The sequence below is a fragment of the Aliivibrio kagoshimensis genome, from assembly GCF_050337105.1.
Classification (GTDB): Bacteria; Pseudomonadota; Gammaproteobacteria; order Enterobacterales; family Vibrionaceae; genus Aliivibrio_A; species Aliivibrio_A kagoshimensis.
Map to the genome: position 1 here is coordinate 1 of NZ_JAKJSQ010000027.1, position 52,141 is coordinate 52,141.

At 42.5% G+C, this 52,141-nt stretch carries 43 protein-coding genes and 3 tRNA genes; 25 read left to right on the plus strand and 21 right to left on the minus strand.

Annotated features, from left to right (window positions below):
- Positions 1–112: 112 nt before the first annotated feature.
- Complete coding sequence (locus L4C32_RS10550) at positions 113–1,756, plus strand: methyl-accepting chemotaxis protein (protein ID WP_428196843.1); 1,644 nt, start codon at positions 113–115, stop codon at positions 1,754–1,756.
- Between the two features lie 56 nt (positions 1,757–1,812).
- On the opposite strand, the gene L4C32_RS10555 is transcribed toward L4C32_RS10550, so the two are convergent.
- The 6 genes from L4C32_RS10555 to L4C32_RS10580 form a co-directional block, all read right to left on the minus strand.
- Positions 1,813–2,373, minus strand: coding sequence for a prepilin-type N-terminal cleavage/methylation domain-containing protein (locus tag L4C32_RS10555; protein ID WP_428196844.1), 561 nt, complete (start codon positions 2,371–2,373; stop codon positions 1,813–1,815).
- An 84-nt stretch (positions 2,374–2,457) separates the two neighbouring features.
- Positions 2,458–3,087 carry a DUF2057 family protein gene (locus L4C32_RS10560; RefSeq protein ID WP_428196845.1) on the minus strand — a complete coding sequence of 210 codons (630 nt, stop codon included), beginning with the start codon at positions 3,085–3,087 and terminating at the stop codon, positions 2,458–2,460.
- Positions 3,088–3,211: 124 nt separating this feature from the next.
- Positions 3,212–3,961, minus strand: coding sequence for a phosphate ABC transporter ATP-binding protein PstB (gene pstB / locus L4C32_RS10565; protein WP_428196846.1), 750 nt, complete (start codon positions 3,959–3,961; stop codon positions 3,212–3,214).
- 57 nt (positions 3,962–4,018) lie between these two features.
- The gene (gene pstA, locus L4C32_RS10570) at positions 4,019–4,903 is read right to left on the minus strand and encodes a phosphate ABC transporter permease PstA (RefSeq protein WP_428196847.1); all 885 of its coding nucleotides are present in this window, start codon (positions 4,901–4,903) and stop codon (positions 4,019–4,021) included.
- A gap of 4 nt (positions 4,904–4,907) precedes the next feature.
- A complete protein-coding gene (gene pstC, locus L4C32_RS10575) occupies positions 4,908–5,795 on the minus strand; it encodes a phosphate ABC transporter permease subunit PstC (RefSeq protein ID WP_428196882.1) in 888 nt (295 codons plus the stop codon).
- Between the two features lie 147 nt (positions 5,796–5,942).
- The gene (locus L4C32_RS10580; RefSeq protein WP_428196848.1) at positions 5,943–6,764 is read right to left on the minus strand and encodes a phosphate ABC transporter substrate-binding protein; all 822 of its coding nucleotides are present in this window, start codon (positions 6,762–6,764) and stop codon (positions 5,943–5,945) included.
- A 243-nt stretch (positions 6,765–7,007) separates the two neighbouring features.
- On the opposite strand from L4C32_RS10580, the gene L4C32_RS10585 reads away from it, so the two are divergent.
- On the plus strand, positions 7,008–9,104 hold the full coding sequence (locus L4C32_RS10585) for a diguanylate cyclase (protein ID WP_428196849.1): 2,097 nt from the start codon (positions 7,008–7,010) through the stop codon (positions 9,102–9,104).
- A gap of 13 nt (positions 9,105–9,117) precedes the next feature.
- Here the strand turns inward: L4C32_RS10585 and moeB are convergent, their stop codons facing one another.
- Both moeB and moeA read right to left on the minus strand, forming a co-directional pair.
- Entirely contained in the window at positions 9,118–9,864 is a 747-nt protein-coding gene (gene moeB / locus L4C32_RS10590) for a molybdopterin-synthase adenylyltransferase MoeB (RefSeq protein ID WP_428196883.1), read from the minus strand.
- Between the two features lie 36 nt (positions 9,865–9,900).
- Positions 9,901–11,139, minus strand: a complete 1,239-nt coding sequence (moeA, locus tag L4C32_RS10595) for a molybdopterin molybdotransferase MoeA (protein ID WP_428196850.1) — start codon at positions 11,137–11,139, stop codon at positions 9,901–9,903.
- Between the two features lie 206 nt (positions 11,140–11,345).
- Here moeA and folE point away from each other — a divergent pair, with 206 nt between their 5' ends.
- The 4 genes from folE to L4C32_RS10615 all read left to right on the plus strand — a co-directional run bounded on the left by folE (position 11,346) and on the right by L4C32_RS10615 (position 13,382).
- On the plus strand, positions 11,346–11,999 hold the full coding sequence (gene folE / locus L4C32_RS10600; RefSeq protein ID WP_428196851.1) for a GTP cyclohydrolase I FolE: 654 nt from the start codon (positions 11,346–11,348) through the stop codon (positions 11,997–11,999).
- A 124-nt stretch (positions 12,000–12,123) separates the two neighbouring features.
- Positions 12,124–13,071, plus strand: a complete 948-nt coding sequence (gene rluF / locus L4C32_RS10605; RefSeq protein WP_428196852.1) for a 23S rRNA pseudouridine(2604) synthase RluF — start codon at positions 12,124–12,126, stop codon at positions 13,069–13,071.
- 120 nt (positions 13,072–13,191) lie between these two features.
- A tRNA-Cys gene (locus L4C32_RS10610) sits at positions 13,192–13,265 on the plus strand.
- A gap of 30 nt (positions 13,266–13,295) precedes the next feature.
- Positions 13,296–13,382 (plus strand) — tRNA-Leu (locus L4C32_RS10615).
- 157 nt (positions 13,383–13,539) lie between these two features.
- On the opposite strand, the gene L4C32_RS10620 is transcribed toward L4C32_RS10615, so the two are convergent.
- Positions 13,540–14,427 carry a helix-turn-helix domain-containing protein gene (locus L4C32_RS10620; RefSeq protein WP_428196853.1) on the minus strand — a complete coding sequence of 296 codons (888 nt, stop codon included), beginning with the start codon at positions 14,425–14,427 and terminating at the stop codon, positions 13,540–13,542.
- Between the two features lie 272 nt (positions 14,428–14,699).
- Between L4C32_RS10620 and L4C32_RS10625 the strand changes: the two genes are divergently transcribed.
- The 5 genes from L4C32_RS10625 to L4C32_RS10645 all read left to right on the plus strand — a co-directional run bounded on the left by L4C32_RS10625 (position 14,700) and on the right by L4C32_RS10645 (position 22,023).
- On the plus strand, positions 14,700–16,709 hold the full coding sequence (locus L4C32_RS10625) for an ABC transporter substrate-binding protein (RefSeq protein ID WP_428196854.1): 2,010 nt from the start codon (positions 14,700–14,702) through the stop codon (positions 16,707–16,709).
- 111 nt (positions 16,710–16,820) lie between these two features.
- A complete protein-coding gene (locus L4C32_RS10630; RefSeq protein WP_428196855.1) occupies positions 16,821–17,843 on the plus strand; it encodes an ABC transporter permease in 1,023 nt (340 codons plus the stop codon).
- Positions 17,844–18,977: an ABC transporter permease gene (locus L4C32_RS10635; RefSeq protein ID WP_428196856.1), complete on the plus strand. Its 1,134-nt coding sequence runs from the start codon at positions 17,844–17,846 to the stop codon at positions 18,975–18,977.
- Positions 18,970–20,580, plus strand: a complete 1,611-nt coding sequence (locus L4C32_RS10640) for an ABC transporter ATP-binding protein (protein WP_428196857.1) — start codon at positions 18,970–18,972, stop codon at positions 20,578–20,580. Before L4C32_RS10635 ends, L4C32_RS10640 begins: the two co-directional genes overlap by 8 nt.
- A gap of 75 nt (positions 20,581–20,655) precedes the next feature.
- Positions 20,656–22,023 carry an alpha-glucosidase/alpha-galactosidase gene (locus L4C32_RS10645; RefSeq protein WP_428196858.1) on the plus strand — a complete coding sequence of 456 codons (1,368 nt, stop codon included), beginning with the start codon at positions 20,656–20,658 and terminating at the stop codon, positions 22,021–22,023.
- Between the two features lie 153 nt (positions 22,024–22,176).
- On the opposite strand, the gene L4C32_RS10650 is transcribed toward L4C32_RS10645, so the two are convergent.
- Positions 22,177–22,644 (minus strand): EF-hand domain-containing protein, encoded by a 468-nt coding sequence (locus L4C32_RS10650; RefSeq protein ID WP_428196859.1) that lies wholly within the window; start codon positions 22,642–22,644, stop codon positions 22,177–22,179.
- Between the two features lie 166 nt (positions 22,645–22,810).
- Entirely contained in the window at positions 22,811–23,833 is a 1,023-nt protein-coding gene (locus L4C32_RS10655; protein WP_428196860.1) for a PTS sugar transporter subunit IIC, read from the minus strand.
- 516 nt (positions 23,834–24,349) lie between these two features.
- Here L4C32_RS10655 and L4C32_RS10660 point away from each other — a divergent pair.
- Together L4C32_RS10660 and L4C32_RS10665 are read left to right on the plus strand one after the other, a co-directional pair.
- Positions 24,350–24,436, plus strand: a tRNA-Leu gene (locus L4C32_RS10660).
- 171 nt (positions 24,437–24,607) lie between these two features.
- Entirely contained in the window at positions 24,608–26,449 is a 1,842-nt protein-coding gene (locus tag L4C32_RS10665; protein WP_428196861.1) for a putative bifunctional diguanylate cyclase/phosphodiesterase, read from the plus strand.
- Positions 26,450–26,477: 28 nt separating this feature from the next.
- Here the strand turns inward: L4C32_RS10665 and L4C32_RS10670 are convergent, their stop codons facing one another.
- Positions 26,478–29,255 (minus strand): FAD-binding and (Fe-S)-binding domain-containing protein, encoded by a 2,778-nt coding sequence (locus L4C32_RS10670; protein ID WP_428196862.1) that lies wholly within the window; start codon positions 29,253–29,255, stop codon positions 26,478–26,480.
- Positions 29,256–29,389: 134 nt separating this feature from the next.
- Here L4C32_RS10670 and L4C32_RS10675 point away from each other — a divergent pair, with 134 nt between their 5' ends.
- Complete coding sequence (locus L4C32_RS10675) at positions 29,390–30,550, plus strand: MFS transporter (protein WP_428196863.1); 1,161 nt, start codon at positions 29,390–29,392, stop codon at positions 30,548–30,550.
- A 22-nt stretch (positions 30,551–30,572) separates the two neighbouring features.
- On the opposite strand, the gene L4C32_RS10680 is transcribed toward L4C32_RS10675, so the two are convergent.
- The 3 genes from L4C32_RS10680 to L4C32_RS10690 all read right to left on the minus strand — a co-directional run bounded on the left by L4C32_RS10680 (position 30,573) and on the right by L4C32_RS10690 (position 33,707).
- Positions 30,573–31,382, minus strand: a complete 810-nt coding sequence (locus tag L4C32_RS10680) for an ABC transporter ATP-binding protein (protein ID WP_428196864.1) — start codon at positions 31,380–31,382, stop codon at positions 30,573–30,575.
- Positions 31,379–32,485 (minus strand): FecCD family ABC transporter permease, encoded by a 1,107-nt coding sequence (locus tag L4C32_RS10685; RefSeq protein ID WP_428196865.1) that lies wholly within the window; start codon positions 32,483–32,485, stop codon positions 31,379–31,381. Before L4C32_RS10685 ends, L4C32_RS10680 begins: the two co-directional genes overlap by 4 nt.
- An 82-nt stretch (positions 32,486–32,567) precedes the next feature.
- Positions 32,568–33,707: an ABC transporter substrate-binding protein gene (locus tag L4C32_RS10690; protein ID WP_428196866.1), complete on the minus strand. Its 1,140-nt coding sequence runs from the start codon at positions 33,705–33,707 to the stop codon at positions 32,568–32,570.
- A gap of 396 nt (positions 33,708–34,103) precedes the next feature.
- Between L4C32_RS10690 and L4C32_RS10695 the strand changes: the two genes are divergently transcribed.
- From L4C32_RS10695 to L4C32_RS10705, 3 genes are all read left to right on the plus strand, one after another.
- Positions 34,104–34,757, plus strand: coding sequence for a ParA family protein (locus L4C32_RS10695; protein WP_428196867.1), 654 nt, complete (start codon positions 34,104–34,106; stop codon positions 34,755–34,757).
- A 69-nt stretch (positions 34,758–34,826) separates the two neighbouring features.
- The gene (locus L4C32_RS10700; RefSeq protein WP_428196868.1) at positions 34,827–36,137 is read left to right on the plus strand and encodes a MipA/OmpV family protein; all 1,311 of its coding nucleotides are present in this window, start codon (positions 34,827–34,829) and stop codon (positions 36,135–36,137) included.
- A 129-nt stretch (positions 36,138–36,266) separates the two neighbouring features.
- Entirely contained in the window at positions 36,267–37,019 is a 753-nt protein-coding gene (locus L4C32_RS10705; RefSeq protein ID WP_428196869.1) for an ankyrin repeat domain-containing protein, read from the plus strand.
- A gap of 57 nt (positions 37,020–37,076) precedes the next feature.
- Here the strand turns inward: L4C32_RS10705 and L4C32_RS10710 are convergent, their stop codons facing one another.
- The 4 genes from L4C32_RS10710 to L4C32_RS10725 are packed head-to-tail and all read right to left on the minus strand — an operon-like array spanning position 37,077 to position 40,943.
- On the minus strand, positions 37,077–38,156 hold the full coding sequence (locus L4C32_RS10710) for a ketoacyl-ACP synthase III (RefSeq protein ID WP_428196884.1): 1,080 nt from the start codon (positions 38,154–38,156) through the stop codon (positions 37,077–37,079).
- 22 nt (positions 38,157–38,178) lie between these two features.
- Positions 38,179–38,847 carry a SanA/YdcF family protein gene (locus L4C32_RS10715; protein ID WP_428196870.1) on the minus strand — a complete coding sequence of 223 codons (669 nt, stop codon included), beginning with the start codon at positions 38,845–38,847 and terminating at the stop codon, positions 38,179–38,181.
- Positions 38,848–38,864: 17 nt separating this feature from the next.
- Complete coding sequence (locus L4C32_RS10720; RefSeq protein ID WP_428196885.1) at positions 38,865–39,200, minus strand: DUF3392 domain-containing protein; 336 nt, start codon at positions 39,198–39,200, stop codon at positions 38,865–38,867.
- Positions 39,201–39,254: 54 nt separating this feature from the next.
- Positions 39,255–40,943, minus strand: coding sequence for an NAD-dependent malic enzyme (locus tag L4C32_RS10725; RefSeq protein ID WP_428196871.1), 1,689 nt, complete (start codon positions 40,941–40,943; stop codon positions 39,255–39,257).
- A 273-nt stretch (positions 40,944–41,216) separates the two neighbouring features.
- Here L4C32_RS10725 and L4C32_RS10730 point away from each other — a divergent pair, with 273 nt between their 5' ends.
- Positions 41,217–42,203 (plus strand): lipid A deacylase LpxR family protein, encoded by a 987-nt coding sequence (locus tag L4C32_RS10730; RefSeq protein WP_428196872.1) that lies wholly within the window; start codon positions 41,217–41,219, stop codon positions 42,201–42,203.
- Positions 42,204–42,243: 40 nt separating this feature from the next.
- Positions 42,244–42,822: a TPR domain-containing protein gene (locus L4C32_RS10735; protein WP_428196873.1), complete on the plus strand. Its 579-nt coding sequence runs from the start codon at positions 42,244–42,246 to the stop codon at positions 42,820–42,822.
- A 79-nt stretch (positions 42,823–42,901) separates the two neighbouring features.
- Here the strand turns inward: L4C32_RS10735 and nrfA are convergent, their stop codons facing one another.
- Positions 42,902–44,317, minus strand: a complete 1,416-nt coding sequence (gene nrfA / locus L4C32_RS10740; protein ID WP_428196874.1) for an ammonia-forming nitrite reductase cytochrome c552 subunit — start codon at positions 44,315–44,317, stop codon at positions 42,902–42,904.
- Between the two features lie 540 nt (positions 44,318–44,857).
- Between nrfA and nrfB the strand changes: the two genes are divergently transcribed.
- From nrfB to L4C32_RS10770, 6 genes are all read left to right on the plus strand, one after another.
- Complete coding sequence (nrfB, locus tag L4C32_RS10745; protein WP_428196875.1) at positions 44,858–45,463, plus strand: cytochrome c nitrite reductase pentaheme subunit; 606 nt, start codon at positions 44,858–44,860, stop codon at positions 45,461–45,463.
- 9 nt (positions 45,464–45,472) lie between these two features.
- Positions 45,473–46,162: a cytochrome c nitrite reductase Fe-S protein gene (nrfC, locus tag L4C32_RS10750; protein WP_428196876.1), complete on the plus strand. Its 690-nt coding sequence runs from the start codon at positions 45,473–45,475 to the stop codon at positions 46,160–46,162.
- Complete coding sequence (gene nrfD / locus L4C32_RS10755; protein WP_428196877.1) at positions 46,159–47,127, plus strand: cytochrome c nitrite reductase subunit NrfD; 969 nt, start codon at positions 46,159–46,161, stop codon at positions 47,125–47,127. The genes nrfC and nrfD overlap by 4 nt, the downstream gene beginning before the upstream one ends.
- A gap of 67 nt (positions 47,128–47,194) precedes the next feature.
- On the plus strand, positions 47,195–49,102 hold the full coding sequence (locus L4C32_RS10760) for a heme lyase CcmF/NrfE family subunit (protein WP_428196878.1): 1,908 nt from the start codon (positions 47,195–47,197) through the stop codon (positions 49,100–49,102).
- Positions 49,103–49,104: 2 nt separating this feature from the next.
- Entirely contained in the window at positions 49,105–49,638 is a 534-nt protein-coding gene (locus L4C32_RS10765) for a DsbE family thiol:disulfide interchange protein (protein ID WP_428196879.1), read from the plus strand.
- 15 nt (positions 49,639–49,653) lie between these two features.
- Positions 49,654–50,094 (plus strand): cytochrome c-type biogenesis protein, encoded by a 441-nt coding sequence (locus L4C32_RS10770; RefSeq protein WP_428196880.1) that lies wholly within the window; start codon positions 49,654–49,656, stop codon positions 50,092–50,094.
- A 75-nt stretch (positions 50,095–50,169) separates the two neighbouring features.
- On the opposite strand, the gene L4C32_RS10775 is transcribed toward L4C32_RS10770, so the two are convergent.
- Positions 50,170–51,936 (minus strand): sodium:solute symporter family transporter, encoded by a 1,767-nt coding sequence (locus L4C32_RS10775; protein WP_428196881.1) that lies wholly within the window; start codon positions 51,934–51,936, stop codon positions 50,170–50,172.
- Between the last annotated feature and the right edge of the window lie 205 nt (positions 51,937–52,141).

The window sequence follows — 52,141 nt, forward strand, 5'->3', positions numbered from 1 at the left end:
TTAATATATATAATTAAAGAAATACTATCAGTCGTCGATACATATAGAGGCTGTTAGTTATACCGCTGTTATAGTTATAAAATTATTATGGATTGCATCAACGAGGTTGTTTATGAAACTGGTTACAGATATATCACTAAAGTATAAAATGGCGTTCCCTGTCATATTGGTTGTTACACTTTTTTCTGCATTGACGGTGTTCAATGTCATCATGTTTAATAAGCAATCAGCAATCGAACAGACGCTATCTAGTACTGTCCAACCGGTTATTGATAGTATGGAAGATGGCTACCGTGACCTCTACCAAGTAATTGCTGCCACCCAAGGTTTGATGCTAGCCGATGGTGATAAAAAACTCATTGAATACAACACTTTTGAGTTTAAAGATAACGCAGTAAAAGCGGGACCACGTATGGCAAAAGTACAAACTTTGTATGATGCCAATGTCATTCCTACTAGCAGTCAAGCAAACCTGAATAAGTTGGTATCATCTATCGGAGACTGGTTGAACCTATACCAGCCTATGATTAACTCACCAGCAACGGCCAATGAATATTACGCAAAAACCAAAGACCAGCTTGATGGCAAATTCCAAGACATTCGATCTGAGTATAAAAAAATTCGTACTATCGTTGAAGATAAACAAGCCGAGCTGAAAGTCATCAGTAATGAAACAGCGAGTACAGCCTCAACGGTACTTAAAACCGGTACAGCTGCTGCTATCCTGATTGCTATTGTTCTATCTTGGTTACTCTCTTCATGGATTGTAGGACCGATTAAACGCCTAGAAGAAGCGATGATCGAAATTGCCTCAGGTGAAGGTGACCTGTCTAAGCGAATTCATGCAGAATCTGGTGATGAAGTGGGCTCACTAGCAAATGCATTTAATAATTTTGTATCAAAAATTCACATGACAGTGAGTGAAGTTATTGATACCTCTGTTGCCGTTCGTGTTGAGATGGAGAGCATTAAACGTATTACAGAAACAACGCTTAATAGCGCTTCAGGTCAGCAACAAGAGAGTGAAGTGGTTGCAGCAGCAGTACATGAAATGCGTGTGACCAGTGAAACGGTAAGTGATAACGCCAATGAAGCCGCGTCTGCCAGTCATAATGCGTCGACAGAATCTGAAGCAACGCGCGAGATCTTATCTCAAACGGTCACTTCTATTGAAGGTCTAGCGAATGAGATCACTCATGCAAACCAAGTGATTCATACTTTGGATACCGACGTTGGTAATATCGCTTCTATTCTTGACGTTATCCGTGGGATTGCTGAACAGACAAACTTATTAGCATTAAACGCAGCGATTGAAGCGGCACGTGCTGGTGAGCAGGGTCGTGGTTTTGCAGTGGTTGCAGATGAAGTTCGTGCTCTAGCGAGTAAGACTCAAGAGAGTACGGGTGAAATTCAGAATATGATTGAGAAGCTTCAAGCGGGTGCGAAAGAAGCGGTATCAGCGATGGAGTCAAGTAAAGAGAGCGGTATTAGAACCATTGAAACGGCAGGTACAGCGTCAACGTCGATTGAAGAGATAAGCCGTTCAATCTCTATCATAAACGATATGAACACTCACATTGCAACGGCAGCCAATGAGCAGAGTCAAGTGAGTGGGGATGTTAACTCAAACGTACAACAGATTGCTGATAACAGTAGCCAGATTGTTGAGCAAGTCAGCAGCGCAGAAACAGCGTGTGGCGCACTTTCAGAGCAGTGTGAAAAACTAGATAGATTAGTTGGACAGTTTAAGGTGTAACTCGACACTGTAACCACAACATAGTTAGAAACAAAGCCCTCTTCATTGAGGGCTTTTTAGTTTTCAATGACCTCTACTGTCCCATCCTGCGACTCATAAACAATGACAATGGCTGAGGTTTCACGGTCATTGGTGCTACCGTAGGATTGGTTTATGTAACTACACGCACTTAATCGATGGTCATACTTATTATGTCTGAAAGAGAGGAAGTCAGGATTATCTTGGATCTTATCGCTTACAGTTGGTGGGTCCTGTAATAAAGCATTCCAAATATCATTACAACCGCGTTTATTGGGGCCGATATAATTAGGAATCGCGTTGATATTTGGTCTATTAGTCGCAGTAGGAAAGCCGATATCATTGGTATCAATCTCATTACCCGCATAATTTTCCAAATCAATCACCGCACTAGTATGGCCATTTATACGCCATTGTATTTGGGTGAAATAAACCGCTTGGGATAAACTACTTGCAAGAGCTTTAGATTGACTTAGAGTGGCCTCATAAGTAAAACTGAGGAACTTAGGTATGGCTGAAACGGCTAAGATCCCTAAGATAGTAATGGTAAGAACCAGTTCAAGTAATGTAAATCCCGCAGTCTTTTTTAGAGTAATCACAACAATCCCTTTACAGCACTACCCAACTTTGAAATTAGCAGGTATTTTTGCAATGGAAAGGGATTATCGACATTTAACTGTAATTTAGTTGTTGGTTATAGACTCTTTGAAGCGTATTTGAGTGGCTTTATCGGCTTTTTCGTACCAATAGTGGAGCATTTTTTCGGCGGTGTTATCGCCTGTCTGCTGCTGCATTTCACTGGTTGTTACGGTGACTGAGGCACTTTTTAAAGCAGCTGGATCATGGCTAGTATTAAACTGTGCGATTTCAAACTCATAGTTTCGTCCAATCTGAACCCCTTTATGCACTAGCTTGCTCTGCACTTTATTAATCTCGTTCCCTACACTATTGATAAGTTGCCAATCGACAGTGTCATTAAACGACTCGGCCGCTTTTGGGTCTCGATATTTTGGGAATTGAAAGGCGAGTGTATCGTCTTGAGCATTGAACTTAGCGACGATCACTTCACTGGTCACGATAATATTGTCCTTACCCTGTTTAAAAACAGGTAGATAACGGAAGGCTATCTGTTGCTCACCGTCGTTTAGTGCGAGTTTTGATTCACTGGAGAAGAGAGAGCTGTCCAGTTGAGGTTTTACTCCATTAACAATCAACAGATCAACATCTTGTGGCACAACGAGTGTTACTTTAGCAGCTACTGGAGAGGAGGCTAAAACACACAGCAGTGAAGCGGTGAAAATTTTTACGTTCATATACACTCTCAAACTATTCTTTTTAAAGGTTTAGCTTGAAGTGTAATAAAAAAAGCCCCTAACTAGTAGAGGCAAGCTGTTCCATCGCTATTATTATTATAAAGTTTTACAATATTTTATGAAATTAGCCAAAGTCACCATTGACATAACCGCGTGTACGGCTGTCTTGTGGGCTTGAGAAGATAGCATGAGTTTGATCATGCTCTACCAGTTCCCCCATTAGAAAGAAAGCCGTGCGGTCAGAGATCCGTCGTGCTTGTTGCATAGAGTGGGTCACAATCACAATGGTAAACTCTTTTTTTAGGCTCTCCATTAACTCTTCAATTTTATTGGTCGCGATAGGGTCAAGTGCAGAAGTCGGTTCATCCATTAAGATAACATCAGGTTGCATCGCAATGGTTCTGGCGATACAAAGGCGTTGCTGCTGACCGCCAGACAAGCCCATTGCTGGTGTTTTGAGGCGATCTTTTACCTCGTCCCACAGTGCGGCACCGCGTAGTGATTTCTCAACCACTCTATCCAGCTCTGCTTTGTCTTTTACCCCTTGGGCACGAAGTCCATAGGCAACATTTTCATAGATGCTCATTGGAAAAGGGTTGGCTTTTTGAAAGACCATTCCCACTTTTATACGCAGGTTAGCCACATCAATATTGCCATAGATATCTTCATCATCCATGGTTAGAGAACCATTAATTGTGACCCCTTCAATGAGATCATTCATGCGATTCAGGCAGCGTAACAGTGTGGATTTTCCGCAACCTGATGGACCGATTAACGCGGTAACTTGTCGAGCAGGGATAGGTAAGCAGATTGATTTCAGTGCTTGGTTTTCGCCGTAAAAAAGATCGAGATTTTCAATATTAAATTTGTTCATGTTGAATCCTAAATTTGGGTAATGAATACCGTTACTACAAGCGTGAGTCTTGGATGATTAGTAACTAGAGGTATTGAATTTCTTGGCAATCAGTTTGGTAAGCATGTTCATAACAAGCACCAACACAATTAACACGGTGGCGGTGGCATAGGCCTGGTTCCACTCATCTTGGGTATAGAGTTCAGTGGTTAATTTATAGAGGTGTACGGTAAGTGTTCTACCTGAATCAAGAAGAGACTCTGGAATTCTAGCCACCATACCTGCGGTTAAAAATACCGGAGCAGATTCACCAATTACGCGACCAGTACTCAAGATGATCGCAGTAATAATACCAGGCATTGCACTGGGTAAAATGAGCCGCCAAATCGTGTAAATTTTAGATGCACCTAGTCCATATGAACCTTCACGGAACGTTTGCGGCACGGCCATTAACGCTTCTTCGGTGGTCCTGATAATGACAGGTAAGATAAGAATACTCAGTGTTAGGGCACCAGAGAGAATGGAGAAACCTAACCCCATGACACCGACAAAGAACGTCATTCCAAACAGACCAAAAATGATCGATGGCACACCAGCTAATGATTCCGTACAAAAACGAATTATTTTGACCAACTTACTGCCAACCTTGGCGTATTCAGTCAGGTAGATTGCGGTCATAATACCAATAGGTGCGGCAATCGCAATGGAAGCGAGTACCATGTAGATAGTGGCAATGATCATCGGCAAAATGCCATGTTCGTCACCAGTACGAGTGTAGATGGTAGAGACAAATGTCCAATCAACAAATTTTAATCCGTTCGACAGGATGTACCAAACAATCCAGAAGAGAAAGCCGACGGTGAGACCTGCTGCAAGCCAGATAAACACATTAGCAATGGTGTCTTTGTACGCTCGGCTCAACAGTGATGGTGTTGGGGTGATCGGTGAATGAGATACAGTCATCTGTTTATCTCCCTTTCTGACGATTGAGTAGAAGAAGGGTGCCGTTTAATAACATGATAAACACCATTAAGATAACACCAGTGGCATAAAGTGCACTGGCGTGAACGCCGCTGGCATAAGACATCTCTAGTGCAATGTTGGCAGTTAAGGTTCGGGCTGAGTCTAAAATCCCTTCAGGCATGGCAGATGCGTTACCCATGACCATAATAATGGCCATTGTTTCACCAAGTGCCCTTGCAATACCTAAGATAACGCCGGTCATTATGCCCGAACGCGCAGCGGGAATTAACAGTTTGAAGATAGTGAAAATAGAAGAAGCGCCTAATGCGTATGAACCCTCTTTATAACTTCTTGGTACGGCGCGAAGTGAGGTCTCTGACACTGTGATAACCGTTGGAAGTATCATTATGGCTAACACAATCATACCTGCTAGCAGAGTGTTACCAGCGGGTACATTAAAGGTGGTTTGAATTAATGGAACAATGATGACAAGTCCAAAAAAACCGTATACGACCGATGGAATACCGGCAAGAAGCTCGACGGCAGGACGAATAATATTAGCCAGCCATTTGGGGGCGACTTCCGCAATAAATACTGCGGTTAATACACCCACCGGAACACCGATGATAACGGCACCTGCTGTAGAGACAATAGACGCGACAATCATGGTGTAGACACCGTAAAGGGCCGGTGGGAGCCAATCGATTCCTAACACGATGCCTTTTACGCCAGCTTCTTGGAACGCTGGAATACTTTCAATAATGATAAAGTAGGCGATGGTGGAGAGGGATAAAACACCAATTGTTGCACTGGTTAAGAAAAGAAAGTGGAAGAAACTTTCTCTCCAGTCGATACCTGATTTTCTTTTGAGTAGCCCGGTTCTATTTGGCATGACATACCTGCTAGTACTCGGTTGTTGGGATGCGATGGTCATTGTTTTCTCCAATATCCAGTAATACTGATTTGGATGGTTGTGTAAACACCAAAGGGTGCAAGAAGTAAAAAATCCCAGCACAATTACGTGCTGGGAAAAGGGGTATTAAAGTACTGAGATGTAGCCTTTTTTCGTGACAATATTTTGAGCTTCAGCAGACGTCATCCACTTAACAAACTCTGAAGTAGCCGCTGTTGGTTTACCTTCACGGTAAAGAATTAGGAATGGACGTGCCACTTCATATGTTCCTGCTTTAACGTTATCTACGCTTGCAGCGATACCGTTTACATCCACTGCTTTCAGTGAAGAATCTACGGTTCCTAGAGAGATGTAACCGATAGCAAATGGGTTGCTAGCAACGATGGTTTTTATTGCGCCGTTACCGTTAGCTACCTGAGCTTTTTGTGAAATAGCCGATACTTTTTTACCTGAAATTTTCTTTTTCAATTTCATGATGTCTTCAAAAGCGCCACGTGTGCCTGATGCTGTATCACGTGTAACCACAACGATAGGTTGGTCTTTACCACCCACATCTTTCCAGTTTGTGATGTCACCTTTATAGATTGAACTGATCTGCTCTTTGGTTAGATTGTTTACCGAGTTGTTCTTGTTAATAGCAACGGCAATACCGTCTCTTGCAATAGTTACTGCTTTTAACGTTGGCTCTTTCTCTTTAGATTTCAGGCCACGTGAAGCCATGCCCAAGTCCGCAGAACCGTTTTTAGCCGCTTTAATACCCGCTGATGAGCCAGGGCCTTGAACTTCAATAAATACATCCGGGTTTTTCTTGTTATACACTTCGGAATAGACTTCCATGAGTACAGTTACAGTATTTGAACCAACAACAGAGATGGTCTCTTTTGCTGCCGCAGGGTTAATGACCATTGCACTTAAAAGCGCTACTGCGCCAATCACTGACTTTTTCATTTATTTATCCTTAAAGTGGCATCATTGCCGTTTTGTTCATTAAATTGCTAAGACCGAGACACTTTAAAAAAGAGTTATGACACTTGTGTTGCAGTAAATTGAAGAGTATGTGACAGCCAGAATCTTTCCGTGACGAAGAAAAATGAAATCTACTGAGTGCCATACCACACTTTTCAAACCAACAACATACATTTAAATAACAGTGTATTAGCATAGAGATAGGAAGTGGAAGTGGTTGAATGTATGACTAGTAGTGAATGGAATTCTTATATTGTTAATCAAATGCGTGAGCTACCGATCGGTAAAACACCTCGACAAATAGAAGAGAGTTACCAGAAATTAAACGAGCTCGCAAAGCAACGTAAAGTAACGTTAGAGCCTGTGTACGGCCTCTATTTTCAAGCTTATCGCCTATACCGTTCAGGGCAACTGCTTGATGCTGTCGGCGCTTTTTTTGATACTATCTCCGCCTGTGATCACCATGATAAAGAGTACGTCCGCTGTCTCGCCTATCTAGGCCTTGGAAATAGCTATTTGCTTCTTTCGGACTACTTAAATGCCAGCGAATTCCTTTCAAAAGCGGAATCCTTTGAGAAATTTAATGATTACCGCCTCTTGGCGATGGTGAAAAATAACATTGGTGAACTGTTTGAGCGACAAGGAAAGTTTACTGAAGCGTTGGAGTATTATCAGCTGTCTGCCGACTTGATCAATAGAAGTGATGATATCGGATTAGCCTGCATGCCCATTTGTAATCAGGCGATGATGCATACCTACTTGAATAATATGGCTATGGCTAAGCAGTTATTTATCAAGGCTAAAGAGGGTTTCGATGCACTCGGCTGTTATCACAATCACTACTGGTTGATGTATTCAAAGTTCTTAGAAAAAAGTCAGCATATTGAACAAGCCTCTTCCACGTTTTTAAAAGCGATCGAAGAGGCAGAAAAGCTAGGTGATCAATTTCAGTTTGCAGAGAACATTTGTGAATACTGCGTTTTTATCCTTCGTCATAACCTTGATGTGGACATTTCAGGCTGGCTAAAACGTGGAGGTGCTATCGCCACTGAGGTTAAGTCAGATACACTGCTTTATCGTTATAATCAGTTGTTGCTTGCTATTAATAAATACGTGCCCGATATCGCTCAAAGAGAAGCCGTGTATCTCAATGTATTAGACAATTATGAACAAGCAAAAACCGTATCAGAAGCAAGGCAGTCAGACTATTTAATTCAACTGCATAAATTAAATGTCGACAGAGTAAAACTCGACTCGTTAAAAGAGATGAAGAAAAAATTAGAGCTGATCAGCAAAATAGGCGAATACATCAGTACATCGGGCAGTATCTCAGACAGTTTTCTTCAGTTGCATAAAGACATCTCCTCCATCTTAGCGGCAGACTGTTTTGCGATTGGTTTTTATGATGAAACAAAGCAATCAATTGATTATGAGTACTTCTTAGTTGATGGAGAACGCCAACCTTCCTTTATGGTAGATTGTCGCGATGCGAGTTTGTATTCGGCATATTGTGTTCTAAACAACAAACCGTTGATCTTCAATGATCGTAACTATCAAGATAAAGCTGACTTTTTTGAAGTAGAGTCATTGGACGAACTTGAAGCGCCTAATGAGTTCCATTCTGAGATGTTTGCGCCAATCACTTTTGGTAATAAAGTCATTGGAGTGTTAACGGTTCAAGCCAGAGAGAAGTATCAATACAATACCAATCAACAAGAACTTTTTTTGCAGTTAACGAAGTATTTAACAATCGCTATTGAGAATCAACGTCAAAAGAAATTGCTGCAAAAACTGTCCATTACCGACCACTTAACCTCTCTCTATAACCGACAGTACCTTGATGAAGTATTGCTGAAGCATATCCATTTAAGCCGTAAAGTGCAGGGGCAGCTAACAACAGCAATGATTGATATCGATTACTTTAAACAGTTTAATGATCGGTATGGTCATGTTGAAGGGGATAAGTTATTAATGAAAGTAGCGGAACTGCTTAAACGTTATTTTGACCCCGTTACGTCACCAGTTTTTCGTTATGGGGGAGATGAGTTTTTTGTTTCATCAACGAGGGGGATCACCGATATTTCTTGTAAAATGAAGGAGATCGTTGCTGAGTTATCTGATCTTCATATCATAAACTACGATTCGTTATGTGCGGAGATTGTCTCACTGTCAGTGGGTATTTCCAGCGTGAAAGTGGATAGTTTACGATCATTTTCATTGGAGGATATTTTGCGTTTTACCGATAAAGCACTGTATAAATCAAAACGCGGTGGTCGAAATAAGATCTCAGTACTGAGTGATAAGGAGTCAGTACAGTCCTGACTCCTACATTAGGTTAGCTGCAGATAGAGCAGTGGGGGTTTTGGGGTAATTTCATTTCGCGCCATGACATAGACATCGCATCTAGCATCAGTAGCTTACCAATGAGTGGTTGTCCAAAGTTAGCAATGACTTTAATGGTCTCCATCGCTTGAACCGCGCCAATAATACCCACCACAGGTGCCATAATGCCCGCTTCAACACACGTTAAGGCTTGCTGGCCAAATAGGGAACTTAAACATTGATAACAGGGTTCGTCATCTTGATAGGTATAAACAGATACCTGCCCCTCCATTCGGATGGCTGCTCCTGAAATGAGCGGTGTTTTCGTCTGGTGACAAAGTGTATTTAGCTGGTTACGAGTCTCTACATTATCACTACCATCCAGCACCACATTATGGCGCTGAATTAATGCCAACAGCTGTTCATCGTTGAGTCTCTCATCGACAGTACTGATTGAGGTAAAAGGGTTGATTTTGGCGAGTGCCTGTGAGGCAGACTCCACCTTTTTCATCCCAATGGTCTCATCACTGTGTAGCAATTGTCTTTGCAGGTTGGATAACTCCACCACATCATCATCGATAATGGTGAGTGAACCGATACCAGCAGCAACGAGGTATTGACTGGCAGCACATCCTAATCCACCTGCGCCGAGAATCAATACAGCGCTGTTTTTGAGTGCTTCTTGGCCGTCGAAATCAAACTGTCTTAGAATGATTTGACGATTGTAGCGAAGCATCTCCTCATCACTAAGTTCTTCGATGATATTCTGTGTCATGGTGAAAATACCTCAGTCTATTTAATACAGTGTTGAGTTAAATAGCTGTATATTAACGGTCTCACCAGCTTGAACACGACCTCTGTCTTGCTCTAAAACCACGAAACAGTTAGCGACACTCATTGAACGGAAAGCCCCAGAGCCTTGGTTTCCTGTTGTGGCCACTTCAAACTGACCCTGATCGTTGATCTGATAGATACCGCGTTGGTAGTCAGTACGTCCTGGCGCTTTTTTGAACATAGAGGTTGCCACTGCTGGAATTGACTCTGGCTGCTTCCATTGAGAGTGGCCTGAGAGTTTTGCAAGCATTGGCTGAACCAATACATACATGGTCAGCATAGCGGAAACTGGGTTTCCTGGAAGGCCGCAGAAAATAGCGTCATCAATGGTGCCATACGCAAAAGGTTTACCTGGTTTAATTGCTAGTTTCCAGAAACCTATTTGACCAATATCATCAAGAATATCTTTAATAAAATCGGCTTCGCCCACACTCACACCACCTGAAGTGATCACCACGTCTGCTTCATTTTTTGCTTTCATGAAGGTCTGCTTTAGGGTGTCATAATCATCAGGGATCACGCCAAGGTCTAAGGCTTCACAACCAAAGTTTTTCACTAACGCTTTTATACCATAACGGTTGCTGTCGTAAATCTGCCCCTCTTGTAGGGTACTGCCTAAAGGGCGCAGCTCATCACCGGTCGAGAAAAAGGCAACCTTAGGGCGTCTAAGAACCTTTACCGTTGCAACACCTAATGAGGCTAATAGTGGAATGTCTCTTGGGGTTAACCGTGCGCCTTGGGTCAGAACTACATCATTTTGAAAAACATCATCACCGATAGGCCTGATGTTATCTTGATCGGCTACCTCAGAAATGCTGAATGTGACCCCTTGTTCAGAGACTTCTGCTAGCTCTTGCATGATAACGGCATTACACCCTTGAGGGATCTTAGCTCCCGTCATAATACGAACACACTGTCCTGATGTACATTCGCCATCAAAGGGAACACCAGCAAAGGATTTTCCTGCTACTACAAGCGGTTGGCCAAGGGATAGATCTTCACAGCGTAACGCGTAACCATCCATTGCAGAGTTAGCAAAAGGGGGAACATTAATAGGTGAGCGAACATCTTCAGCAATGACATAACCAATAGCTTCATCAAGAGGCATATCAAATGCATCGATAACTGGGGATATCCCCGTTACAATTTTCGCTAAAGCCGCGTCGATTGGCATAAGGCCCGGAGTATCACAACAACCCATAAAGAATTCCTTTTAACATCTGATAGATATTTGAAAATGTTTAAAAATAGCCGTCGAGATTAACACATCTACCCACATTTCCACTAACATCCCGCTTAAATCCTTATTAAAATCGAGGTGTAATTTGCATAAAGAGGGAGTATCCTTGGCACGAACAACCATTATTGGTAATAGTAGTTGCCGTATGAGTTTACAGAGGGATGAGAATGTCAGGGTTAAGCGCAGCCGCCATACAAGTTAGAGATGCACTCGTGGCTCGTGGTTTAGAAACACCAATGAAACCAGATCGAGTGAGCAGGGAAGAGAAAAAAGAGAAGATCGAACACCATATGCGTGAGATCTTGCATTTACTCGCTTTAGATTTAAGTGATGACAGTTTAGAAGAGACCCCACATCGTGTGGCAAAAATGTATGTGGATGAGATTTTCTCTGGCTTAGATTATGCCAACTTTCCTAAGATCACGGTGATTGACAATAAAATGGGCTGTGACGAGATGGTTCGTGTGAAAGGCATCACTCTTACCAGTACCTGCGAGCATCATCTTGTGACCATTGATGGCAAAGCGACGGTCGCCTACCTGCCTCGTGGTAAGATCATCGGCTTGTCGAAAATTAATCGTATCGTGCGTTTCTTTGCACAACGTCCTCAGGTTCAAGAGCGAATGACACAGCAAATTTTGGTGGCACTTCAGACTCTGCTTGAAAGTGAAGATGTAGCCGTGACAATGGATGCGACTCACTACTGCGTGAAATCGCGTGGTGTTATGGACGCAACCAGCTCAACCACAACCACAGCATTGGGCGGTATATTCAAGCGTAACCAAGCAACCAGACATGAGTTTTTACACGGTATTCGTTAGGGGGCAATCACTCCTTAGTTGAGTAAATCAAACCTAAAACCTCGGCCATTATGCCGAGGTTTTTGTTTTATCAATGTTCTATTCTGATAAACTGCGCGTAATGATACGTTGAGAAATGAAAATAATGACTGAAGTAAAATTGATCCGCTTAAACAAATTTATCAGTGATACTGGTTTCTGTTCACGTCGCGAAGCTGACAAATTTATCGAACAAGGCCGAGTGACCATTAATGGCGTGGTGCCAGAAGTGGGAACCAAAGTGGCTGATGGCGACGAAGTGTTGATTAACGGTAAGCCTCTTAAAGCCAAAGAAGCACGTATCTACATGGCCTTTAACAAACCCGTTGGCATTACCTGTACCACTGAACGTCATGTTGAAGATAATATTGTCGATTACATCAGTCACGAAAAACGAATCTTTCCCATTGGTCGATTAGATAAGCCGTCTGATGGTCTGATCTTTATGACCAATGATGGTGATATCGTGAATAAAATCTTACGTGCTGGAAATGCTCATGAAAAAGAGTACGTGGTACGTGTTGATAAACCAATTACCGATGATTTTATTGAAAAGATGTCTGCAGGCGTACCTATTCTTGATACGGTGACACTACCATGTAAAGTGACGCGCGAAACCAGAAATGTCTTTAGAATTGTATTAACTCAAGGTCTTAACCGCCAGATTCGCCGTATGTGTGAATATTTAGGTTACGAGGTGTTCAAACTTAAGCGTGTCCGCATTATGAATATTGAACTGGGTAAGTTAGCCTCTGGTCAGTGGCGTTATCTGAATGAGAGTGAAATGGCGCAAATCAATGCCCTGATCGCAAGCTCAAGTAAGACCGAAGAAGCGTCACGCAGTGGTGTTAATGCGGCAGGCAACAAAGTATCTATCACTTCTGCGGGAAAACCAAAATCACGTAATGCTCGTCCAAACCAACGCCCAACTCGCTCAGAAAGAGCGGCACCAAAAAACAGAAAGGGCGGGGAGACGAACCGACGCAGCAAAGAGAGTGACAAAGAGAAATCAGACTCTTCATCAATTAAGGTATGGCGTCCAGGGCGTAAATAAGATTTCGTCGAACAAGATGTTTGAATAGTGAACGCCTTGTGCGTAATTCATTCAAGTAAATGAAAAATCGAAACTTTTGTTTGACTATACTCACTTAATCCGTAAAGTATGCATCCAGAAGGCGCCTTGGCAGAGTGGCTATGCAGCGGATTGCAAATCCGTGGACCTCGGTTCGACTCCGGGAGGCGCCTCCAGAATTTTGCAATAACAATCCAGAATTGCGTGCCCTGGTGGTGGAATTGGTAGACACAAGGGATTTAAAATCCCTCGGCGTTCGCGCTGTGCCGGTTCAAGTCCGGCCCGGGGCACCATCGATTTGAAACCTCGACATAAATGTCGAGGTTTTTTATTGCCTGCTATTTTAGTTATCAATAACTGTTTTTGTAAGGGAGTGTAATTGAGCGAGATTGCGCCAAGTCTTCTGGTTACTATTTGATAGTAAATGTGGTCTTGAAATGCAGATTTAATTCAGTCTTTAATTGTATTTTTTCTAAAACGTGCTGGTGAAATACCGTTACGCTTTTGAAAAGCTTCGTAAAAACTAGAAAGAGAGCCAAAACCACTGTCCATAGCAATAGTCAATATTTTATCATTTGTCTCTCCCAATCGCATTTTTGCATGTATTAAACGCATTTCAATCAAATGCTCTTTGATTGTTCGGCCTAAAATCTTCTTGAATAATGTAATCGCGTAATTTTGAGAAACGCCAGTTTGATCTGCTACATCCTGTACTGAAATATTAGATACAAAGTTTTCGCTGACAAATTTAAGCATTGTTTCGAAGTGAAAAATTGCCTTACCCCCTGTGATGTTTTCAGGAACCGAATTAGATTGTTGTAACAGTACATTCCAACCTTCCAGAGCAAGGCGTTTCAGTCTACTCTCCATTTCTAAGGCATGCACTTCATCCCACCGAGGAGAGTTATTCTGGATCTCTTTTGCCCATTTTTGTGTTAAAGATCTATCCATTTCAGAACCTTGAGTTGTCGTCAGTACTGCGCCGGATAGAATGGCATTGGTAAAGCTAGAAGGCAGTCGCCATTGTAGAAATTGAGAGAGAGAAACATAAGCGTTAGTGATAGTACCTGGTCCATCTACATGTATCACACGATGGGGTCGTGCAGCCCAAAAAACCGTGAAATGACCATCAGATAAAGTCACCTCTGAGCCTGAAAATGAATAAGTCATAGAGCAATTATGCAGATAATTCAGTTCGATAGAGGCGTGGTGGTGGTAAGGGTCTATAAATGCTTCAGGGTGATGGTGCTCTAAAACGATTTGATGGCTTTGTGGCATGCTGGTGAAATCAACGTACTCAGAAAAATCATGTTTCTTATTTTTTTCAGGATGTTGCATACCACACCTAGATCGTTGTTTGAACCGTTAACCTAAAGCTTAACCGTGTTTAGACATAATGAATTCTCTGTCAGCTTATGGACTTGTACTTACGATATCCATGTAATGTCGTAGGAAAAGCCATTATTGTTAAATAAATTAACAAATGCAATAAAATATTGATTTTCCGGAATATATTCCCTAATAACGCGAAGATTGTTGCTATGCAGAGTAGCATTCTTATAGCGAAGGTAATAACAAAAATGGAGAATACGATGCTCATGGAAAGAAAGATGAATATTGCAATTCGTTTTGCGATTTATGGTACTACCACATTACTGGCGACTTCCGTTATTGCAGACAGTATGCCAGAAGAGCGTAGTTTATCTCGCTTACAATACTCATTGATAAGCAGCACTGATATTTACAGTTATAAAGCCCTCCCACAATATTCTCAAGCGCCTTTTCTTGACATGCTAGTAGCCAGCGGAGAGCTGCCCGCATTGGAGCAACGCTTACCGAAAGAGCCGTTGGTTTTTAAAACGGGTGCAATGTCTGATGGTGTTGGTGAATACGGTGGTGTCTTTAGGCATGTAATAGGAGGTCGTCCACAAGGTTGGAACTGGTTAGCTGGTCAGCATCAGGGTTGGGGTGGTATTAACATGGCGATACAAGAGTGTTTAGTGCGTCAGGGGCCACGCTGGCAAGTGAAGGCGGAGGATCAAACTGGTCCATTACCTAATTTAGCGAAAAGCTGGCAGTGGAGTAAAGATCATAAAGAGCTCACCATGAACTTGGTTGAAGGCATTAAGTGGTCAGATGGTGATGCTTTTGATACTGAAGATGTGCGTTTTTGGTGGGAAGATAACGTTGAAGATCAAAAGGTCTCTTCACGACTTTCCGCTGGGGGATTAGCACCGGGAGTCACGATGGAGATCATTGACGATTACCGTTTCAAATTTGTTTTCTCTGAGCCTCAAAGTGAAACCATTGTAGAAAGCCTCTCGTATATTCAAGGCTGTCCAGGACCGAGTCATATTTTAAAAGATAAGCACCCAAAATATAATCCAGAGGCGACGTATTCGGGCTATACCAGTGCCTTGCCAACAGATTCATTAAATGTGCCTGTATTAGGTGCTTGGGTTCCTGTGTTGCATAAGCCTGATGAATTAGTGGTTATGCGTCGTAATCCTTTCTATTGGAAAGTGGATGAAAAAGGCCAGCAATTACCTTACATCAATGAAATGCATTTTAAGCTTTCAACGTGGGATGATAGAACTACCCAAGCGATAGCTGGTACTGGCGACTTTTCTAACATGGAAAACCCAGGAAATTTTGTTGAAGCGTTACGTCAATCAAAATCTCAAGAGAGTAAAGTAGCCGTTAACTTTGGTCCTCGCGTTCTCTCTTGGCGTGTCGATTTGAATTTCTCTGATAAGGGAGCGAAAGATGCCGCAGATAAAGAGCTACGTTCGCTGTTCCGTCAAACTGATTTTCGTCTTGCTATCAGTCACGCAATAGACCGAGACACTATCGGTCAGTCGATGGCTCGTGGTCCTTTTACCTATCCTTATACAGGCGGCTTCGCGACTGGTTCGCCTTACTATGATAAAGCAAGTACTTCATACCAGCCATTTGATCAGAAAAAAGCCATGGCTATGCTGGATAGCTTAGATCTACAGGATACTGACGGTGATAACATCCGTAATATGCCGAGTACTGGCGAAAACTTAACGATCGACGTTTCATTTGAAAGTGACCGTAACGATGTGCGTAAGCAATTAGATGCTATTACTTCACAGCTTGCTGAAGTGGGTGTACGAGTGTTACCACGCGGTGTCGATGGCTCTAGTTTTGATAAAGTGAAGACGGGTGGCGATTTCAATGCCATCATGCACAGAGTGAACTTCACCTTACCGACTCGCGAGAGTTGCACTAACTTACCTGTCAGTGATGGTTGCCCTTATTTCAATCAACAAAGTGAAGGCAGTGATACTAGACAACCATTTGAAAAGCGCATTAGTAAAGCATATAAGCTACTGACTTCTACTAATGACTCTGCTTTGAAAAATGCGGCGATCAAAGAAATCCAACGTGAGTTAACAGAGAATGCTTACAGTATAGGAACAGTACAAAGTCCTGCTGCATTACTTGTGAATAAGCGTGTCAAGAATGCACACCCAGGAACACCGGTATTCATGTTTGAATGGGCAGAAGATTCGGTGATTCGTGAGCGCTTGTGGATCCCTAAGAAAGATCAGATGAAGGAGCTATATCAGGGAACCGTCGCCGAGTATAAATAATTCACGGTATTGATTTTAGGATTTATCGTTCTATCAATGTGTTCACTGTAGCATCGTTGATCACCCTGTGATCAGCGATGTCGGTTAATCAAGAACTAAACAGGCAATTAAATGAATTTTCTACTTTTTATAGGTAAGAGAATCATCATCACGATTCCATTACTGATTGGTATTTCAATTGTATCATTTGCCATTATTACTGCGGTACCAGGAGATTACATCGATGCTTGGTTATCACAAACGATGGCGATGACTGGGCAATCTTTTGAAGAGCTAAGACCACAAGCCGACGCATTGCGAATTGAACTAGGGCTAGATCAATCGATAGCCGTGCAATACTTACGTTGGATACAAGGCATAGTATTGAGCGGTGATTTTGGTTATTCCTTTGTACAAAGTCGCCCCGTTTCAGAAATTATTGGTTTACGTCTGCCTCGCACATTAGGTTTGGCGTTAACCGCACTAGTAATTGGCCAATGTATAGGTGTCTTATTGGGTATATATGCTGCTGTTAATCAATATAAATTTGGAGACACACTCGCTACCATCATTGCTTTTTTAGGTATTGTTATTCCTAAGTTTGTCATGTCACTGGTGGTACTTTATTTCCTCGCTTTTGTGTGGCATTCACCTTATATAGGTTCACTTAATTCGCCAGAATATATATTACAAGAAGAGTTTTCGTTTGCGAAAATGTGGGATTTTTTCCTTCATGTTTGGCCAGTACTATTTATCTCAATTTGGGCGGGTCAGGCCTATACCACTCGGATGATGCGCGCTAATCTTTTAGATGTAATGAATACGCAGTATATCGAGACCGCCCGTGCAAAAGGACTTTCAAAAAGTAGAATCCTGTTTAAACATGCCGTCCCCAATGCCATGCCAGCGATAATTATGAATATGGGCTCACGTTTTGATTATATGATCAAGGGTGAGCTGGAAATAGCCATTGTGTTAGGTATACCGACATTAGGTCCACTCATTTTAAGTTCTGTCGCTGAGCGAGATATGTATGTTGTTGCCGCCATATTTTTGATGGTTGCTGCACTATTGGTTGTCGGTAATTTGGTTGCCGATATCATACTTGCTTTACTGGACCCTCGCGTTCGTCGTGCCACAATGGGGTCCAAATAAATGACTATTATCCTTAGCACCGAACAGTCAATGTCGATGGATTTACAGACTAAACAAGTTGAATCTCTTTCATATTGGCAATTAATTAGAGCACGTTTTAAACGCAATCGTTACGCAATGTTTGGCTTATTTAGCTGTGCTTTCATTGTAATAATGGCCGTTTTTTCAGGGTTTATATCCCCTTATTCAGCACAAACTAAAGATAGAATTGCGCTGTATTCTCCCCCGCAAATGGTGCGAATCTATGATGTGCAATCTGGGTTTAGCCGCCCCTTTGTCTATGCTTTTGTCGAAACATTTGATGAAGAGACATACGAAATAACGTTCACCCCTGCACAAGATAAAAAAGTGATTATAGAGCTTTTTAGTAAAGGGGATACTTGGACTTTTTTAGGCATGGAGTTTGAAACACACTTGTTTGGCGGCGCTCAAGGGGAGCCTGTCCATTTACTTGGTACTGATAATTTAGGCCGAGATCTGTTTTCACGAATGGTGCACGGTACACGAATCACCTTGCTGATGGCGATGTCTGTCATGCTCTGTGCTTGTGTGATAGGTACATTGGTAGGTGTTTCATCGGGGTATTTTGGCGGACGCTACGATCTTGTCGTACAGCGCGTCGTAGAATTTATTAAGTCTTTCCCCGATCTGCCTTTGTACTTAGCATTAGTGGCGATATTACCGAGGCGGGCAGAGCCAATGACAGTATTTGTTATGTTTGCGGCTATTTTAGTGTTACTTCGTTGGTCTGATTTAGCGCGTGAGTTACGCGGTAAAGTGATGGCGATACGGTCAGTAGAGTACGTACGTGCAGCGGTAGCAGTAGGCGCGAGTGATAACCGAATTATTGGGCGACACATTATTCCCAATATGTCCTCGCATATTATTGTTTGGGCCACTTACACGTTACCTGAAATCATCTTATTGGAAAGCTTTTTATCTTTTCTAGGCGTCGGTGTACAAGCACCAATGGTTTCGTGGGGAACGTTGTTAAACCAAATACGTGATTTCCAATCTTTTTCAGCAGCACCTTGGTTGCTTGCTCCTGTTGGTTTTATAGTCATCTCAGTATTAGCATTTAATGCATTTGGTGATGGTATGCGCGACGCAATGGATCCTTACTCAAATGACTAATAAATTACTTAAAATTGAAAATGTAGAAGTTGCATTTAGCACGGTGACAGGCATACGCCACGCGGTGAAAAATGTCAGTTACTCTCTGGAACGAGGGGAAACACTCGCCGTAGTCGGAGAGTCCGGTTCCGGAAAGTCTGTGACTGCTCGCGCCATAATGGGGATGTTAGCACCCAATGCTATTGTGGGGGCTGGTACCAATATTTATTTTGAAGGAGAAAATTTAGCGCACTATAGTGATCTGCAGATGCAGCATTTGCGAGGTAATCGTATTGCGATGATTTTCCAGGAGCCTCTAACAAGCCTTAATCCAATTTTTCGTATTGGTGACCAAGTGGCGGAGATTATCAGTTCTCATCGAAAAACAGATAAAAAAGCGCTGAAACAAGAAGTCATAAAATTATTGACCGAAGTCCAGTTGCCCAATCCAGAAATACGCTATTCGCAATACCCGCACGAAATGTCAGGAGGGCAACGGCAGCGAGTAATGATCGCAATGGCACTCGCCAATAGCCCTGATCTGTTAATTGCAGATGAACCAACCACGGCATTGGATGTGACGGTGCAGGCTGAGATCCTTACTTTACTCAAGGAGCTGCAGGTACGCCATAATATGGGGGTTATTCTCATTACTCACGATCTTACCGTGGTAAAAAAAATCTCTGACAATATGGTGGTGATGCGCGCTGGTGAAGTGGTTGAATCAGGAGTAACCGAGCAGGTTTTTCGCGATCCACAACACCCTTATACCCAACATTTAATTAGCTCAGAGCCTAAAGGGCGGCCTGATCCAATCGCAATAAATGCGCCAGAGGTGATGGTAGCGCAGGATGTTAGGGTGGTATATCAAATGAAGCATGGTGGATTTTTTAGTCGTAAAAACCATCAGATAATTGCCTCTAATGATGTCAGTGCCACTATCCACGCTGGAGAAACGTTGGGTATTGTGGGGGAATCAGGTTCCGGAAAAACCACGTTTGGAATGTCGCTTATTAAACTTTGCGAAACACAAGGTGGAGAAATTTCTTTTCAAGGACAACGTATTGATGGCTTTAATCGAGAACAAATGCGACCGCTTCGTCCGCGTGTTCAAGTTGTCTTTCAAGACCCTTTTTCTTCTCTAAATCCACGTATGATAATTCGCCAAATTATTGAAGAGGGATTAATCATAAATAAGATTGGTAGGAGCAGTGCTGAACGCGAGCAGCTGATCAAAAATGCCTTAGATGATGTACAAATGCCACATGACTCAATGGAGCGTTTTGCGCATGAATTCTCTGGAGGGCAGCGGCAACGATTAGCGATAGCGAGAGCTTTAGTGCTGCGACCAGAGTTTATTCTACTCGATGAGCCAACCTCAGCACTTGATTTGTCGATACAAGCTCAAATAATTGATCTATTGAGAGATTTACGCCGTAAGCATGATTTGAGTTACCTCTTTATCAGTCATGATTTAAAGGTTGTGCAGGCACTTTGTCACAACGTTGTGGTAATGCAAGACGGTTGTGTTGTGGAGCGGGGGCCTACAGAGCAAGTATTGACTAATCCCCAACAGGAATACACCAAAAAATTAGTGGCTGCCGCTTTCAATATTGTTGCTTAGATGAAAACCACTTTCCCTTGTAATAAACATTATGAATTTGGCGTTAAGCCAATTGTATATATAGGAACAAGAAAAATGACTAAATACCCTAAAATAACGTTTGTTGGTGCAGGTTCTACCGTGTTCATGCGCAATTTGATCGGCGATATTTTACAACAAAAAGCACTAGGCGGCGCACACGTTGCACTACTAGATATCAACGAAGATCGTCTGGAAGAATCAGCAGCTATCGCTAATCGCATGATAAGTACATTAGGAGTTACCGCTAAAATCACTACTCATACTAATCAACGTGAGGGGTTGCAAGGTGCTGATTTTGTTATTGTTGCATTTCAAATAGGGGGTTATGATCCTTGTACCATCACCGATTTTGATGTACCTAAAGAGTTTGGTTTGCGCCAGACTATTGCGGATACATTAGGTATAGGTGGCATTATGCGAGGTCTGCGAACTGTTCCACATTTATGGTCAGTATGTGACGATATGATGCAAGTGTGTCCAGATGCCGTGCTACTTCAATATGTGAACCCAATGGCAATTAATACATGGGCGATAGCAAGGAAATACCCACAGATTAAGCAAGTCGGTTTATGCCATTCTGTGCAGCATACTGCTGATTCCTTAGCCATTGATTTAGGTCTTGATGTCGACAAGTTTCGCTACCGTTGCGCAGGGATAAATCATATTGCGTTTTTCTTATCTTTCGAAGAGATATTAGACAATGGCGAATATCGTGATTTGTATCCTAAATTATTAGAAGGATATGAAAAGGGTCAGTACCCGACGCCTGAAAGCTTATACAGTGAGCGTTGCCCTAACTTAATTCGCTATGAAATGTTAAAACGTTTAGGCTATTTTGTAACGGAGAGCTCTGAACACTTTGCTGAATATGTCCCTTGGTTTATAAAAGAGGGACGTGAAGATATTTTAGAAAAATTTGGTATTCCTTTAGATGAATATCCAACACGTTGTATTGAGCAAATTGAAGGATGGAAAAAAGAGAGTGAGGAGCTTAAAAGTTCTGACAATCTAGAAGTGAAACAAAGTGATGAGTATGCCTCGCAAATCATCAACTCAGTATGGACAGGTGTACCTTCGGTTATCTATGGCAATGTTGCTAACACAGGGCTAATTACCTCATTACCGGAAGGCTGCGCTGTTGAAGTACCTTGCTTGGTTGATCGCAATGGGGTTCAACCTACCTATATCGGCAAGCTTCCTCCGCAGTTAAGCGCGATTATGCAATCGAGTGTGAGTGTTCAAGAACTCGTTATTGAAGCGTTGATGACAGAAAATCCAGAGCACATTTACCATGCTGCAATGATGGATCCTCATACTGCTGCTGAACTTGACCTTGACCAAATATGGGCAATGGTTGACCGGTTACGAGAAGCGCATCATGATTGGTTGCCAGCGTGGGCACAATTAGATACGAAGGTGTAGTGCAAACTGATCTCATATGGTAATGGTCAGAGGTGATACTGCCAACAAGCAGAGATGCAAAGGCTCCATCTAGGGAGCCTTGAAAATCCGTTTTAGTGGTGAATATAATTAACTTGTCTGATCAAACGATACTGTGAAAAGAGTTACTCGGCGCTATTTGTTCTTGCCTTTACCTTTGTTGTTCTCTTTATTGCCTCCACGATTGTTTCCATTATTCCTTTGACCGTCACTACTGCTACTTGCTCCTTCATCACTTTTTCTCTCTCCACTGCCATTCCCAGGGTTGGAGTATTTGCTGTGCGCCGCTAGTTCCTCTTCGGTAATGATTCCATCTTTATCCTTATCAAATGAGGCAAACGCGCTCATTTTGCTTTTTTCTTCGCTTTCTTCGCCATCATCAGGTGAGCCGGGGTCGCCTGGATTCTCAGGCTCTTCTTGTTCTTTTCCTCGGTATAAATCTAGCTCTTCTTGGTCAATGACACCATCACCATTGGTATCAACACTGTCAAACGAAGGCGGTATATGCTTTCCGTTATTGTCATTTTCTTCTTCTTCACTGGCCATGCTGTTAAAGGATAACGTGGTGGCAAATAGCATTAGCCCGAGTGCGTATCTGTTCATAAGTTGATCCTATCTGTGCTTCTCATAGGTAATACTATTAAGTGTAGTTATTTATTGATGGTTTACTCATTAATATTGAGTTGCCTCTGTTTCAAATAAAAAACCTCAACAGAGATTGAAGAGGTTTTTGTGACAGGCAATTTACGAAGTAAATTCTATATGGCAATTACCCATTAACAAACTGTTGCAGCGGCACGCGTTGTTGTAAGAAAGTACGATAGATTTTAACGCCTATGATACCGCCAATTAAGCCGGCGATAGCAGCGGCAGCGGCAGCCATAAACAGTGTTGAGGGTGGATTGAACGCAATGGATGCCAACAGGCCGGGGATCGGTGCGGCACTGCCAGGTGCGTCATTAACGATACCAAAATAGGCGGCAATGGTTCCCGCGAAAGCCCCTCCGATAAAGTTAGACATGAACACAGGAACAGGGTTTCGCGTGACGATATGAGCTTGTGTTAGCGGTTCTAACATGACACTGGCGGTATTGCAGGACTTTCCTAGTTTCAGAGCATGGAAAACATAACCATTGGTAAATGATCCCCCCACACAGGCCATAGCAGCAATACCCATTGGTAGACCCGTTAACCCAAGCATGGCGGTTAATGCCATGGAACTCAGTGGCGAGGTACACACCATTTTGATTAAGCCCCCTAATAAAAATCCCATGACAAGTGGAGATAACGAGGTTGCCTCAGTGATCATGTTGGCCAGTGTGCCCATTAACATGTCAAGGGCTGGGCTGATAAAGAAACCCAGTAATCGTGCAAGTGGAGCAATAATTAACACTCCAGCGATAACATCAATCCCTTCCGGTAAATATCGTTTAAATAGCGGGGTAATAAACGAGAACAGGTATCCGACAATGAAGCCTTCTAGAATCCCTAGATGCAACATTGCTAAGCCGGTGACCATTGCAAAGACAGGTTGCACCCCAACGCGTAACATCACTAAGGTAGCGGCAGCGACTCCGCCCATACCACCTATTAAGTTCCCAAATTCAGACAGGTAGCCAATGCCTAATAGGTTACCCATAACATATTTGTGTATTGCTTCAACCAGAAAAGTAGCAATAGCGGCATCTGCTAAACCACTCATGGCTGCGCTGCCATGAGGGGCTTTAAAACTGAACAGTGAAAATAGGGCGAGAGCAACTAATAATGCGGTGATTCCTAAAATAATTTCCATCGTGTTTCCTTATCATTTCGGTGTATTTAAAGATAAATAGCACCATTAACCGATAATATTCAGTGTTGATATAGATTCAGTAGCAAAATAGGGAATTAGAGCCGGGATCGGGAATAGACAGGATAAAACGAATGGAGTAGTGGAGTGGGGTGGAAAGACGTTGATGGCTATGCAAACTGCTAGCATCAAAATTAACTCAATATATGTTCATAATAGGTCACCATGTTCGAATTAATCGGGTGAAGAACAAAAAGACATTGCGTAACAAAGGCACTCTATCACAGCATAAAATTCTGGTTTTTGAACCTGGTCATATTTCAATCTAACGTTACTCTATTTCGAATATACGATGTAATAGTAACCACTTAACCCGATTTATTTATTTTCAGCTTGACGATTTTTTTCAATCCGTTAAAGTACGTTCCGTTCTCACACAATGTACAGAGACGAAGAATTTTACGAAAATTGGAATTCATCAAGAAAGTTGGTGCCGATTATCGCAATCAAGAATTGCGTGCCCTGGTGGTGGAATTGGTAGACACAAGGGATTTAAAATCCCTCGGCGTTCGCGCTGTGCCGGTTCAAGTCCGGCCCGGGGCACCATGCTTATAAGAGAGGCTTACCTTAACGGTAAGCCTTTTTTTTTGATTTTTTGACAAAAAGGTTTTAATACTTTTTAATTATTATTTCATTACTTAGACATACGTAATTTAAAAAATGAGATTTTATGCTTAAACTTAGGAGAGGCAATACCACTCAAGAAAGGTAGAGTTGATGTTAGATGAGGCTCAATCTGATTCATTGATTAGAAAGGTCACAGATAAATATCGATTACCATTGGTAGGTAATAAATCGCACTATTTTATGATGGGTGTTTTTGTACTTTTATTAAGTATAGTTAGCCTCATATTGAACAACTTACATGATGATCCTTTATCAAAATCTCTTTATCTGCTGTTCCCCGTGTTACTCCTAACTGCTCGTTTTCATCCTAAAATGACGATAAAAAAAGTCACCTCTATCTCGGCGCTAATGATCGTATTGGTTCTGGGGATCTTGGATCCTGTCGATGTGGAAGAGATAGAAGAAGCGTTTATCTTTATTCCGCTATTGTACATTATGATCTTTCCACACTCTCTGTGGCCTATTATGGTGGCTTTCCTGCTATTGCTTACCTACTTACCAACGATAGGTGCACATGATATTTATGATTTTATTGAAGATTGTGCGGAAATAGTACTGATTAGTACGTTTGCGGGAGTCATGTCCTTTTTTCAACATAAATCGAAACGTCAGGCTCAATACTTTCAAATGCAGAGTTTAACTGATGATTTAACCTCAATTTTAAACAGAAAAGCATTCAACCAAGATATTCAAAGCCACGCTCAGCAGTGGCAGGTGAATCGACACTATCAGTTTGCACTGATCATTGTTGATCTTGATGACTTTAAAAGAGTGAACGATCAATATGGTCACCATGCAGGGGATGAGTTGCTTATTGCCGTGGTGAATCGATATCTACATTTTCTACAATCTGGAATGACACTGTATCGGTTAGGGGGAGATGAGTTCTGTATATTGGTTCATCAGGGTAGTCAGAGCCAAAAGGTATCGATAAAAGATCGAGTACATACGTTAGTGGAGACTCTTCACGAGAGCGAGAAACAAAATTATCGGTTGGAGTGTGGCTCCCACAAGATCACGCCAACGATTGGAGTGTCATTTTTTCCAGAAGATACAACCAATACTGAGTTGTTAAATCGTAATGCTGATTTGGCTATGTACTCAATCAAAAAAATGGGGAAAAACGGATACGCCTACTACAAAAGAGAGATGTTTGAGCGGATATTATATGAGTACGCGATAGAGAAAAAGCTACGTACCGCCATCAAAGAGCAGCAATTTTACTTGGTTTATCAACCTCAATTAAGCTTAACCAGCGGAGCGATTATTGGGGTTGAAGCTCTGTTACGTTGGCAGGAACCCGAGCTAGGTTTTGTCAGTCCCGCGGATTTCATTCCGATCGCTGAAAGTTCAGGAAGCATTGTCCCAATCGGTGAGTGGGTATTAAAGGAGGCGTGTGCACAGCTTGCTCTTTGGCAAAAAAGCATGCCGCACATTCATATGTCAGTAAACCTTTCGGCGGTACAGGTACATCAAGATAATTTGGTTGCTATGGTTACCGATATCATCAGTAACAGTGGTATTGACCCAAACTGGTTAGAGCTCGAGTTGACTGAGACAGCAATGATGAGTTCACCAGAAGAACACATTAATAAGCTTCATGCATTGAGCAAAATGGGTATTAAGCTGGCGATTGATGATTTTGGTGTTGCCTATTCCTCTTTGGCGTATTTAACTAAATTACCGATAAATACTTTAAAAATTGATAAGAGCTTTGTTGATAATTGTAAAACCAGTCATCAAGATAGAATGATCGTTCGTACCATCGTTCAACTAAGCAAAAACCTCCATTTGTCAACGGTTGCAGAAGGGGTTGAAGATGATGAGCAGCGTAAGATATTACATCAAGAGGGCGCAGATTTTTTCCAAGGTTACCTGTTCTCTAAACCCGTCTCACCAGAAGATATTGAAGCGTTAATTAACAGCCAGTAAGAGCAATTTTTACTGGCTGATCACAATGCTACTGACTCACTCGATCAACCAAATAGAGTATTGAACGGTACTCTATTTTACTGTGCTCAGTCAGACCAATCTCGCAGGTACGGCTGTTAGAGTAACCTTGAGTGCAATTATCAGGTATCTGCTGTTTGAGCGTTGATAGGGCAGAGGCATTCAGTTCAGGGACCGTGAACCCTTTATCCCCAGCAAAACCGCAACACTCAATATCACTTGGAATAATCACCTGTTTGGCACACACTTCAGTGACTTTCTTTATTAAACTGGCTAGCCCAGAACGCCTAGAAGTACAGGTAATATGTAACATCACAGGCTCGTTTTGTTGTGTAATAGTGAGCTTGGGAAGTAGATAATTAGCAATGAACTGGAAGGGTTCGAAAATGGTCAAGGTTTCGCTCATTGAGGTTTTCGACAAACGTGCGCATGGGCTGGTATCCATTAAAATGGGATAGCTACCTTGGTTGGAAGCCTCGAGTAATAATTGCTCTAGCTCTGTTGACTTATTTTTATGGGTATCGACATAGCCTTTGCTGTAGTAGGGCATTCCGCAGCATGCATTGTCTACATTGTCAGGAATAATGACCTCATAACCTGCCTTTTTTAAAAGAGAGAGTGTCACTTCATGCAGTGAGCGTGGATCCATCGCTTTGGCTGCTGAGCCCATGGTCCGAGATGCACAACTTGGAAAGTAGACGATCTTAGGTCGGCCAATGGCTGTAATATTGGGTGAGATAACCTTGCTTGCTGCTGTGGGTAGACTGGTAGACCAAAGAGGGATGCGATGGCCTGTAATTCGTTGAATACCATCAGCGATAGATAACCCTACCTTGGTCGCTTTGGTGACAGTGGCAAAGTGGTCGGCACTCCAACGAGCAATGCTATTGGCTGCTGGTGAGTGGACCTCACGCAGTTTACGCATTAAATCTCCCGTATTGATATCTACTGGGCATCGTTCGGCACATAGCCCAGTTGCGGCGCACGTATTTATGCCTAAATACTGGAACGATTTTTCAAGTTCAGCCAACTGTTCAGGGTTCTCTTGTGTGCGTCTCAATCGACTGATTTCACGATAGACACTGTTTCTCTGACGGGGTGTTAATGACAGATCTCTTGATGGACAGACAGGCTCACAAAAACCACACTCAATGCATTTATCGATAAGTGCATCAGCGGCAGGCATCGCTTTCAGATCTTTCAGGTGAGCTTGGTTATCTTCATTGATGATTACCCCTGGATTGAGTATTGATTTGGGGTCGAAAATGGCTTTAATTTGCTGCATGAGAGCGAAACCGTCCGCACCCCATTCTAACTCAACATAAGGGGCCATATTTCTGCCAGTACCATGTTCCGCTTTCAACGAACCTTGATACTTTACCGCCACTAAGTGTGAAACGTCGTCCATAAAGTCGCTGTACCTCTCAACCTCATCACTGCTATCAAACGCCTGAGTAAACACAAAGTGAAGATTCCCATCTAAGGCATGACCAAAAATGATGGCTTCGTCATAATGATACTTTTCAAACAGTTGCTGTAGTTCACGTGTCGCTTGAGCGAGTTGGTTAATTGGAAAGGCAACATCTTCAATGATGACAGTGGTTCCGGTTTCTCGCACCGCGCCAACGGCTGGAAATAACCCTTTCCTTACTGCCCATAGCTGGTTAGATATCTCAGAATCTTGGCTAAATTTGATATTGTCGATGGGGGAGGCTGCGTCGATAATGGCGGTTAATATATGTTGTTGCTGCTCTAGTTGTTGTTGATTTTCTGCGTGTATTTCGACTAATAGTGCAGCGGCTTCTTGATGATTCTGTTGAGAGAGTTGGCTAATAAACGCCGGCATTCCAGCTTTATCAGCAACGGAGGCGAGCGCTCGGCTGTCCATTAACTCAACGGCGGTGACAGCGGTCTTGCTCAGTTCACTGACACATAAACAGGTGGTTTCAATATCTTTAAAAAGATAGAGTCCACAGGCTTTAAAAGGGTGGTCAGGAACGGTGTTGTAGGTGATTTCAGCAATAAAGCCTAGGGTGCCTTCTGAGCCAATCATTAAGTGCTGCAGGATATCGATGGGGTCATCATAATCAATCAGTGCATTAATGCTGTACCCCGTGGTATTTTTTAAACGATATTTGTGCCGAATCTTATCGGTTAAGCTCTGATTGGATAAGCAGTGTTGAGAGAGTTCTTTTATATCGTTCAATAACTCACTATGGGTGAGTTGGAATGTTTCTATATTGGCTGGGTCGCGTGTATTTAAGACAGTGCCATCAAACAGGACGATGGTCATGCCAGCAAGAGTATGATAACTATTTTGCGCCGTACCACAGCACATTCCCGATGAGTTATTTGCCGCAATACCACCTATTTTACAGCTGTTGATAGAAGCCGGGTCGGGGCCAATTTTTCGGCCAAATGGGGCAAGCAGCCGATTGACATCAGCTCCGATTAATCCCGGCTGTAGTGATATTTGCTGTCCATTATTGAGGATCTCATACTCTCTCCAGCGCGGTGTGAGCATGATAAGCACAGAATCCGAGATGGCTTGACCGGACAGGCTTGTGCCTGCCGCGCGAAAGGTGACAGCAACATTAGATTGGTAGCAGAGACGTAAAGCCATAACCACTTCATCTATAGAGTCGAGTTGCAAAACAATATGAGGAGTCAGACGATAAAAGCTGGCATCGGTACCATATGCAAGGGTGAGCGTAGGGTCCGTAATGATTCTTGTTGGTTCAATGTGGTGTGAAAGCTGTTGAACTAACTGTTGATACGTAGGTGACATAGATACGGCTCCAAATATATTATCATTTGTTACAATTTTGTTTGATACTATCATCATCGAAGAAAATCAATGCAATAACACTTTGGTTGAACTTTGACCCCGCTCTCTATTGAGTTCTCATTAAAGGTATTACTGTGAATAAATTCCGTACCCCTGAAACCTTGCTGCTATTGATGGCTTTTGTGATGTCATTAACCTTTTCCGTCTGGAACGTATTGCTTAATAATTTTTCTATCGAGCAGATTGCCTTTACCGGGAGAGAGATTGGCACTTTACAAAGCTTAAGAGAGGTGCCGGGTTTTCTTGCGTTCACCGCGATATATCTATTGCTGTTTATTCGTGAACAGAAATTTGCCTACCTGTTTCTTGCGGTGATGTGTGTTGGCGTGATTGTTACGGGCTGGTTTCCCACCGAGTATGGCCTCTATTTAACCACCATCGTCATGTCTATCGGCTTCCACTATTTCGAAACCGTGAATCAATCACTGACGCTTCAATGGATCCCTAAAGATCGTAGTGCTCACTTTATGGGACGAGCTTTGTCGATTAAGAGTATTGGCAGCTTAGCGGCATACAGCGCCGTTTGGTTCATGATGGAGTTGTTTAATGTTGAGTACAACACCGTCTATATGCTGTTTGGATTGCTAGGGCTCTCGATCGTTCTTTTTATGTGGTTTGCTTTTCCCTATTTCTCACAAGCTCATAGCCAACATAAAACCTTGGTGTTTAGAAAAGAGTACTGGGTCTATTATGGCCTTACCTTTATGAGTGGCGCTAGGCGACAGATTTTTATCGTGTTTGCTGGATTTATGATGGTTGAGAAGTTTGGCTATGATGTAGGAGATATTAGCCTGCTCTTTATTATCAACTATGTATTTAATATGTTGTTTGCTGCAAAAATTGGCGCCTGGATTGGGCGGGTGGGGGAGAGAAAAGCCCTAACGTTTGAATATATCGGTTTGATTTTTGTCTTTGCGGGTTATGCGCTGGTTGAGAATAGTCACCTTGCTGCTGCATTGTATGTTGTTGACCATCTGTTTTTTGCCCTAGCGATTGCGATTAAATCCTACTTGCAGAAAATTGCTGATCCTAAAGATTTAGCCTCAACAGCGGCGGTGAGCTTTACTATTAATCATGTGGCAGCGGTTATTATTCCCGCTTTACTTGGCATTTTATGGTTGACATCACCTTCCGCAGTATTTGCTATTGGTGTGGGCTTCGCTGTCTGTTCATTAGTACTGGCTCGAATTGTTCCTGCTGAGCCAAAGCAGTTAGTCTTTAGTAAGGCAGTATAAACTGCCTTAAAGTGAGAGGCCTTTAAGCGACTTTATCTCTGTTGGCCCCTTGCTTTGGAGAGTGACGTAATTGCGCATCAACATACAGCTCTCCGCGTTTTGAGTGTTCTAACGTGGTATTCACATTGTAAGTGTCACCAAGTAACTTCATTGCGAGTACATCGTGAGGTTTTCCTGATGTCTGAATGACACCTTTATTTAACAACACTAAATGATCACAGTACTTTGCCGCTAAATTGACATCATGTAGTGCAGCAATGGTGATTAACCCTCTCTCCTGGGTCAGCTGTTTGACGACTTGTAAAATGGCCAGTTGATGATGCAAATCCAGTGCACTGGTCGGCTCATCGAGTAAAATGACTTTAGGCTCTATCACTAAAATTCGCGCCATCGCCACGAGTTGCTTTTGACCACCACTTAACTGACACATATCTTTATCGGCAAGATGATCGATGGAGAGTTTTTCTAAAATTTTTGAAACCTTCTGTAGGTCTTGTAATTTAACTCTCCAGCTAGAAAATTGTTTCAGCGCTAATAACACAGACTCAAATACAGAAAGCACCAAACTGCTATGAAAAGATTGAGGTAAATAGGCGATTTGTCTTGCTCTAACGGATCTAGAGAGCGTGTTAATATTAATGTCATCCAGCAGGATATTGCCACTGTCACGGTTAAGTAGCCCAGCTACCGCTTTAAATAGAGTGGATTTACCCGTGGCGTTAGGCCCTAACAGCCCGATAAACTGACCTTTTTGCAGACCGTCTATATGTAAGTTGTCGAGCACTTTATTCGCACCGTAGCTTACGGTGAGATCTGAGATGGAAAGACTCATAGTGAACGCTCCTTAGAATGTTTAATGATGATGGCTAAGAAAACAGGTACACCAATCAACGCGGTGATAATGCCGATAGGGTATATGATGCCAGGGGTAAGTGATTTACTGACAATAGACGTTATGCTAAGCATCACAGCACCTAACAAAGCGGAAAGAGGAATGAAGTAACGTTGATCTTCGCCCACTAATAGCCTAGCAATATGAGGCCCGACTAAACCGACAAAACCTATGGTACCGACAAAGGCAACGGCGGTAGCGGCAAGCAGTGAAATACAGATAAGAATCTCTACCCGTAGTCTGTTTAGATTAACGCCCATACTTTGAGCACTCTCTTCACCAAGTCGCAGCGCAGTGAGTTGCCACGTTCGAGACATACAAAATGGAATAGTGACGATGAGTAATAGCGTGCCACAGCCAATTTGTAACCAACTGGCCCGTCCTAAAGACCCCAACATCCAAAAGACAATCCTCTGTAATTGAGTTTCAGAGGCCCCATACTCCATCATCGCTAATAGGGCGTTGAAGGCGAAGAAAATGGCGATACCAAATAGGATAATAGCCTGAGTACCAATGCCTTTTAAACGCATCATAAATAGCAATAAAAAACAGGTGCTCAAGGCAAATAAGAAGGCGTTTAACGTGACAAGCAGCGAACCAATATTGGGCACGATACCGATTCCAGTCACGATAGCTAAAGCAGCCCCGAAGCTGGCGGCTGATGAGACACCTAAGGTGAATGGGTCAGCGAGGGGGTTATTGAGCAAGGTTTGCATTAATGCGCCTGCTGTACCTAACATGGCTCCGACGATCACGGCTGTTATGGCTACGGGCATCCGGTAGTCCCAGATAATCACTTCTAATTTAATGCCGTGAGACATTTTATCCATAAGGACCTCAAGGACAGTCATCAGTGTGAAATTACCAGGACCAATTGAAATGTCAGCAATGGCACTTAAGAGCAGCAGTAGCGTTATGACAGTGAGTAACTGAATCTTTTTAGTGGCTCTTTTTTGGAAGTTTTTAGCAATTATTTTTTGTTTTTTCACTGAAGTAAAAGCAGGCTCTGAGCTTGTGCTTAATACATTATTTACCACATTCATTTCATATACCTAATGTGAGGTGTCGTTTGTTTTTTATCCGAGAAACACCCGGAATGGGCGTCTCTCGATGAAACATTTGACGTTATTTTAGCTTCTGCCAAAAAACACCGCTGAACTCAATAGGCAAGAACTTTTGGTGTAACTCTTCAAAATTTGCTTGCGGGTCTAAATTGGAAAAGTCTTCTGGGTAGAACCATTTAGCAAAGGTTTGTAGAGCGATAAAATGGTAAGGACTGTTATAGAATTGGTGATATATAGAGTAGAAGTCCTTATTCTTCACAGCCTTGAGTTCACTCCAGCCTTTTCGGTCAGCCAGGTGCTGCAATCGCTCTTGAGCTTCGTTTTGCTTTGCTTCATAACCAAATAAAACCGCCGTAGTATTCGGTTTTGCTTCAGACCAGTTGGCACCCGTTCCAATGATAAAATCTGGATCGTCGGTGAAAATAACTTCAGGATTGACCTTACCTGAGAATCCAGGGATTTTTCCGCTACCCCAGTTGATCCCACCGGCTTCATCGACTAAGCGCCCTAGGTTAGCTGAGCCAAACGTACTGCAACACTTATCTGGGTTAAAGCCAGCCGCTTTTTCAATAAAGACTAATGGTCGTTCATTAGGGGTCTTTTTATCAACGACGATACTTATTTTTCGCATTTGGGTGAGGTAGTAATCAACAAAATCATTCGCAGCACGCTCTTTGCCTAGAACTTTGCCTAATAGCAGGATACTAGGGATGGTATTTTGGGTTGGTCGTTGTCTAAAATCGACAAATATGACTTTGATGTCCGCTTTTTCAAGTTTAGTTAATAAGCCACTCTCTTGAGCTTTTAGCAAATTACCTAAGTTGAGAATGAAAAGATCGGTACCTAATGTGATGATTTTTTCCAAGTTATAATCACCGGAATAGGGGCTACCTAAATTTTCGATATCTTTAATTTTCGGAAATTTAGCGAGATATTTTCTGTATGCATCAGGGTCATACTTTATTAAATCGTCTTTCCAGCCAACCACTCTCTCTAACGGATTCTCTTGATCTAATACGGATAAGCTATAGGTTAACCTTCCCTCACCAAGTACGATGTTATTGACTTGCTCAGGGTCTATGTTGACCTGTCTTCCTGATATATCGGTAACCTCAATGACTTCAGCGGCGAGGTTACAAGAAACACCTAAAGCAATAGGTATAAGTAACCGTTTAATGAGAGATACGTTTTTCGTTAACATTGGATATCCTTATGGGTAGAAAGCATCAAAATATGCTTATCTGGTTTAATTGAGAAACAGGGTATAGGATATTCAACGCCAAGTAAATCGAAATGATAGTCATTATCATTATCAATTTGTAAGTTTGATGGTTATTGAGGCAGAAGGATGGCTTACAAGGTGAGTGACATAAATGCATTACTTCAGGTATTTAACTGCTTGATATAAAAAGATTGCAATTTTACGTGATCCTTTTCGTACTTTAAAACAAATGGCGAGTTGATAGATTGCTTAATAGATAACAGAGTAATAGGATGATGATATGTTGATCATTTTTCGTATTTTGAGCGCGGTGTTTACACCAAGGAGCCTATCATTTTAGTTGGATATAAAAGAGCCGCCTGTAAGAAAGTCTTAGTGATTAATAATAAAGGTGGGTCAGGTAAATCGACGTTAGCGATCTCTTTAGCTGCAATGCACTCAAACAGAGGCATAAAAACAGAATTGATCGATTTAGATCCGCAGAGTATTAGCTATCAATGGGGTTTTGCCTCTAAGCAGATACGATCTCAAAAATTCTTACCAACCTCAAATGTCCCATTTTCACTTGCGTTGCGATTAGAGGCCGATACACAACTGACTGTGATTGATTGTCCTTCTCATGTTTCTAAGTTTGATTTAGAGAAGTACACGTCAATGGCTGACATTATTGTCATTCCAACTCAGTCGACACCGATAGAGCAGCAAACGTTACGTGATTTTCTTCCGCAATTGGCGGCAACTCGAGCGGTTGCAAATAAAAGTGTGAAGATTGGTTGTGTTGTTACTCGATTCCAAGGTTGCCAAAGTCTTGACTCGATAGAAAAAACGCTTTCAGAAAAGAATATATCCATTATTGGGAAAATGTCAGAGCAGTGTGAATATCAAGACATATTCTTACACTCTGAGTCCTCTTTTGACGAAAAACATGATGCTTTGCTGTGGAACACTATGTTTGATTGGCTGAATGTTCAAAACGATCAGATAGAGCGTGTTACCCCCAATACGACTGTAAAACTTGCCATCGCATAAGCCCACAAAATATCAATTTATAAACTGGTTTGCTATTCTAACCTCAGAACTATTGCTCTGAGGTTTTTCATGTTAGTGCGCCTATTTACGTTCAGCACGCTTCTTTTTAGTACGACGCTCTTAGCGAATACTCACGATGAACAAGAGTGGGGCATTGCCGCTATGGTGCGTTCAGCCACTACCCCCTACAACATTTTCGAGGGCAGTAACCAAGAGGTTGATCCTGCCGTCACCACTTTTATTCCGATGATGTTTTTTCAAGGTGAGACGTTCTTCATTGATGGAATGGAAGGGGGAGTACACCTGTATACAGAAGAAGACTGGCAACTCAATGCACTACTCAGACTGCGCTATATCGATCTGCCTAAGCAGTATCAAAACCAAGTGGGTGGGGATACTGGTGATATGGGTATTCAAGCAAAATATACCATTAATGATGACTGGGCGCTCGAAGCCGATATTATGTCTGACTCCAAAGGAAGGTTACACAGTATAGCGCGAGCGGCGGGTGATTTTGATTTTGGAGATTGGAATCTACAACCTCTGTTTGAACTGCGCTGGAAAGAGGCGGAGTTTAATAGTCATTATTACTCTGTCACACAAGCAACCGGTGAAAATATCGGGGCAGGGGTCGATCTCAAAATGGGTTTGATGAGTCGATACCATGTCACTTCTAACCTCTATCTGCTTGGTGGCAATTATGTTACCCGTTTAGATGATAACGCTTACGATTCTGCTGTCATTGACGAACAGTGGCAGGCAGAACTCTTTTTAGGCTTCGGATTTTTTAACGACAAAAGTAAATCAACGCGTAGCGATCTCAGTAACTCCCCTTACGTTCGGGTGGCGCATGGCTGGGCGACACCGTCGAATATTGGGGATATTTTTACCGGAAATGCGGAGAAAGATGAGTACAACCATCAACTGTCTTCTCTGTTTTATGGGCACCCTTTAACAGATGAGTTGTTTGGTTTGCCACTGGATATCTATTTAACCCCCGGGCTTGCTTGGCATTATGGCACTGATCATCAATCTTCTACGGCTGAATATGTCGTGGCTATTAAGGCATTTGCTAATTTTACTTGGCCTACTCAGTGGCGATTTGGTGTGGCAGAGGGTCTCTCATACATCAATGATATTACTTATATTGAAGAGACCGAGATGATAAGCAAAGACCGACGACCTAGCCACTTGTTGAACTATTTGGACTTTTCGCTGGATGTGAATGTGGGCGACCTGTTTAATCATCGCCCTTTAGATAATGTTTGGTTTGGCTACAGTTTACACCACCGTTCGGCCATCTTTGAAAAAGCGTCACAATATGGGCGTATTAAAGGGGGCAGTAATTACAATACCCTCTATCTGCAATTTGATCTCTGAGTAGGTTAACTTTTGCCTTTTATGATTAATTAGTAATGAAAATCATTGGCCGTTAAGTATAATTGTTTTTTATGCATCGCGTGGGTGCGTGAGGGTTTGGCGTTCAATTGAATAGGGAAGAATAAATTGATGTTAAAAATACTGTCTACAGTCGCTCTACTGGTCACCATCTTTGTGATAACTCCAGTGAGTGCAAAAACAACCAATGAGCTCATTAAATCTTTGGAACAGAGTTTACAAGCGGGTGATAACTCAACGGCTATAGAGACGGCGGATGCGCTTATCGATAAGCTGATCGATGAAAAACAGTTCAAAACGGCCTACCAACTGTCGGATAAATTTGCGCAAGCCTCTACTCCGGATGTTGCCAAGTTCGGGTTGATAAAATTATCATCCGTTTTCAAAGCGCTCTATGACACTAAGGGTGACAAAGGATTCTTAGTCTCAGCGGGCGCAAGTTTGATTCAGATGAGTAAAGATGAAGAGGTGCTTACTGTCCTCAGTTATTACGCCAAAGAGTATGATGAAAATAATCCCAAAGAGTATTTTCAAAGGGTAAAAGCGAAAGCACATACTATGGAGACGGATAAGGTATTACGAGCTGCCTTTAGCCATATTAAATATGACCGTTGGGAGCTGGTTAAAATGTATATCAAAGAGAAGGTGATCAGTGCAAGTTCTCAGCTTAGCCGTGATGGAACCTCTCTATTGCACATGGCAATTTGGTATAACAAGCCGGATGTGGTTAAGGCGTTAATCGAGCAGTACAATGCCGATGTTAACCTCAAAGATAAAGAGGGTGATACCCCGTTGAAATACGCCCAACATCAGAAGTTTACGTCGCTGGCTAATTACATCAAATCGCAAGGTGGAACGCTGTAATTTGACGTGTTACTAGGGTGATATTGAGCAAGCAGATACTTGCTCAATATACTCGGATTATTTATTCGCAGATTGACACTGTTGAATAGCTCGCTCTAAAAGTTGTAGAGCTGTTTTTTCACATTTCGGTAGTTTAGCGTCAGATTGGCGAATAGGCTTGACTCTCTCTCCCCACTTAATATGTGCTGCCCCCCACGTTAACCCTGCGCCAAATGCAGCGGTCAGAATATTACTGTTAGGCTGAATTTTCCCTTGCTCTACCGCTTCACACAGTGCAATAGGTACTGTCGCTGCAGAGGTATTGCCATACTTATCAATATTGATGAAGGCTTTTTCAAGTGGGATATTAGCGTGTTCGCACAGGGCTTCGATGATACGTTTGTTGGCTTGATGCGGGATAACAACATCAATATCTTCATGTGTCATATTTGCTCGGGATAATACTTTGCTAGCAGCGGCTCCCATACCTTTAACTGCGCGCTTGAAAATGTCTTTGCCAATAAAACTAAAATTGAAAAATCCATTATCAGGATCAAACCTGTCCATTGCAGTGCCAAACAGTGGAATAGACAGAGAGTCCCTGCCATCAGAGTCACAACCAATTTGACTCTCTAACAATCCGACTGGTTGTTCCGTCTTACTAAGTACAACGGCCCCTGCGCCATCACCAAACAGCACGGCAGTATCCCTTTTACTCCAATCTAAGTAGAAGGAGAGGTGTTCAGCACCAATGACTAGAGCGTGTTGGTAGTTACCGGCTTGGATCATGCGAGTTGCCGTTTCTAAACCATAAACAAAACCAGTACAGGCGGCATTAAGATCAAATGCAGCCGCTTTTACCGCCCCTAAGTTACGTTGGACTTTTGAAGCAATATTGGGAATTAGGGTATCTGGTGAACATGTTGCTATAATAATGAGATCGAGTTGCTCTGCGTTGATATTGGCAGCGGATAGAGCGTGCTCGGCAGCAACTGTAGCCAAATCAGAGGTTTCAACATGGCTGATTCGACGATTTGAAATACCAGTGCGAGAGGTGATCCATTGGTCTGAAGTTTCAATGATAGTACTTAGATCGGCATTGGATAAAATGGATTCTGGAAGGCATTTTCCCCAACCCGTTATTTCAGCATAGGCCATAGGTTTCTCTTTCTTTGATGGTTTAAGGTTGGTCACCAAAAATAGGCTCTTTAGGACCAAGGAATTTAGGTTGAGCGCCGATGATGAAAAGATCCAAGATCGCCTTACTTCGGGCAAACATCTCTCGAACTCTTAATTTTAGGCTAGCATACCCTTGCGGTGATTGAACGGCTAAACAGACAGCGTTCATATTATAGTGATTAGCAATGAACAGGGCGCGTTCACAATGGAAACGCTGACTAACAATAACCATGCTAGTGAGTTCAAACACCTCTTTGGCACGAACGATCGAGTCTAAAGTTCGAAATCCAGCATAATCTAAGGTGATTCTCTCTTCGGGAACTCCCGCTTTTAATAAGTCCCGCTTCATTGTCCAAGGTTCGTTGTATGAGCGGTGGGCGTTGTCTCCGCTGAGTAGAAAGTCACTGACTTTTTCGGTATCAAACAGTTCAATGGCTGCATCAATACGGTATTGATAGTAAGCATTTAACTGACGGCCAATGTATTTACTGGTGCCGAGAACCAGCGCAACGTCCTGTTCAGGAAGCTGTTCTACGTTTGAGTATATCTGTTCTGAAGTTGTCACAGACATCATGGTATCTATCGATACAACCGCAATGAAAGTGATCATCGGAAGTAAAAGCGCGATTTTAATATAACGCTTAACTCGATGTTTCATCGAACTTTTCATTGAGTGCTTATGCAACCTTAAACTTGTCGATTTTTCTGCGCCCATATACCAATAATAATAAAGGTTGAGCAAACAATAGCAAGCACCATCATCGGTTGAAGTGAGTGAAGCTTAGATGCGAGATAGGGGCTGGCTTTGATTATGAGCAAACCATAACCAAATGCATTAATCAGAATGAAAACACAAGTACGAAGAATAAAGTGTTGTTTACGTAGAGCGGAACGTAGCATGCGGTTGATGTCCCCGCCGATCATGACTAACAAACAGGCAATGGCTGCAGTGGCAATCTCATTGAGATAGGGAGTAAGAAGCGAGCCAGTTTGATTTAGAAAGGATAGGATGGTTGATGTCATCATATGTCCTCAAAAAAGCCAGCAATGATTGCTGGCTTGTTTTTTTGTGTTTATTTAGAAAGCAGTACGACGGTAACGGCGGTATTCTGGTTTCCAAAAGTGACCATCTATGGCTTGCTTAAGCGCAACATCGGTTATCTCTAAAGCGTAGCCTTGCTCCATCGCTTTTTTTGCAACGGCAAAGGCGATCTTTTTCGATACACCATGAATCTCTTCCAGTGGCGGAAGAAGTGCGCCAGCTCCATTGATCGCAAGTGGAGAACATTCAGCCAATGCTCGACTTGATTCCATTAACATCTCATCAGTGACTCTTGAGGCAGACACCGCGAGGACACCAAGACCAATACCAGGGAAGATATAGCTGTTATTACACTGAGCAATAGGGTAAGTCGTGCCATTATAAATAACAGGTTCAAAAGGGCTACCTGTTGCAACGAGTGCTTGGCCATCGGTCCAGCGTATCACATCATCAGGCGTCGCTTCTATTCGACTGGTTGGGTTAGACAATGGGAAGACGATTGGACGTGGGCAGTGTTTGTGCATCTCACGAATAATCTCTTCGCTAAATAGACCAGGAGCACCTGACACACCGATCAGTACGGTTGGTTTTGCATGTCGAACGACATCAAGCAGTGACAGACCGTTTTCACTATGATCCCAATCCGCAGTATTCGCACTCTTTTGAGTTAATCGCTGCTGGAAGTCGAGAAGGTTAGGCATGCCCTCTTGGAGGAGTCCCCAACGGTCAACCATGAATACTTTTGATCGCGCTTCTGCATCGCTAATACCTTCCGATACCATCTGCGCAATGATAGCTTCAGCAATACCACAGCCTGCCGAACCTGCACCTAAAAAGGTAATTCGTTGATCTGATAATTTGCTGTTGGCGGCTTTACAGGCTGAAATCAATGAGCCGACGGTGATTGCAGCTGTTCCTTGAATGTCATCATTAAAACAACAGAGTCTATCTTTATAGCGCTCTAACAGAGGCATGGCATTTTTCTGTGCGAAATCTTCAAACTGAACAAGTGCTTCAGGCCAACGTAGTTGAACTGCTTGAATAAAGGCTTCAAGAAATTCATCGTACTCAGTACCCGTAATACGGGGGTGTCGCCAACCCATGTACATAGGGTCAGCCAAACGTTGAGGATTATTGGTCCCAACATCTAATACAATTGGAAGCGTGTAAGCCGGGCTGATACCACCACAAGAGGTATAAAGTGCTAATTTTCCGATTGGGATGCCCATGCCACCTATCCCTTGATCTCCTAGACCAAGAATACGTTCGCCATCAGTAACCACAATGACTTTGACATTTTGGCTTGAAGCGTTATTTAACACTTCATCAATTCTGTCCCTATTAGGATAAGAGATAAATAGACCACGCCCACGGCGATAAATATTTGAAAAATCCTCACACGCTGCACCAACTGTTGGGGTGTAGATGATCGGCATCATTTCAGTAACGTGGTTTTCAACTAAGCGGAAAAAGAGGGTTTCATTCGTGTCTTGGATATTACGAAGGTAGATATGTTTGTCCATATCTTTTTCAAATTTGCTGTATTGCAAATAAGCACGTTCTGCTTGTTCTTCGATGGTTTCGATCGCATCGGGCAACAAGCCTTCTAGATTAAAAAACATACGTTCTTGGATACTAAATGCGCCACCTTTATTTAACAGTGGAGTACTTAGAAGGGCAGGTCCAGCTAATGGTATGTAGAGTGGTCGCTTGTCATTATTCATTTTATTACTCTGTGTATTGAACTGTGTATTCTCAGGTATTGCTCATCTTTTTTGTAATTGTTTTTGGCGAGCAACAGTAGATACGAGCATCATTGCCGATATCGCTACCTGTTGTATTATATCTCAATATTAGGGTTACTATCCATTATAAACGTATAATGTTTATGAACAGAAACGAGATGTTATAAAGTGTTAAACAATGGTCTGATTTTTGCTTTATTTGATAATGGTCGATTTTTTGACGGTGAAGTCTTAAGTTTTTACAAGGTGTTTATGAAACGAATTATTGGGGTAGTGATTGGGGCAGTGTTATCAACAAACGCTTGGGCCTACAATTCAGGTAGTGTTTCTTTTAATATCGATAATGATGGATTACTGGGTTTTGATCAGGGGTACACCAACGGCGTGTTTTTTACGTTTAACTCGGCATCAACGCCTTCCCTAGCGGGCTCTGCGCCGGCAGGTATTCGTCATGCAGCTATGTTATTGCCTTTTAAGCCAGGAGCGGTTCAAGGTTGGGGGATGGCTGCGGGGCAAAAAATGTGGACCCCTTCTGATATCACAGCAACGGAAGAGATTGAAAATGATAGACCTTATGCTGGCCTGCTATTTCTTGATACCTATCTCTATGAATACTCTCCCGGTTTGGCAAATCGCTATAATTTTATGATAGGTACGGTGGGTCCTAATGCCTACGCGGAAGAGAGTCAAAAATTTGTTCATGATATTGTGGGGTCATCACAGCCGATGGGGTGGGAAAATCAGATTGATAATCAGCTGGTTTTTGATATCGGTTATGAAACGCATCGTCCACTCTTTCGTCAAAATGTAACACTGAATCAACAAGTAGAAACCGCGATCATCGGGCGTGCGCATTTAGGCAACTTTCAGAGTGAAGCTGCAATCGGTGGGGTGGCTCGTTGGGGAACCGGCTTGAGTTCGAGCTTTGGCAGTGTTGGATTCTCACCTGGAAACTATGTGGATATTAGTGTTTTATCATCAAGCCGTAATGGCTACTTTTTCTTTATCGGTGTTGAAGGGCGTTACCGATATAACGATATCACCATTGAGGGTGACCGAGATAAGGGGCAGTACAGCGTGGATATTGAACACTGGCAAGCCACAGGGGTTGCTGGTTTTGTCTACTATCAAGAAAATTGGGGGACGAGTTTAAGTGTGGCGATGAATAGTCCAGAGTATGAACAAGACACGAATTCATCCTCTTCGCTAGGATCTTTTGAGATTTTTTGGCGCTTATAACTGATATAATCATGGTTCACTTTTATAGGGCGTTATGCGCATGAAGCTTAAAAAATCGGCTCTTGTTATCTCTTCTCTAGTGATGATGGTCAGTGTGGGTACTTATGCGGTGCTAGGCAGTTATTCATCACTCAATGCTGCGACTAATGAGACAGAAACACAGTCGTTTGAGCAACTTACAGCCAGTGAAGTCAGAGAGCAGCGTATTGAGAAGCTTCAAGAGCATTTACGCACTGATACTCAAAATGCAGCACTGTGGTTTCAGCTTGGTAATGCGTATATGTATAACAGTGAATTTGATAATGCGGTGATCGTGTTTGATTACGCGTTACGGTTAAATAAAATACCCACCTCGAGTCTATTAGTGGCCAAAGCATCTGCGATCTATTACAGCTCTGGCCAGATAGTGACAGATGACGTCTCTGCCCTTTTAAGCGCGACCATAGAGTTGGAGCCCTATAATCAAACGGCATTAATGATGCTAGCAACCAACGAGTTTATGAATGTCAGATATCAAAAAGCGATTGATATTTGGCAGTCACTACTCGATTCCGATCAACAAGGGTTAGATCGAGTGACAATCATCAACTCAATTAATCAAGCTAAGCAGTTATTGTAAGCGTGTGAAAGTAAGAGGCAGATAGAAGAAAGCCGACCTAGAGGTCGGCTTTGTTAGTTCTGTTGATTACCCATTTATCTTAATAGGTTGCTTCACGCTTTTCAGCTTCAGCTTCCCATTGCGGTACGATGGTTTTTAAGAACTCTTGCTTCTCAGCATTCATCTTATCCATATCCATACCCAGCGCTCTTTGAGCCGCTTCTTTGGTCGAGATATCTGGAATCTGAACGGGGTCAGTAATACCTTTTTTCGCTAAGAGACGAATCAATTTAGTTCGTGCATCTGCCGCGCGTTCAACTGCAGTGCCTAGTACTCTAAGTGCAACTTCAGGGGCGTGCATATGAACACCATGTGAAGCGATTGCATAATCCCAGCGCCACTGTGCGTGTCTGATATCAAGTTGGATATCATCCATTTCAGCTTGAGTTGCTCCGGCTTTCCATGCTGCACCAGCTTCAAAGTGAGCGGCAACAATCTGTTTTTCTGCCAGAAGTTTCATCTCTAAAACTTGTGATTTACGAGTTTGAACGACTTCTTGAAGCATCGCTTTACTTTGAGTGTGACAACTTGCACAGGTATCTTCAAAGCGATCAAATGGATTACCCACCTTATGATCGGTGAACACTTTTCCATCTGCATTTTTCACTTTAGGCATATGACAGTCAATACAGGTCACGTTATTTTTACCGTGAATCCCATCTCTCCAAGTTTCGTAACCTGGGTGCTGAGCTTTAAGCATCGGTGTCTTCGAGACAGCATGAGTCCAATCTTTAAAGCCGATCTCATCATAGTACTGTTCCATTTCATCCACAGAGGTGCCTTTGTCCCAAGGGAACTTAACCGCTTTGGTTGGCCCAGTGAAGTAGTACTCTACGTGACACTGACCACACACCTGTGCTTGTTGGTCTAGACGTGACTGCTTCTCAAAAGGTTTACCGATGGCATTCATCGCTCGTTCAACATAGGGTTTACTCAGCTTTAGAGCTGGCTCGCCATTTTTGAACTCATCACTGCGAGTATCATGACAATCAGCACAGCCAATAGAGTTAACTATTTCAGCACCACCTTTAGCCCACTTACCGGTAAAATAAGCGTCTTCACCATTCTCTTCAATGAATCGGCCAACATCTGGACTCTTACAGCTCCAACAAGCCATAACCATAGGGCCAGTTTTAGCATCTGTAGGGCCGCCGGTTCTTAGGGTGTTACGGAGGTCTTCAATAGTATAAAAATGCCCACGCGCTTTGTTATAGTCTTTGGCAAAACCATAACCAGCCCACATGATCACCATGTTTGGGTCACCTTCTAATGCATCTTCCAGCTCTGTGCTTTCGCTCGTCGCTTTCCACGATTTATATTGTTCTGGATGAGCTTGTTCAAAAGTTTCATTCCGGGGTTCAATTTTTTCATTCGTAGCGTATGCCGTACCACTTAGTAAAAAAGTAGATAGCATCGCTAGAGTAACAGCAGATCTACGGGTCCAGTTCATGCTCACAATGTAGCCTCCAATTTATAATTATTTAATTTGCCAAGCGTTGTGAAAATGGCCATGAAATAAGAATTGGAGATTCATAATTAGGATAGCGTAATTTGAGGAAAAGTAATTTTAAAACAATCATTAAGTTGTCACAGATCAAAATAAAAAATCGTTATATTATAAATGCGATATTTTATGTGAATCTGAAGCCTTAATATACCTATAAAGGGGTATTAATATTGAGCGTTAAAATAAAGATTTATTTAAAGTAATTAAAAATCAATGCGTTACCTATCTAAATCGACCGAGATCACAAAAGAGGAAATAACCTTATAAAATTGGGCGTTATTCTTAAAATGTTTATTTAAATAGATGTAACTATTTATTACACTATATTGGTTAGGCGTTGTGGCTAAACATCCGGAATAAGAATTAGTATCATTTGGCTATGTAATATTAATAAAAATATTAGTAGCTACTAAATAACTAATCATAATAAATATAGGTGTATTTCACTTACTGTAGAATGCAACTTATATGAATATGGAAGGATGTATAATGGGCAATGTCAAATTAGCCATACATACAGTACTCAGTTTTGTTTTCGCGCTCTGTATCTTCGGCTTATCTTTCAATGTCGCTGCAGATACGTCATCAGCACCTGAAAAGGCGGTTGAATCGACAACATCTGATGGACGACATGTGGTTACCTTTAATCGAGATAGTGACTATGCGTGTACGCAGTGTCATAAACAATCGAAAAAAACCCTCCACGGAACTCATGGTGAAAAAGCCTTAGAGAAAATTGGACGAGACCTTAAGTGTGTTGAGTGTCATAACTCTGTTGGTCCTGATCACCGAGATGGCGCACCAAAAGTCACGAAATATACCGCTTCTCAGTCTAAAATCGGCACCGATAAAAACGTGCTATCTCACGATGACATTTTTAAAGCCAACAGCAACTGTACTGACTGTCATAAACCTGAACGATTACAGAAAAAAACCTGGGTACATGATGTTCATGCTCTGAATTTGACGTGCTCGGCTTGTCATGTTGTGCATGCTGACGGTGAACAAGAGGGCATACAAGCGCTCGAACGTAAGTCGCAGATTAAAATGTGTGTCGACTGCCACTCAGACTTTAACTCGATAAAAGAAGAGTAGGGGATTGATATGAGTTGTTCTAGAAGAAATTTTTTAACTGGGGCGGGTGCGGTTATTTTTACCACCGGCGTTGCCAGTACTGCCGCTTTTGGCAGTAAAAAGCTGGTTAATAGCATGGAAGATGGCACTAAGCGTTATGGCATGGTTCATGACGAAAAGGCCTGCATTGGTTGTACTGCTTGTACGGATGCATGTCGTGAAGTGAACAGTGTTCCAGAAGGCGTATCAAGACTTGAAATCGTTCGCAGTGAACCGATGGGTGAACACCCTAATGTTCAATACCAGTTTTCTCGTGTCTCTTGTCAGCACTGCGAAAATGCGCCTTGTGTACATGTCTGCCCTACTGGCGCATCTTATAAAGATCCCGAAACGGGCATTATCGATGTTCATAATGATAAATGTGTTGGCTGTGGTTACTGCTTAGCGGCTTGTCCATATCAAGTTCGATTCTTTAATCCTGAGACGAAATCTGCAGATAAATGTAACTTCTGTCGTGATACCAATCTAAAAGCTGGGAAATTGCCTGCTTGTGTTGAATCGTGTCCGACGAAAGCACTAATCTTTGGTGATTTGAATGATCCTAAGAGTGAAATTAATCAGGTAATTAGCAGTAACGCAGTCTACCGAGATAAAGTCGAACTCGGCACAAAACCTAAGCTGTACAAAGTTGCAGATATCAAAGGGGAGATAAAAGGATGAGTACATTTGTAGACGCCTTTACCTTTGACTCACTCGTTTGGGATTGGATCATCGCTGTTTACCTATTTTTAGCGGGTATGTCTGCGGGCATGGTGATGATTGCGATTTACCTTAAGCGTAAAGTCATCGAAGGAAATCCAGCAGAAAATGGCATAATCAAAGCGACAGCTATATTAGCCCCCTTTGGTATTATTAGTGGGTTAACCATACTTATTTTTCACCTCACCAAACCATTAGCATTTTGGAAACTGATGGTGATGTTTAACATCAACTCAGTGATGTCGATGGGTGTTATTTTGTTCCAGGTATACATGATTATCTTGTTCGCCTGGATCGCCATTATCTTCAAAAAAGAGCTCAGTGATCTGCTGGCTAAGATAATGAATGGACGCTTGGCTTTTGTGGATGATATTGTTAATAAGCTTGAGAAATATGAGAATGGCTTAGAGCTGTTTTTAGGCTTTCTCGCGATAGTGCTTGCCGCTTACACAGGCTTCTTATTATCGGCATTGAAAACTTATCCATTGCTTAACAACCCTGTACTTCCTATTCTGTTTCTTTTCTCTAGCCTCTCTTCAGGTGCTGCGGCATGTCTGATGTTTGGAGTATTAGGGTTTAAAGAGTCTTTGGACAGTGCCAGTGTGAAATGGGTACACCAATTCGAACGTCCAGTCGTATTGTTTGAACTGTTTGTTCTCTTTACGTTTTTTACCGGCCTTATTTTTGGCGGTGGACAGAAAGAAGTGGCGGCTATGGCTGCTATTGGTGGTGGCTTCTGGGCTTCATGGTTCTGGTACGGCGTTATCGGTGCGGGTATGCTGACACCATTGGTACTGAATGCGGTGATTCCAGCTAAAGCTCGCCATAATAAACGCTTTATTTTTATCGTTACCTCGTTAAGTTTGATTGGGGTATTAATGTTACGAACTTTCATTTTGTATGCGGGGCAGATGACGTTAGTATAACCTTGTAGTACATAGAGCCGAGATCGTCTTATCGGCTCTACTTCATCTCTTTATAATAGTGTGACTTATGCTGCCTGAAATTGCTCATTTCTCTTTGATTCTAGGAACATCCTGCGCACTGTTTGCTGCCATTGTTCCAACTATTGGTATTGTCAAAAAACAAGCCTCTCTTAGGGATTATGTTTGGCCACTCAGTTATACGGCATTTGTTTTCATCACGCTTTCTATGATTTTGCTCGGTGTGAGTTTTTCACTGGACGATTTTTCTGTTACCTATATTGCCCAACACTCTAATTCGCATCTTCCTCTCTTTTTTAAAGTCGCTGCCGTTTGGGGAGGGCATGAAGGCTCACTGCTGTTTTGGGTCTTCTCGTTGTCAGGTTGGGCTGCTGCGATTGCCGTCGTTCACCGTAACAGTGATCAAGAATTTATCAGCAGAGTGTTGATCGTACTAGCGCTATTAACCACAGCGTTTGGTTTGTTCACGTTACTGGCTTCAAATCCTTTCGAGCGACTTTTCCCAACACCGTTCGAAGGGCGAGATTTAAATCCGATGTTACAAGATGTCGGTTTGATTTTCCATCCTCCACTTCTTTACCTAGGGTATGTTGGTTTTTCTGGAGCCTTTGCTTTTGCCGTTGCCGCATTGACTATGCCGGATATCAATATTCCATGGCCTAAATGGAGTCGATCTTGGACATTAGGTGCATGGGTGATGTTAACTGGCGGTATATCACTCGGTTCATGGTGGGCCTATTACGAGTTAGGTTGGGGGGGATGGTGGTTCTGGGATCCTGTCGAAAATGCTTCACTATTGCCCTGGTTAACTGGCACGGCGTTATTGCACGCATTAATCACCAGTGAAAAGCGTAAATCTCTAATTAATTGGAGTTTATTGTTATCAATTTTTACTTTTTGCTTGAGTCTTTTAGGCACCTTTGTGGTTCGCTCTGGGGTGTTAACCTCGGTACACGCCTTTGCTGTGGATCCCTCACGTGGTTTAGTGATTCTTTCAATCTTAGCCATCTGTTTGGCCGTTCCACTCACGCTCTTTATGATTCAAGCACCCAAAATCAAACCCGTAAAATTGCAATCAATGATCAGTAAAGAGGTATTGATACTTCTGGGTAACGGCTTGTTGGCCGTCACGACGATCACGGTATTATTAGGGACGTTTTATCCTATGATTTTTCAAATTCTAGGGTTAGGTAGGATCTCTGTTGGTGCGCCATACTTTAATGCTGTATTTGTTCCGTTAACCTTGATAGCAATGTACTTCATGGGATTTTCTTCACTGGTTCAGTGGCAAGTAACAGATAAACAGAGGTTAAAACGCCGAGCAATGAAAATAGCCACTGCCGCCACCTTTGTGAGTAGTATTGCTTTTTTCGCCCTAGGTGAGCAGAGCTCGGCATCTGTCTTTGTTGTGGTTTTTCTCAGCAGTTGGGTGTGTATTTCTTCGTTGAGTACCCTTGTGTCCCTATCAGAGAATACGTTCAACTATCGTTATTTGTCCATGGTATTTGCCCACTCTGGTGTCGCTGTTACAGCAATCGCTACGGTGTTGGTCAGTTATCACTCAAGTGAAGTGAGCAGTAAAATGCATGCGGGCAGCCAAATTGAAATGAATGGGTTGATTTTCTCCTATCTTGAAACGAACTTGCTTGTTGGGCCCAATTACACGGCCGAACAAGCAGTAATAGAAGTGACAGAAGAGAGTAAGGTGATTGCTACTATTCGACCGGAAAGACGCCACTATCCTGTGAGAGTCATGAATATGAGTGAGCCGGGGATTGATTGGGGTTGGAGTCGAGATCTCTATATCACCATGGGAGAAAAAGTAAGCGCGACGGAATATGCGATTCGAATTCAGAGCAAAGTGTTTGTGCGTTGGTTATGGATTGGTTCACTATTAATGATGCTGGGTGGTGTGATCAGCATTGTCTCTCGAAGTAAAAGAAGACAAACGGTATGAAAATGACGCCTAAAATTATTATTCCGAGCGTAATTGTTATCGCTCTAGTTGGGTTTATGTTTGCTGGTTTAAGCAGTAAAGATAATGGAGCGCTACTATCCCCTCTGGCTGGAAAACCCGTGCCTGCCTTTTCATTAACCAGTGTATGGTCTGACACTCAACCATTAGATGCGTCTATTTTTGATGGTGAGGTTACTCTGCTAAATGTGTGGGCGTCGTGGTGCGGGATCTGCAAAAGTGAACACCCATTCTTGTTAAAACTGGCCCAACAGAGCGGACTTAGGATAATTGGATTAAATTATCGTGATGAGCGACAACGTGCCATCGATGTCTTAACCAACACAGGCAACCCTTATCAAGAGGTTATTTTTGATCCTAAAGGGAAGTTAGCGCTGGATCTAGGGGTAATAGGTACCCCAGAAACTTACTTGGTCGATCAAAATGGAACCATTATTATCAGCTATACTGGTGCGTTAAACGAAACGATCTGGGCTGAAAATTTTGCACCTCGAATGAATCAAATAGCGGCGAATTAACAGAAGGAAGTCAGTATGCGTTTGTTGTTGCTTATCGTATTGGTATTTTCCAGCTTCGCAATAGCGGAGGAGAATACACCACTAAATAGTACCTTTGCTCCCAGTGATGCAGAGTTGATTGAACAGGTTGAGACTTTTCAATTTAACAGTTCTTCCATTGAAGCCTCTGCCATTGAGTTAGCTCGAAAGCTGCGTTGCCCACAGTGCCAAAATCAAAACCTGATGGAGTCAAACTCCCCCATCGCGAAAGACCTACGCTTAACTGTTTATCAAATGATCAATGATGGAAAAACCGAGCAGCAAGTCACGGATTTTATGACCAGCCGCTTTGGTGATTTTGTGCTGTACCAACCTCAGTTTGAGCCGAAAATGTATCTGTTATGGTTTGGACCGACCCTACTGTTGATTCTATTTGGCTGGGTAGGGTACCGCAGAGTCCAAAAAGCGATGGGGTAGTGAGAGTATTATAACCAGCTAAAAGGTGCCCACGTTATCAGGGATTCCGCGGGCATAGATAAAGCGATTGTTTATTTAGCTTATCGCTTGATTGGCTAGTCCCTTTGATGAACTTTTAGAAGCATTCACCAGTAAGATGCCTACAGTGAGAACCATTGAACCACAGAGTAGGAATAATAGACGACCTGTTGGTTCATTTGGAATCAGAGCCATGGCTAGAATACCGAAACCTGCTGTGCTGATTAACTTGCCCAGCATAGATCGTTGTTTTGTATCTAGGTTTTTCTGCTCTTCACCTTCTGCGATCAGCGGTGTGTTCCAGTTAACAAACAACTGCTCGACTTCTTTTTCTCGTTCTGGTGATAAACCTTGATAGAAGCGAGAGGTTAGAATGAAATAACCACCAGTAAATACAACATGAGCAGCTAAGCTGAGGCCCACTTTCAAGTCACTCCATTCGCGACCGGTTAAGGCTGTTTCTAGCCCAAACAGATGTTGAACGTCTTCGGCTTGTAGAGCGATACCAAATACGTAAGAGACGACACCACCAACAATCAGCGTTGACCAACCAGACCAGTCAGGGGTTTTTCGAATCCACATTCCAAGTAGCACCGGGATTAACATTGGGAAACCGATTAAGGCCCCTACGTTCATCACGATATCAAACAAGCTTAAGTGGCGCAGTGAATTAATGAATAAACCAATGGAGATGATGATAATTCCCATCATGATCGTAGTGAATTTACTCACAATGACCAACTCTTTTTGCGTGGCATTTTTACGAACAATTGGACTGTAAAAATTCATAACAAAGATACCTGCGTTACGATTCAGACCTGAATCCATAGAAGACATCGTTGCTGCGAACATCGCTGACATTAACAGACCAACCATACCAGCAGGCATAACGTTTTGGACAAATGCTAAGTAAGCTGCATCACCTGCTTTATCACCCATGAATGCGTATTGATTTGCAAAATCAGGCATAAAAGCACTGACATACCAAGGAGGTAAGAACCAAATCAGGGGGCCAACAACCATTAAGATACAAGCAAGCCCTGCTGCTTTACGGGCATTCTCACTGTCTTTTGCACATAAGTAGCGGTACGCATTGATGCTGTTATTCATCACACCGAACTGTTTAACGAAGATGAAAACAACCCAAAGGATGAAGATACTCATGTAGTTTAGGTTGTTACCTAACATGAAGTCGCCGTCAAAGTTAGCAATGATGTTGGTTAAACCTCCACCATGGAAATATGCAGCCACCGCACAGGTAATTGTTACTGCCATGATGACGAGCATTTGCATGAAGTCAGAAGCAACAACCGCCCACGAACCGCCGGTTACCGCCATCAAAACCAGGACTAAACCTGTGACTACTATGGTGGCTTCCATAGGAATATTGAAAACGGCAGCGACAAAAATAGCGAGACCATTTAGCCAGATTCCTGCAGAGATCAAGCTGTCAGGCATGCCTGCCCACGTGAAGAACTGCTCGGACGTTTTCCCAAAGCGCTGACGAATTGCCTCTATTGCAGTGACCACTCGTAATTGACGGAACTTTGGAGCGAAATACATATAGTTCATAAAGTAGCCAAAGGCATTGGCTAAGAATAGGATTACAATAACGAAGCCGTCATTGAACGCGCGTCCTGCGGCACCTGTAAACGTCCATGCTGAAAACTGTGTCATGAAGGCTGTTGCACCAACCATCCACCATAACATTTTGCCGCCCCCTCTAAAATAATCACTGGTTGAGGTTGTGAACTTACGGAACATCCAACCAATAGCGATCAAAAAGAAGAAGTAGGCGAGAACAACAAAAGTATCAATAGTCATTTTTTCAGCCTTTTAAGTTTCAGAGTTAACTGACAATTAGATTACCCTATTTTGAACTTATTTGTATTACAATATGCATTTATCGTGATCTACACCTCTATTTTATTACATTAAATAGTGATCTCAACTACGTTTTATTGCTATAAATAGGGATTTTCTGGGCTAATTGTTAGAATTCAGCATTAATCTATTGATTTTCTATAAG

What these genes read in the sequence shown, in the direction of transcription:
- L4C32_RS10685 (WP_428196865.1), bottom strand. Translation starts at nt 32,485, where the DNA reads ATGAATGTGGTAAATAATGTATTAAGCACAAGCTCAGAGCCTGCTTTT.
- L4C32_RS10775 (WP_428196881.1), bottom strand. Translation starts at nt 51,936, where the DNA reads ATGACTATTGATACTTTTGTTGTTCTCGCCTACTTCTTCTTTTTGATC.
- nrfD (WP_428196877.1), top strand. Translation starts at nt 46,159, where the DNA reads ATGAGTACATTTGTAGACGCCTTTACCTTTGACTCACTCGTTTGGGAT.
- folE (WP_428196851.1), top strand. Translation starts at nt 11,346, where the DNA reads ATGTCAGGGTTAAGCGCAGCCGCCATACAAGTTAGAGATGCACTCGTG.
- L4C32_RS10655 (WP_428196860.1), bottom strand. Translation starts at nt 23,833, where the DNA reads ATGGAAATTATTTTAGGAATCACCGCATTATTAGTTGCTCTCGCCCTA.
- L4C32_RS10770 (WP_428196880.1), top strand. Translation starts at nt 49,654, where the DNA reads ATGCGTTTGTTGTTGCTTATCGTATTGGTATTTTCCAGCTTCGCAATA.
- pstC (WP_428196882.1), bottom strand. Translation starts at nt 5,795, where the DNA reads ATGCCAAATAGAACCGGGCTACTCAAAAGAAAATCAGGTATCGACTGG.
- L4C32_RS10690 (WP_428196866.1), bottom strand. Translation starts at nt 33,707, where the DNA reads ATGTTAACGAAAAACGTATCTCTCATTAAACGGTTACTTATACCTATT.
- L4C32_RS10715 (WP_428196870.1), bottom strand. Translation starts at nt 38,847, where the DNA reads ATGAAAAGTTCGATGAAACATCGAGTTAAGCGTTATATTAAAATCGCG.
- L4C32_RS10705 (WP_428196869.1), top strand. Translation starts at nt 36,267, where the DNA reads ATGTTAAAAATACTGTCTACAGTCGCTCTACTGGTCACCATCTTTGTG.
- L4C32_RS10765 (WP_428196879.1), top strand. Translation starts at nt 49,105, where the DNA reads ATGACGCCTAAAATTATTATTCCGAGCGTAATTGTTATCGCTCTAGTT.
- L4C32_RS10645 (WP_428196858.1), top strand. Translation starts at nt 20,656, where the DNA reads ATGACTAAATACCCTAAAATAACGTTTGTTGGTGCAGGTTCTACCGTG.
- L4C32_RS10640 (WP_428196857.1), top strand. Translation starts at nt 18,970, where the DNA reads ATGACTAATAAATTACTTAAAATTGAAAATGTAGAAGTTGCATTTAGC.
- L4C32_RS10650 (WP_428196859.1), bottom strand. Translation starts at nt 22,644, where the DNA reads ATGAACAGATACGCACTCGGGCTAATGCTATTTGCCACCACGTTATCC.
- L4C32_RS10680 (WP_428196864.1), bottom strand. Translation starts at nt 31,382, where the DNA reads ATGAGTCTTTCCATCTCAGATCTCACCGTAAGCTACGGTGCGAATAAA.
- L4C32_RS10550 (WP_428196843.1), top strand. Translation starts at nt 113, where the DNA reads ATGAAACTGGTTACAGATATATCACTAAAGTATAAAATGGCGTTCCCT.
- L4C32_RS10585 (WP_428196849.1), top strand. Translation starts at nt 7,008, where the DNA reads ATGACTAGTAGTGAATGGAATTCTTATATTGTTAATCAAATGCGTGAG.
- L4C32_RS10710 (WP_428196884.1), bottom strand. Translation starts at nt 38,156, where the DNA reads ATGGCCTATGCTGAAATAACGGGTTGGGGAAAATGCCTTCCAGAATCC.
- pstA (WP_428196847.1), bottom strand. Translation starts at nt 4,903, where the DNA reads ATGACTGTATCTCATTCACCGATCACCCCAACACCATCACTGTTGAGC.
- L4C32_RS10635 (WP_428196856.1), top strand. Translation starts at nt 17,844, where the DNA reads ATGACTATTATCCTTAGCACCGAACAGTCAATGTCGATGGATTTACAG.
- nrfC (WP_428196876.1), top strand. Translation starts at nt 45,473, where the DNA reads ATGAGTTGTTCTAGAAGAAATTTTTTAACTGGGGCGGGTGCGGTTATT.
- L4C32_RS10620 (WP_428196853.1), bottom strand. Translation starts at nt 14,427, where the DNA reads ATGCAACATCCTGAAAAAAATAAGAAACATGATTTTTCTGAGTACGTT.
- moeA (WP_428196850.1), bottom strand. Translation starts at nt 11,139, where the DNA reads ATGGGTTGTTGTGATACTCCGGGCCTTATGCCAATCGACGCGGCTTTA.
- L4C32_RS10580 (WP_428196848.1), bottom strand. Translation starts at nt 6,764, where the DNA reads ATGAAAAAGTCAGTGATTGGCGCAGTAGCGCTTTTAAGTGCAATGGTC.
- L4C32_RS10560 (WP_428196845.1), bottom strand. Translation starts at nt 3,087, where the DNA reads ATGAACGTAAAAATTTTCACCGCTTCACTGCTGTGTGTTTTAGCCTCC.
- L4C32_RS10625 (WP_428196854.1), top strand. Translation starts at nt 14,700, where the DNA reads ATGAATATTGCAATTCGTTTTGCGATTTATGGTACTACCACATTACTG.
- rluF (WP_428196852.1), top strand. Translation starts at nt 12,124, where the DNA reads ATGACTGAAGTAAAATTGATCCGCTTAAACAAATTTATCAGTGATACT.
- L4C32_RS10725 (WP_428196871.1), bottom strand. Translation starts at nt 40,943, where the DNA reads ATGAATAATGACAAGCGACCACTCTACATACCATTAGCTGGACCTGCC.
- L4C32_RS10730 (WP_428196872.1), top strand. Translation starts at nt 41,217, where the DNA reads ATGAAACGAATTATTGGGGTAGTGATTGGGGCAGTGTTATCAACAAAC.
- L4C32_RS10720 (WP_428196885.1), bottom strand. Translation starts at nt 39,200, where the DNA reads ATGACATCAACCATCCTATCCTTTCTAAATCAAACTGGCTCGCTTCTT.
- pstB (WP_428196846.1), bottom strand. Translation starts at nt 3,961, where the DNA reads ATGAACAAATTTAATATTGAAAATCTCGATCTTTTTTACGGCGAAAAC.
- L4C32_RS10670 (WP_428196862.1), bottom strand. Translation starts at nt 29,255, where the DNA reads ATGTCACCTACGTATCAACAGTTAGTTCAACAGCTTTCACACCACATT.
- L4C32_RS10735 (WP_428196873.1), top strand. Translation starts at nt 42,244, where the DNA reads ATGAAGCTTAAAAAATCGGCTCTTGTTATCTCTTCTCTAGTGATGATG.
- L4C32_RS10630 (WP_428196855.1), top strand. Translation starts at nt 16,821, where the DNA reads ATGAATTTTCTACTTTTTATAGGTAAGAGAATCATCATCACGATTCCA.
- L4C32_RS10760 (WP_428196878.1), top strand. Translation starts at nt 47,195, where the DNA reads ATGCTGCCTGAAATTGCTCATTTCTCTTTGATTCTAGGAACATCCTGC.
- nrfB (WP_428196875.1), top strand. Translation starts at nt 44,858, where the DNA reads ATGGGCAATGTCAAATTAGCCATACATACAGTACTCAGTTTTGTTTTC.
- L4C32_RS10665 (WP_428196861.1), top strand. Translation starts at nt 24,608, where the DNA reads ATGTTAGATGAGGCTCAATCTGATTCATTGATTAGAAAGGTCACAGAT.
- L4C32_RS10700 (WP_428196868.1), top strand. Translation starts at nt 34,827, where the DNA reads ATGTTAGTGCGCCTATTTACGTTCAGCACGCTTCTTTTTAGTACGACG.